The organism is Marinobacterium profundum, assembly GCF_001528745.1.
GTDB lineage: Bacteria > Pseudomonadota > Gammaproteobacteria > Pseudomonadales > Balneatricaceae > Marinobacterium_A > Marinobacterium_A profundum.
Window position 1 is genome coordinate 1 of sequence record NZ_BCNS01000122.1, and the last position, 49,807, is coordinate 49,807.

Below are 49,807 nucleotides of genomic sequence, written 5' to 3' on the forward strand. Positions count from 1 at the left end.
TCGGACAGCCTCCTAGACAGCAGCCTGTCGGACTTTCCCTTGCTACGACCGTCCAAGCCCGACAGGCGGCTAGAGCTTCCTGTTCGAACTCCGATTAGTTGTTTTTCTTGTGATTCCTTTAATCGTTTAACGATGCAGCTTTCCAGGCCGCGTTTGATTTTCGAGCATGCGGCTGCCGTTGACTGCTACTTATTCACAGATCTGACTCTCATCACTTGGCAGTGATTTTAACGGATGCGCTGGGCAGCACCGCGGGCTAAATGCTAGGCTGCGCGCTTTCGGGCTGATACGGATTTCAATTTCCCATGGCGGATTTACTTGGCTGGCAATATGCCCTTATCGGGCTTATTTTTGTCTGGAGTGGTTTTGTGCGCTCGGGCTTGGGGTTTGGTGGCGGGGTACTGTCGCTGCCGTTCCTGTTGCTGATTCTGGATGAACCCCTGGTGTTTCTGCCCTTGATTGCGGCTCATCTGCTGGTGTTCTCCAGCCTGATTGCCTTGCAAGGATACCGCCGTAATCGACGTGAACCCGAAAGTGCCGGGGGTGGCAATATTGACTGGGCTTATTTGAAAAGCTCACTAAAAATCATGATTATCCCCAAGCTGGTGGGGGTTTTCGGGCTACTGACGTTGCCGGCGGATATCATGACCAGCATTATTTTTGGCATCGTTCTCGTCTATGCCATTGGCTATGTGCTGGATAAGCCCTTTCGCAGCAATAATCCCTATCTGGACAAGCTGTTCCTGATGCTCGGTGGTTATGTCAGCGGCACCTCCCTGATAGGTGCGCCGCTTATTGTGGCGGTCTATGGCACCCATGTGGCCAAGCATCAGCTGCGCGATACCCTCTTTGTGCTCTGGTTTATCCTGGTGCTCATCAAGGTGATCTCCTTCCTGATTGCCGGGGTCGACCTGCAGCTGATACATCACCTCTGGCTGCTGCCCTGTGCCTTTGTCGGTCACCTGTTAGGTGAGCGCTTTCACCGGGCACTGGTCACGGCCGAGACGCCCCTGTTCTTTCGTGTACTGGGAGCCTTGCTGATTCTGGTCAGCCTGGTGGGCATGGCGCGGGGCTTCGGCCTGCTGTGAATCGGTTCGCGGGATGCTAGAGCGCTTCCATCTTTCATCGCCCCATTGCGATGGTTGAGACGAGATTAAGGTGACCCTGTTGGAGCCTGTGCCGGCTGGGGTATCGGAGCGGTTTGTTGGTTCATTTTGCAGCCTTGCTGGCGCGTACGCGCAAAGAAAGCAACCAAAGCTCTTTACCTTGAAGAATACACCCGATGAAGCCTATTCGTTGCGCTCTGAGATCATTCAGCGGGCTGCGCTGACGGTACATCCATGTACCTCATCGCAGGCGCAACAGTCCCTGTTGCACCCCTTCGGGCTGGATCGCCGAATGACCTCAGTGCTCGCCGGCATATGGCCATGGATGGCCGGTAGCCAGAAAATGCACTGCTCTAAAGTACGAGATCGGCGGGCAGGGCCTGCTGGATGATTCGCCGAGCGTTGGGGATATCATTGTTCAGCGCACGCTGGCGTGCGGCGGATTCCGACAGCCCCTGATCGCGCCAGCGTTGTATCAGCCGCAATTCCAGCATCGCCAGTGGCACGTTCAGCTGAATCGACAAATCCCAGTAGCTGCAAAGTTGTGACCAGGGTTGCTCGTCGAACAGTAGATAATTGCCCTCTACAATAAGGATGCGGTGTTCTGGGCCTACTCGGGCGGCGCCAGCGATGGCGATATCACGGCTGCGATCAAATAGCGGCACAAAAACTTCAGCCTCCGAACCCAGGCGCTGTACCAGCTGGACAAAACCCTGGGCATCAAAGGTTTCGGGCGCGCCCTTGCGTGGTAACAGGTCGCGCTGCTGCAGGATTGCGTTATCGAGATGAAATCCGTCCATGGGTACTAGCGCTGCGCATGGGCTTTGGGCATTAATCGCCGCTGTCAGTTGCTGCGCCAGCGTTGATTTTCCCGAGGCCGGAGCACCGCTCAGTGCAATCAGGGTGCGACGGCCTTTGGGGTTGATGGCAAGAACGCGATTAATCAGCGAGGCGAGGTCGGCAGGGGTTGCGGTCGGCATTATGGGCTCCGGTTTTTCCTGCTAGGCGCCGGGCAGGTCGCGCCAGGCTTCGAGCACGGCCTTGAAGTCGTCCAGACCGCAGCCGGCCTGGAGCTCATCATCGTAAAAACTCAGCTCGGCCAGCTCATCATCCGGTGCCGATTCATCCAGTATATGTGCCCGTACCTGAGCTTCTTCTCGTGTCAGCCAGAGGCAGTATTCGATGCCGCTGAGTTCGAACTCGCGCAGCTTGCGCTGCTGCAGGTCGTCAATGGTCTGCAGCAGGCTGTCCAGCTGTTGCCGGTTCTGGCCCAGTTCGTCGTTCAGCCAGTGGCCAAAGGCTTCGTGACCCATCGAGAATTCGGCAAAGTAGCGACCTATATCGTCGCGGCCAAAGGTATATTCCACAGGTATTCTCTGCACTGATCAAAAGGCGTCATAGTAACCCGTTTGGCGGGTGCCGCGGTAATGGCAACGGGGCCGCAGCGGCCTCGGGCCAGACAGATCTGCACTAAGCTGAATTCAGGATGGATAGTGGGCTGGCCGCAACTTGTTTGGCGGGGAGGATTATTATGAATACCCAGGAAGAAGTGGAGTTTTATTGCCCCTACTGTGGCGAGCGCATCAGTGTGCTGGTGGACTGCAGTGAGGCTGAACAGCAGTACGTGGAAGACTGTCAGGTATGCTGCAGTCCCATGGTGCTGAATATTCGGGTAGATGAGTCGGGTCTGGCGGTGGTGGACGCCTTGCAGGAGAATGAATAGCCGCGTTTAGCGGCCTTTGGCGATGAGCTGCAATAGCTGTTCGAAAAGGCGCAGATGCTGCTGCAGTTCAGGTGTTGCCTGGCGGGCAAGCAGTTCGGCGCCGCTGTCTGCAATGGCGCCTATCAGCATCAGGTTGTCTGCCATATCGAAGCGCTCAATCGTCATGCCGTCAGTATCCGCTGCCGAATTGTCCGTGGCAACCCGGTCGGCGTAGAGGCGCCCATCCAGGCTGTAACCCCATACCGGCTTGCCCAGCCCGGTCATAAAACCCAGTTCAAAAGCCGTGCCCGCATCCAGGCTGGGGCCGCGAAAGGGTGTCATATTGGCGACCAGCAGATCCGCCTTTTGCATCAGGTTGATGTTGGCGCGATAAATCGCCATCCCTGCCTCACGTGGCGCAAGCCCTTCGAGTTGCAGCGCGCTATCCAGCGGAAACAGACCCTCGAAGCCGTAGCGGGTACAGAGTTCGACCTTGGCGGCACCGGCTTCAAGCGCATTGGGCCAGAACACATCGGGTCCGGCGATATAGACTTTGAGTACAGACATGGGGATCCCTGAAAGAGGCATGGCTTCTGGCTGTATGATGCCGTGTCTGGGCTGCGGATGCATTAGTGGATGCATTGATGAGGGTGCTAAGCAGCCGGTTAAACCTCGTCCAGCACGGCTCCTATGAAGGCGCGCTGTAAATCACCGGCGCTGGGAATAACCCAGGTGGGTGTCTCATAGGTGAGGGCGTTATCGGGTTTTTCCTGGTAACGGGCGCTCGCCCGTGCGCCCAGTTCAACATCCAGTGGTAACTCCTTGCGAGCGATGCTCAGACGTTCGGATTCCCAAAGATCGATGGAGCCTATCAGGACATCCAGTTCAACGAATATTCTGCCGCCCAGGTCGAGGTAAACGATGGGGCTGACTACGGCGTCCAGTCTTGCGGTGACCGCAAAGCCGTTTCGAATATTCCAGGAGGGCTGAACCACGGCGTCGAGTTCGCCGTTCAGCATGGCGCCGACGGTGAGCTCGATCTCGCCCCCGCCGCGTATTACCAGCACCCGTGCCGACAGGCCAACCTGCAGCGACCCCTCCAGCCCCGCCTGCGCATCCATATGCAGGCGGGCATTGCCTTCAACGGTGGTATCGTTTGGTCTGTCAAAGTTGTAGAAAACATCCAGCCGCACATCCTGCAGAGTGAAGGGGCTGGTTCTGACATAGGCGTTGAGTGAGCCTCCCAGACGCAGGGCGACATCGGCGACACCGATGGACGCCAGGGGAATGTCGACGTCGAAGGAGGGGCGGCGACTGCGGGGCAGTTCCAGATCCGGTGTCTGTGCGTCGCTGAGGATTTCGATGTCTTCAGTCACCTCCACCGCGCCGCGCAGGCTGATGCCGCCATCGCGGGCGAACTCAACGCCGGCGGTGGCCTCCAGCCAGGGGGTCAATGCGAGGGTGACACTGCCGCTGCCGTAAAATACCAGAGCCTCGGTCGCCTGGCCTTCTATTGGATTTCCTTGCGCATCTATAGCCTGGTTGGTAACACCCAGCATAACGTTGCCACTGGCGATGTCGCGTTCGAACCCGCTGCTAAGGGTCGCGGTGAAAATACCATTCTCCAGTGCACCGCTGAAGCGGGTTTCGGTCACGCCTGGAATCCGTGTTGTATCCAGATCCGCTTCTATAGCCCCGCCCAGGGTCCATATGCCCTCTGCACTCTTGGCAACCAGAACATTGACGGTGGCGCTGTTCAGGCCAGGAACCTCGCCGGTCAGTTCGACGCCGCCCCTGATCTCGAGTCCGCGCTCTGCTCCATAGTTAAGATTGAGGGTGCCGCGGGACAGCCAGGGGTAGCTGAAGCCCACGTCGCCGTTCCCGCTTAGCACGCCTTCTGCCCAATTGACGTTCAGGATGCCGTCACTGATGCCCGGTATCAGACCCTCCTCAAAACCGAGCTGGCCGCCAAAACTCCAGGCCCCTGCGCTGTAACCCACGCTCAGGGTGGCGGGATTGAACAGAGTTGACTCAAAGTTGAATTCACCGGTGGCAGCGAGTCCGGTGTCCGGCAGCAGGCTGGCGGTAATTTCGCCCTGACCGACATTGTCGATGCCAAAATTGACCCGACCCTCGAGACTCCAGTCATTATCCAGGCTATAGGAGGCCCGCAGGCTGCACTCGTCCACAGAGAAGGGCGCCGGCAGAGCTATGTCTTCAGTGCTGAACTCCTTGAACACTGATACGGTACCGTCCGCGAGGCTGATGCCGATGGCGGTGGACTCACTGAAAAACGGCAGGCTGACGTTGATATTGCCCTCGGCGACAATGCCCCGATCGCCGGCGACTTCAATGTTATTGAAGGTGATGGGACTGAAAAAATTGGCCTTGAGGTTGCCGATTGTGGTGCGCAAGGAGTCCTGCAGTATTCCGCCGTAACGGGCGCCAATAAACCGGTTCAGGGGCAGATCCACCGGTTCCGTACTTTGAAAGACCTTGTTCCGCTGGGATACGTGCACACGCAGGTAGCCAAAATCCGGTGTATCCACAACGGACTCAGGTTCTGTGCGGAAGTACTTGTGGGTTATGACCAGGGGGTTCAGCCAGTAGCGCTCACGTCTTAGTCTGGAGGGCACTTCCTGTTCCGCTGTGGTGTCGCCACTCCAGCTGAACTCGCGGCTTACTCCCCCATTGGCGCGGGAAAATACCCGCGCCAGGCCAGGTCCGCCAATTTTCGTCGGGTCCGCCGCCACCAGGGCTCGCAGGTGGGCACCGCTTTCGATGTCAGAGCGAATCCAGAAGTCCGAGTTGCCGACACTGGGCCCACCGCTACCAACGGCACCCTCGAACACCAGGGTAAAGCCGCTCTTGATGTCTCGTTCAGTGTCACCATAAGCGCCCTCGGTGGCACGGATAAAGCCGCTTATTTTGTCGCTGATGGCCTGCCTGACCATGCGTCCAGAGGTGGTGTTGGCATTCCCCTCCAGCAGTTCGTAGTTCTCCAGTGCGTTGCCCTCGGGGCTGTGGGGCCAGTTCGCCAGCTGCAGTTCGACTATATGGTCGACATGGAAGAAACGCGGTTCCGCCCTTGGGTTCTTGCCACCCCAGGTGGGGATCAGAAATTCACTGGCCAGGCTGTCCAGGGAGCCTGAGTAGTAGCGGTTCTGTCCGGCTTTTGTACGCACTTCAATCACGTGTTGATCGCCTTCTGGCATCTCCCCGGCATTGGCGGTTTTAAGCTTGTTTTCAAGTTCTGTGCGGATAGTGCTTTTATCCAGCGAGGTCAGCCAGTTGTCCCGTTGGGCCGGATCATTTTCGCCGCTGCGATCAACCCGTTCGCCCCGTCCGCGCTTCAAAGGCGACAGCGCCTGGTAACGGGCGCGACGGTGGCCGCGGTTTTTAAACGCTGGCAGGGCGATACTGGTCCAGGTGATAGTGCTGGCAGCGGTATCCACCAGCCCGGTTGTTTTATTGCCAGCGACAGGCAGAGGTACAGCAGGTTGCTCGGGTGCAGGCTCTGAACCTGTGGGCTCGCGCTGGATCCGCTTGTGCTGCAGAGCTGCGCTGCCACGGCGTTGCTGTACTACGTGGGTCAACTCATGGGCCAGCAACTGCTGCCCTGCGGTGGTATCGGGCTGATACTCGCCGTTGCCGAAAAAAACATCATTGCCGGTGGTGAAGGCCCGGGCGCCAAGGCCGGAGGCCAGACGGTGTGCGGATGGGGAGTCGTGGATGCGTGTGTCGACAAAGCGGGTGCCAAAGCGGGATTCCATAAAGCTTCGGGTGCTGGCCTGCAGGGGTTCGCCACCACCCCGAGAGGCTGTTATATTTCGCTCAATATTGCTGCTGATATCGCCAACAGGCCCATTGGCACTGGCCTGCAGCAACTCCTCGTCCTCCTCATAGGTGGAGGCGGCCCCCTCCGGTACTCTCTGAATGGCGCCGGTGTCCAGAGCGCTGATATTGACCGCTTTTGGGCTGTCTGCCGTGACTCGCTGGGCGACCCGGTCAGCCTCTTGCTCGTAACGGTCGTTGGGTTGCCCAAGCTGCATCTTTGTTTGCAGGGCGGGGCCTTTGTTTGATCGGTTTAACAGCGCTTTGACTGCACTGGCCTGTGTGGCACTACTGCTGCCAGCTGCCGTTTTGCCGGGTGAGCGCTGGGTGTAGGTATGCATCAGTAAAATGCCTTGCCGTAATTGGCCACCAGCCAATTAGTCAGAGTTCTGTCTTTTTTACTGTCGCCCAGCAGGGCGCCGTAGGATCTGATGGTATCGTTGATGAGTCTGTCACTGGCCTTTTTGATCTCGGATGTGTCCTTGGGTGTCAGAGCCAGTTTGATGGAGGCTGAATGATCGCCCATATCACTGACTACTCTGGCGATACTTTCCGCCAGCACAATATCCAGTTGTGTCACGGTTTCATGGCCCGGGCTCTGGCGGTGCAGGCTGAGATGCATTGCCTTTGAAATTTTCTTCAGTTCTGGCAGGTCTTTTTTGAACTTGGCGTCTTTGGATGCCAGCAGGTCCTTGCGGTATTTGACCAGTGCAAATTGCACCTCGACGGCGGCATCCCAGCCATGGCGAAAGTATTCGGTAGTTGCGAGCCGGACATCATCTTCCAGGGTCAAGGCTGCGCCACTGACAGCCTTGCCAGGGGTAAATTCAGTGTCATTGTTGTAGGTGCTGGTGTTGAGCCAGCGGCGTACAAATTCTTCGTAGTGGGCCGCATTGTTCAGTTTTCGGCTTTCCGCCATGCCGGCAAATGCATCCTTGCCGGTGCTGGGTGGGTAGTAGCCGTGATCCTCGATGGCGCCATCGGCCAGATGAGCCGCTTCGTGCACCAGGGTGGCAACGGACTCCTTGCTGTTTGTCACTTTGGCCACGCCGGGCTCCAGGTGGATAACCTGGTCATCAAAGTCGGCCCAACCGCCGAGGTAGAGTGCGGCGTCATCGCGGTTGTAGTCCGTATTGACGCTTTTATTGAGGGTCGCGGTGCTGTCGACAAACGCCTGCAGCCGGTCTCCCGCCTTTCTATAGTTGCCGGCGGCATCGGCCTGTTTGCTGCCAAATATCCGTGTGAGCATGGTTTTGGATGTCTGCGCCTCGCGGATGACCTTGATGGCCCATCGCATTGCCGAGCGCAGTTTAGGCCTGTCCTTGTCCTTGATCCTGGCGTTGGTATCGAAAACTGACATGTAGATGATAGTGCGATCACTGCTATCTACCGCCGCCTCAAAGGCACTTTGATCGATGCTGCCGGGTGCTGGAAAAATGGCATCAATAATAGCGTCCAGAGAGTCTTTGCTTTTGAGCCTGTTTTCTTTTTTCAGGCGGATTAAGGCGGTCTTCACCAGCTCTTTCAACTCAGCCTGATCGATTCCCAGGGTTTTACTCTGGGTAATATCCTTGAGGTCGCTGAAGCGGGGCAGGCGGTAGCGCCGCCGGCCCCGCCCAAAATAGTGTTGATGCACATCGCCGGGAATATCGAGCGAGACACGGCCGCCGCGAGCGATACTGGCGGGCGCTGCCGCCTGCTGCACGCTTAGCGGTGGCGTTGGCGCGACGGCTGTTGCACGACGCTGAATGTGCATGCCATCAAACCTCTCTCAGTTTGGCCTTGGCCGCGGTATTTATTTTCTTGGCTGTAGCTTCGTCGATACCGGCCTGGATCAGTTTTGCGGTGGTCACTTTTGATAGTTCCTCCACGGTGCGAATATCCAGTTGGCGTAACATCGAATCCACTTCGGGTGAAACCTCGGTAATGCTCTTCACTGGCCGGTCTCTGGCAATATCCCGGTTTATTTCAGTGCGCATGGCTTTGATTTCTTCCAGATCGCTGCGCAGGGCGCTAACGCCAGTTGTCAGCTCGCGATTCTGTTCTGCCATCTGCGCCAGTAATGTCTGTTGCTTGTCGCGTTCAGTTCGGGCCTGTTCGAGCTGCTGTTCCAGTGCGGAGATTTCAGCTTTGGTCTGGCTCTTTCGGGTTTCCAGCGTCTGCAAATCCTGGCTGGTTTTATCCAGCTCAAGTGCTGCCTTGCGCGCCTCCAGGGCTTCCAGTTCTGCTGTGGGCAGCCGGATTTCGAGCGGTGCTTTTTCTATGTGGTAGAACTGCACAATGCCGTCTTTTTCTATCAGAGTGACCTTGCTGCCGCGCTCGATTACCTGGGGCGTGCCGGCAAAGGCATTGGCGTACTTGGCGGAATAGCGTTCGTCATAGCTTTCTATAGCAGTAACTTCGATACCTCTTTTTTCGAACTCGGTTGTGGTTGTCGTTGTGTTGCTGCCGATGTAGCTCTGCTTGGAGATCCCAGGCTCTGTGGTCTGGGCGCCTCTGGCCTGCTGTATGCCTGCATCCATGAACGTCTTGCCGTAAAAGCTCAGGGATGCTTTCTGTTGTTCCCACAGGACTGACATATCGGTGCGATTGTAGCTTCTCTGGTTTTGCTTGATGGCGCTCGCCTCTGTTAGCGGCTTTTTATCACGCTGATCATCCTTGTTGGGCGTTGGCAATAGCATTGCTCGCAAGGGGCCAAAAAGGTCCGGCAGCACCGCGCAGCAGATTTTTGCGATACCCTTTTTTAACAGCGGCAGGATGGGGATAAGCGAAGCCCAATATTCCACGGTGGGAAAGCTTTTTACGGTTTTGCGCTTGTCGAAATTGCACACCTTGTAGACCAGGCCGTCACGCACTTCCACGGTTGCCAGCCAGAGCTTGCTGTCGTCATCGCAGCTGGGGCACTTCACCAGCAAGTGATGGCAGAAGCAGTCCTTCAGATATTGCAGCACATTGGAAATCAGGCCCCAAAATGCCAGTAAAATTTCGTAACGATAGTTTTCCAGGGTCTTGTTGAATTCAGGCGTTGGTGCCAGCTCGGCAACGGGGGTTACGGTGACGGTCTTGCTGACAAAGTTGAGTGTGTAGATGGAGTCTGTTGCCGCCGAGGCGGCCATGTCCACAGGACCCACCTGCACGGGAATACGGGAGCTTTCGGTCTGGCCGGCATCCCTGTCCAGGGGATGGAGGCGGCATTCGTTTTCCACGGCCACCAGTAAGCGCTCACTGGGTGCGTGCCAGCGGAGCCAAAGATCCGAATTGCCAAATCCAGTACCGCCAATTTCCTGGAGACCGTCTGCGTTCAGGGGTAGCTGATAGGCAGATATTCGTTTGGTGGTGCTGGTCGAAACCTGGGTAATGCAGTACAGGCGCGTATCTCTTTCGCCATTTCCGTCGCGAGCCCCCGCCTGACTCATGGCCAGGTTGCCACTGCCGAGCAGGCTTTGTCCCTGCACATTGCGCAGTGGTGTCGTAATCTGGGGATTGAGGTTTTCCCCGTCGGCTCTGAGGTCGCACTGAACGATATTTCGATAGAAGCCGTCGCTGGAGTTCGCGTCGCTTGAGCCGCACCAGGCGATCTGGCTTTCTGGATCCAGCAGGAGTTGTCCTGTCGCGGCAAAGTTGTAAAAGGGTGTTAGCTGGGGCTTGGTGTCCGCTGCAATAACATCCGGCTCAATGCGGTACAGGCCTTTATTCTTGCCGATGGCATAGATCTGATCCTTTTCCCTGATAGCCATTACCATTTCGGTTACTAAAATATCGCAGAGCACACTCGATTGCTGCCATTCGTGGGTCTGACCAATCCGCGCCGCACCGAAGAGGGTGTCGGTGCCGCGCACTGCCGCACAGGCGTAGAGCTTGCTGCCATCGTTACTGAAGCAGAGCGCGGTGATTTCGGCGCCCTGGGCGGCGGGCATCTTTAGCACTTCCACCAGTTTGTTGGATGCCAGGTCAAAACGGTGAATACTGCTGTCTGTGCCACCAAAGCTGTAGAGCTGTTTCTGATCCGGATGCATGAGGACACGGGTGTGATCACCACGGCTGAAGATGGTGTCGATTTGGTTCTCTTCAAAGGGGTAGGGCGGAAACTCCTCATCCTGGAACATGGCGCAGAAGGTGCGGCTGCGCAGCAGTTCCCGCAAGCGGTTATAGAACGCCAGCAGAATCTGGTGCTCCCGCAGAGAGGTCCAGACAAAATGACCGTGATTACCGAAGAAAAACCAGGCGAGAAGATTGCCGACGCTGATGGTTTTCCGTCTCTGGTCGGATACGAGAACCCCGGTATTGGCTTCGATCTCTTCGAGCCCTTCATCGTCCTGAAACCGCACTTCCTCGGATAGCGCCTCGATCAGATCCTTCACGCAGTGCTGGTAAAAATCAAGCAACAGGGTGCCATCAAGCCAGGCGTATTTTTTGTCCTTGCTCCAGGGTTCCAGTACGAATTGCGGCTCGGGGTCGCCTTTTACGATGCGCAGACAGAAGGTGCCTTCGCCGTCTACCAGTAACGTCTTGTCCTGTGCCTGTTCCAGTACCTCGATCATATCCAGTATCGGAACCTCTTGCGGCCCCTTCAGCACCAGATCCTCCCCTTCGCAGCTGAGGGCGTAACCCGGGGTTACGCAAACGGAACGACGATCGCCTGCGCTGCCGTCAGATGAGTCGGTCTCGTCACTATGATTCTGGCAACACTCGGCTATCAGGCCGCAAACGATGCCCCAGCCGTGCAGGTGTTTGTTGTGCCACTTGAGGTCCCGTTGCTGGCACAGGTGGTCCAGCGCCTCTTGCACGGTGTCCACGTCGGGCATGTCGCAAACGCCGTTGTCGAAGCAGACATCTTCTGCGCGTATATCGGTCAGGGGCGGGAATTCAAAACGCCGGCATTGCTCGCCCTCATAGAGGCTCAGTTCATCGTTCACCACCGATCCTATGGTCATGTAGTGGTGCTCTATGCCCTGTGGTAAGGCTGCGTCCAGCAACTGCGGATCCAGTGCATGCACAGATTCACGCACTGCCACCTGCCAGTAGTCTCCCGCCAGCAGTGCATTGTCCTCCAGCGCCAGGGTCAGGGTTATTGCATCCAGCACCAGGAGGACAGTGTCGCCGTTGGTCACCCGGCCGGGGCTGTTGGCACCCAGTGCGGTGGAGAGTTCAACATTGCGATCGAAACCGCTGTCGAGCAGCCATTCGCCCGCCACCCGGTCAAAGGCGGCAAAGCCGTCCCAGCGGCGCACCAAAGGCAGGTTGGCAGGCTCTGATCCCGCGGCGGGGAAGCCAGGCACCAGTTCGCCATAGGTCGGCGTGAAACCCACGGCTAGATGCCTGCCCGGGTGTTTTTCCGAAGCGAACCCTGTGTCTGCGCCGCTAAAAAATTCGTAGCACCATGAGGCGCTGGCAAAGCCGGGCGGCAGGCTGCTCAGGCTATGCTGCTCGGCGCCGTTTTCCGAAGACCATTTAAGCAAGACCCGCGAGGGCTGCCCGCTGGCGTCGTACTCGACCTGATGTACTTCAACCCGGAACAGGTAATTGCCGATCTTTTCCTGCAGGGCCAGCTCCTCTGCACAGGGATCGCAAGGGTCGGGTTCGGTGCTGCCTTCGCGCAGTTCCAGGCTGAGCCTGGCATTGCCGGTTTTGGGATTGATCAGCGGGTCTTGCGGGTCTGTATCGGTGCTGCACCATTTGAGCTGACACATGACCTGGCGTCTGGTGCAGGTGTCAGCCCCGTTCAGGGCGGGATCTATGAGGCCGATATCCTCAAGCGCAGTGACCGTTCGCTGCCAGACATCGAGATAAAGACGGTAATCTCCTGGGGGAAGCGGGCAGGCGGGGAAGTCCGCCTGGTTTTGAATATCATCGATGCTGCCATCCGCCGGTGCGTCGTTTATTACGGCGGGTAGCAGGCGGGCACTGATACCTTCAACCACGGCCTCCCCGTAATAGAGGCCGATGCTGTCGGACGCATCACGCCGGATAATGCCGCTGCCTTTGGGGGTGCCGGTCAATACGCTATGCAACAGCGCCTGTCGCACACGCTCGCCATCAATGAGGTTGAGTTCATTCCAGTCGGCGTCGGTGAGCATACGCCCCATCTGTTGGAAGACGCCATTGTAGCGTTTGGTGGCATCGAAACTAATGCGCGACAGTTGAGTTTTCATGATCGTTCCATCATCAATTCATGGCAGTTGCAGCAGTTGCGGATCGGGTATCAATACCGCGTGCCGTCCCATGGGTAGAAAATCATCCAGCTTCTCGACCACAGCTTCGAACAGCCGGGTCAGGTAATAATCGTGGTAGCAGCCGGGCTCGGTGCCGTCTTCGGCGGCGTGCCTTACAGTGACAGGGCTCGCCGGGTGCAAGACGGCGCAGCTGCGCTCACCGAAGCGGTCGTTGAAGAACACAGGCGTCTCTGTGGTGCAGGCGTGCAGCCTGAGATCGCCGGTAGTCTGTGTGGCGGGTAGAACGCAAAAGCGCAGGCAGCCCGCTTTTGGGGGGGCGGCACTGATGTGGTCGCGCTTTATCTGGCCCAGGAAGATACAGTCGGATGCCTGCAGTTGTTCGGTGAAACAGGTCTCCAGCACCGTGCAATACTCCAGCCTACTCAGCGCCCTGGCGCCCTGCAGGTTTTTAAACAGGGTGTTACGGGCGTAAATCACCGGCTTGTCGAGATCAATGGCGTGGACTTCCACCCGCCGTACGGCGCAGTCGATAAACTCCACCCGACCGGCATCGAGTTCCAGGCTGTTGTCCAGTATCAGCCCCTCGAAGCGGACGCTGAGCGCGTCGGCAGGTCCGACACCGCTGCCTTGCTGCAATAACTTAATCACCCGCCGGATGCGCACGGGCCTGAAGTCGTCCTGACCATAGGAGCGGTTGCGATAAATAAGCAGGCCAGGCTGCTCAATGATTTCAATGTTTTCCAGAAAGGCGGCGCCAGGCTCTTGCTGCCACAGCACTGTGGTGATGGGCGGCTGGAAGAATCCTGCAGGCGGCGCTGTGTACAGCAGGATATTGGCGGGATGGTGGTGCCCGCTTTGCCAGTCTGGGCAGCGGATATCGACGGTGCGGCGGGAGATGTCATCGAAGGCACCTGGATGGCAGGGTGCACCGTGCCGGCTGGCCTGGCGCCAGACATGGGTTAGGTCGTCTACCGTGCTCTGCTGGCTGCCGGGTCCCTGTGCCGCCTTGATGGCAGCGGACGGTCGCGTAATGTCCGGGGTTACCGCCGGGAGTCCGGGGTGCAGTGCTGCGAACGAGGGCGGCGCGTCCGGTGCTTCGTCGGCGTAGCCATAGTAACGGGCCGATACCAGTGGAATGTTCAGTCTCGGGGTGGTGGCGACCCGTTGCCAGCCTTCGTGAACCACGACTTCCAGGCCTGCGATGGACTCGGCTATCGCCTCCAGGGTTTGCAGGCTGCCTTTGCCCTGGCGCCAGGTCACGGCATTGGCGACTTCGGCGCGGCGACCCGCGGCGGTGGGTGACACCAGGCGGACATCGAACAGATCGGCGAAATAGGGGATAAGCCAGTCCTGCAGCGGCATCTCTCCAGGCTCAGGATCGGCGATAAAGTTATCGGCCAGGCGCTGGCGCAGGCTGTGCTCTATCTGATCAAGCAGCTGGCCCGTGCCTGCGAAGAGTTGCTGCAGGTCGCCGCTGTCCCGAGTCCGGTAAACAGCCGGAACACTGTTGTAAAGGTCGGCAGCGGCCCCTTCCAGGTTATTGTGAGGCATCACAAACTCCACTCATGGCTGTTGATCGCGATTTGGGACAGCGCCTCATCCAGGTGCAGCAGTTGCTCGGGGCGCGCGCTAATGCGACGGATGGATGAATCCGCCGCCCGCACAATCCTGGCGGCGGTGGCGGCGTTGCCTTCGCCATCCAGCAGCAGGGAGGCGATAACCAGGCTGCAATTGCTGACACCCTCGACAGATTCCACTGCGGCCATGAGTTGTGATCGGAACAGGGGAGTGCCCAGCTTGCGCTGACTCAGGGAAAAGGTTTCCAGCAGGGCATTGCGTACAGCGTCGACCACGAGTTCAGGCTGAAAGGCACGGCTGTCCACGGCTACGCTGACATCGAGGGAAAATATCAGTGGTTGCCAGGGCGCAATGTCCACCTGAACCTGTGGCTCGGCCCGTTGTTGCAGAAAAGTCTGTACATCGCCTTTCAGGCTGCCGAGCTGCCCACCCCCTGCCGGCAGGATGACGACCCGGACAATCTCGCCGGGCCGTCCGTCAGGCGGTGGCCGAAAGGCCCGGGCCTGCCAGACACCGGCCTGGCTGGTGGCCAGGTGCTGGAAATCCACCAGAGATACAGCGCGTCCCAGTGTCAGGGTGGATGCTGGCGCGTTATCCCGCAGTGACGAAGTATCTTCCCGGTCGTTGCCGCCGCTTGCCGCTATGGGTTGCAGGAAGTCGTCTATCCAGGGATGAGGGCTTAGGGTCTTGACGAGCGTGCCTGGCGCCATGTTGCCCGCGAGACCCGCGCCACGTCTGTAGCGGGCGCGCACATTGTTGTTGCCGGTGGGCAGGCGGCGGCCGTGGCTGCCATCGCCAAAACAGAGGGTCACATTGCCGCCCTCCAGCTGGATAACCGCGTACTGGTGCTCTTCCGGGCCGGCGCTGTCCAGGCTGTCCACCTGTTGCCATCGGCGCCCGCCGACCCAGATCTCGATGTCTGCTCTTACACCCTGAGTAAAGGCGGGATCCGGGACATGACTGAGGTCGTCCACTTTGAGCTCGAAGCTCTGGTGGCTACGGCTGGCATCGCCCGAGCCCAGTACTTTTTCCTTGGCCGATTCGCCGTGCCCCGCGGCTATGGCATTGCCATAAATGACCGTGTTCCAGGCGGCAAAGCCCTGCACGGGAGGATGCAGTCGAATCTTGCCCTGTGCGCGGTCAACCTGGGTGACCAGTGCCTGCTGGGCCTGTTCGCCATCACTGACGATGACCTTGCGGCCGGGTTTCAAAGTCTCTGGCAGCATCTGCAGGGTTATATTGTTATCCCCATCCTGGATGGGGTCGGTGTTGCGGTCGAAACCCGCAGGATGCAGTTGATGTTTGAAATGGCCGTGGATCAAGGCCGCGCCGCCGAGGGACGGCACCAGTTCAAGCAGCACCGAGTCCGCGCCGGCTTCCAGTGATTCGAGACGTGCGGCTGACAAGGCACCATCCTGACCCTCGATCACCAGCAAATCGCCGGTACTGAGGGATTCCGCTTTGCCACTGAGTTCCACTGATTGCTGGTTGGCATAGGAAACCGTGCCCAGAGATTGGCCAGTGGCGGTGTAATACGCCAGGGCGGGCTCTTCAAGGTAGTCATAGAGGCCGCTGATGCTTGTCACCGCGGATTCATTGATAGGGTTTAAACCAGCATTAAATAGGGCGCCGGAGTGGCGGTCGGAGGCAAGCGGCAGGATGATGCGATGCTCGTCGGCGCCATTGATTGAGTAAAGCTGGCGCTGGGCTGCCAACCCGAGGAAAACCTGGGTGCCTGCTGCGGGGCCGTTGCGGTCGAGCAGCAGGCGGGAACCCTGGGATATCGCAACGCGTGCGGCCTGCCAGGTACTGCCATTGGCCCATATTAGTATTGAGTTATCCGCCACCGGAATAGAGCTGGGGGACAGGCTAATGACATTCTGGCCGGTAATTTTCGGCACTCTGCGTGAGCGGGCCGTCAGCCATAAAACAGCGTCAGCCAGCGGCGGCGCAACGGGCCAACCGGGGGCCGGATTGTGAAGCCGAAGCTGCAACGTGTCGGTGCTTATATCTACAAGGCTCACCGCGACAATGCCATCTGCACAGCTCAGAACGCCGACATCCCCCACCGATGTGTCCTTAAGTGGTTCTGCCAGCTCAAACGCAATGATGTCGCCGCTTTGAGCGAGCACTGCCGTTGATCGGTTCCAATTCGCGGCTCTTAGCTTGTTCAGGGTGGAATCGAGATCAAGCTCCTCGAGGGTTTCAAAGATGACCGGCGGCGAGCCATCGTCCGGTTTGGTTTTTACGCCAAAGCCTTTTTCCAGCAGGCCGCTGACATTGTCAGCTGCCAGCAAGACCAGCGCGGTGCTGGCGGATGACTGGGGGGCCGGCCGGTAATTGAGCAGAGCCACGAGTTTTCGCAGACTTTCCCATTCGGTGGCGGTGGCGAGAAAGGTTTCGTTGCTGTTGGCGTCTATATGCTCGGTCAGAACGTGGGCGGAGCGGGCCAGGGTGCGCATGATCTCCCACAGGTAGTCTCGCCTGGGCCCGTGGTATTGCTGGCGCAGGCGCTCATTTTCAGTGTTTGCCGCGCTGAGAGATGCATCGATTTCGAGTTCGGGCCACTGTATCTCAGATCCGGAATTGAAGGCCTGCACCAATCCCTGACGCAGGGTTTCGAGGTGGGTGATGGCATTGCCGTCCACGTAACGCAGCCGCGACAGGCCAGCACGGTTCCAGCGGGTGAGATCCGTTTGTTGCAGGCGGTCTTTCATCCCCTTTGTCCTCCCTGTACCTTGATGCGCAAGCTGCCTCGTTCAGGCGCTCCCGGGAGGCTGTCGCAGATGGCGATTTCGATGCCCTCGAGTCGAATCAGGCCGGCACCGGACTGATCGGGCCAGCGTTTGCCGACCCGCTTGAAGCGGTTGAGGCAGATCGCATCGATGCCGTCGAGGGCCATGATCCGTTCGACGATGTCGCTGGCGTGAATATCTTCCCCAAACTGCAGTCGGCCCGGTGCGAAAAAATCGCGGATATTGTCTTCCACAGCGTGGCGGATTTCGGATTGGTAGTAATTGCTGGCAGCGCGCACTGCCAGAGAAATATCGATACCTATGCGTTCGGCGTCCCGCAGGAACACTTCCTGTCCCGCCATGCGCCAGTGGTCCAGCAGCGGGCGCAACAGGGTGCGGGCGCTGATATCCGGCGCCCATTGGGGGGGGACTAGCTTGTTGGCGCGATGAAAGGCCTCAACCTCGTATTGAAACTTTGGAAAGGCTGCCCCCAGTTCGGCAGCGAGGGCGTCCAGATCCAGCGGGATGTCCTCAAGCAAAGTCACCGCCACATCAATGCTTTGCCAGGAGCCGGCCCAGCGGCTGCTGGCCTGGGCCCGCAGTACCAGCGGATGCTCGGCGAGATTGGCGTAATCCGCCAGGGTCACCATGCGACTTTGGCGATGGAGCTGTCTGGGGCCGTCGCGGCGCGCCTGGTCCATGGCGTTGGGGTACAGGGTCCAGAAGCGGTCCAGGGTATAGCGGCGGCAATGACGGACGAAGTCCGGTGCAGCGTCCAGAAAGCCCTGAACGCTGTTCAGTACGTTGTTATCGGCCGCTGCAGCGTCCGATAAAAATGCCAGCACCCGTTGTTGATCCGAGGGGGGGCGCGACTGCAGGGCCTCCTCGAGTTGTGGCCTTAATGCCCGAAAGGCCGGTAAAAACGCCACCAGCCGCTGCAGTCGAGACTCCAGGGTTTCGTTAAAGCCCGGTACGTCTTCGGGTATGGCCGCCTGAGTCGGGGCCTGTGCGATGGCGTCGTATCCGATCATGGATAGCAGTTTGCGGACGCTGTTCGGGCGCCGTGCCGTTTCCAGGTAAGCTTCGGCCTGGCTGCGGTCCAGGCTGTCTGAATACTGATCCAGTAGCACCGAGAATGCTTCGACCAGCACCACTTCCATGTCCGCCGGCGTCCAGCGTTTGCGCTCCGGGAAACGGGCGGCCAGCTCTTCCAACATGGCGAGACGAAAGCCATCGTAATCCCGCTGCAGCCAGTCGAAATCGTCACCCAGGTGCGGCAGCGTATCTGGCAGGACAACCTCGCGGCGGCCGCAGTCACCACAGTGGTTGTGGAATTTCAGGTTCGATGTATTCGTCATCAGAGTGCTCCCCCTTCAGCAAAGCGCAGCTTTTCGGAGTGGTTGATGGCGGCAAGGGTGTAGGCGATGGTGATGATGAGCTTTTCTCCGTCGGGCTCGACGGAAACGTCCAGGCTTTGTGGCAGTACCTCGCCCTTGAGGGCGTCGATCAGGGTTGCAGTTAATCGCTTGTTTGTGACCTCCGCCAGGGACTGACTATTGGGTTCGAAGATTAGCGCCCGTACACCTATGCCAAACTCCGGCCTGAACCAGCGCTCGCCGGGGTTGGTGAACAGTATTTGCTCAATTTGTTCGCGCACGTGCTGGCGGCGGTCGCTGGTGACGCCGCCGCCCGCCGCAACCTTGAGCGGAAAACGCAGGAAATCGTGTTTGTTCAGTTGTGTGCTCATGATGCTGTCGTCTTCAGGGTCATGACGGCGGGCGTGAGCGGCGGAATCGGAGGCCCTGACGGGGCTCCAGGCGCGGTGCAGTTGTGCGTGTGGGAGTTAAACAATGAGAGAAACGTCTGAGCCTTGATCAGAGCCTCCCCGCCGCTGCCGCCAACCGCAACCTGCTGGCCTTCAATAGTGATGCTGGTGCCCTTGATGGTGATCCCGGCGGCCGCCATTTCGGTGCTGTTGCCGTTACTGTCCTTGATCACAGTGCCGCTGCTGTCCATGGTGATGCTGTTGCCCGAGGCGTCGGTCAATTCCACCCGGTTGTTTTCCGCATCCAGGTGTAACACGGCACCGCTGGCATCGGTCCAGTTGACGCTGCCCTGGGGGCTGACGGTCAACTCGGTGCCCGCCGGATGGGTCAGACGGAAGCTTTCTTCACCGCTGGTATCGTCGAACTCCATGACGTGGCCAGAGGCTGTGGCTAACAGTCTTTTTTCAGGAGGCGAGCTATTGGCACTGGTACCCGGCTGCCAGAAGGTGCCGACCCAGATGGCCTGGTCGATATTGCCAGCTTCGAATTCGACCCAGACCTGGGCATCGACTTCGGGAATGGTGTAACAACCCTGGCCGTCGAGGCCCCCGAATGGCAGGCAGGGCAAGGCCCAGTTTGAGGTCTGGTTGCCGAGTACCGAGGGCACGAGCAGCTTCAGGCGGCCGCGGTATTCTGGATCCTGGTTGTCGACCACCACGCCTCTGTGCTTGCCGAATACCTGATGCTGGGCATCGGTTGCCAGTCGTTGCAGGACCTTATCCATCACAGCACCCCCGCCAGAACACTGGCTGCAGCCGATTGGTCGTCGCCATAGGCGTTGCGCAGCAATTTGAAGCTGACTTTGTAGCCGTTACTGTCAAAGCGGTGGGTGCAGGCATCCACGTACCAGCGGCCGCTGTAGCGCTCCCCCGTGCCGTCGATAAGCACAGGTTCGCCAATGCGCAGGACATTGGCGTAACGGCTGCCATCCAGCTCCCCTGAGCCCTTGATGCGCATGGCGGCCCTGTTGGCGGCGGCCTGTGCGCTTACACGGGCCTGTTCGTCCGATACCCGGCCGGCCCGCGGCACCTGCCAGGTGAAGTCCCCCGCGGCCTCGCTGGTGGCCGGGCGCGTTCCCAGCAAGCTGCTGTCGGGTGCGACTGTTTCCTCTTCTGGCTGAGTGCCGGTTTCTGCTGCCAGCTGGTAGAGCACCTGGTCGGGCTGGTGGCCGTCGTCGTCGACGGAAAAGCTGACGCAGTTGGTATCTGGCCCGGCATAGACCAGTACTGCAGGCTGGGGTTCAAGGTCGAGGCGCATGGGGCCAATGTAGAGAGCGTCTTCGAGGAAAATCATGTCGTTGCCGTTGGTGTCGGCCCGCTGCTTGAGAAATCGCAGGTCGGTGGCGTTCTGGTTGAGATTCTGGATAGGAAACACCGGGCCCTGGTAATTGATGACCTGGCCGCTGCGTCTGGCGATGGCGCTGCTGATCTGGCTGTCATCCGTGGTGGCGTCATCCTCGGCCCAAACCTGGTTGATGTGGGTTCTGTCCATCAAAAGCGAGGCATCCTGGCATTCCACTGTCAGTTTGGCGGCGCCCTGGTCCTCAGGGCATTCCAGTTTGACCTGGCGGATATAGCCGGCCATCAGGTACTGCTCCTGGTCGCCGAATACCGCCTTGATGTGAATTTCCCGCCAGGGCTTGATGCGTTCGTCGTCGGCCAGGGTCCAGTTACCGTCCTCAATGCGGCGAGTGTCGAATTCGAGTTTGGCGGTGGTCCAGCTGCTGCGATCAGCATCCACCTCTAGCAGCGCCAGGGCCGGGTAGAGGTCATCGACTTCGGTGTTGTCGATAAGAACCCGGCATTCAGCAGGTCCCAGGGTGTTGCCGCCCAGCAGGTCTATGAGTGACATGGCTATTCTCCCACCCGGGGAATCAGGATTACTCGGCCCACCATGGTCTTGTCGAGCACTGACCGGGGACAGGTGAATTCCGGGTTGGCATCGAGTATGCGCCACCAGAGCCGGTCGTCCTTGTAATAGTGCTGGGCCAGTTGATCCAGCCGGTCGCCCTCCACCACCTCGTGTTCGATGACCCCGGTGGACGGGCCTATGGGGCGGGTCTGCAGCCCCGGGAAAATGTCTGGATCGGTAAAGTGGGGCGTGTTCTGGTAACGGGATTTTTTACTCAACATGATTCATATCACCGTAGTCGCAATGGTAGGCACCAGGTTCAGGGCCGCGCCGACGGCCTGACGAATCTGCTCCACCTTGTAGAACGGGTTGTCGCCTTCAATCACCTGAAAGCTGAGGGTAACGTTGGCTCTATAGGGTTGCAGCGACGGCAGGTGGGCGTTTTCCTCAACCTGCACACTGGTGAGAAAGACCGGCAGAATATGTGTACCCCAGATCAGCAGCAGCACTGAGGGGTGCGTATCGCGCTGGAATGCCCGCGCGCCACCCAGGCCCAGGGCGGCGAGGGTCGTAAAGCCCCCGGGACCCTGGGATTTGGGTTCCACCATGCTGCGCAGAGTGTCCAGTTCCGGTGCTATGCCAAGGGTAATGGCATTGACATGGCCGATGGCGTTCGGGTCCGCCATGCGGTCGGTAGCATCGAGCAAAATGGTGAGATCGAATTTTTCCGGCTCAACTGAAACACCCTGGGCGACCCGTGGCGTGTCCATCGGTGTGGTAAAGCCGTAGCCCCCTTTGGCGCCGGGGGCGTTGCCCATGGTGATGTTGACAGTGCGGGTTCGCGTGATGGTCTGGGGGTTGAACTCGAAGTACAGCACCAGAGGCGGCAGGTTAAAGCCGTATTCCATCAGAAAGCCGTGACTGAGATTGACTGCCATGGTGCTACATCTCCTGTGCGGATCTGGCGCGCAGCTGCTGACAGATAGCCGCAGCTATCTGCATTCCCAGACGTCTGTCGCTCAAGCCAGGATTCAGGCGCAGGGGCGCCACATCCAGGGTTTCAAAGTTTGCCTCCAGGCGGCCAAGAGACGGGTCGCCGGCAAACTGCTGGCGCAGACCCGCGCCAATCTCGCGGGCGATAGCGCTGGCGCGATCCCGGAAAACGGGTGCCAAACGCAGGTTCATGCGGCCTATGCTGATATCAATCATCCCAGGGCCTCCGTCATCAGCTGTTCAGGCAGGTAGGGCGCCAGCAGCCCCAGATCGCCCGGTTGCAGTCGTGTCCGCTCCTTGGATAGCTCTCGCCAGATGGCTGTGGCGATGTGGGGCAGGTCAATGGGGCTGTCGTCGGCGGCGGCAAGATAGGCGGCATAGAGTGCGGCGTTGCGGATCTGTCCGCCGGTGAGGTTGACCGCCTGTCCCAGCTGCTCGAAATCGATGTTCTGGGACAGGGGAGCACGGGGTGGCAGCAACAGGCGCCAAAGCCGGGTGCGTTCAGCTGCCTGAGGTTTGGGGAACTCCACCACCAGATGCAGTCGACGCAAAAACGCCTGGTCCAGTTGTGATCGCAGATTGGTGGTGAGTATGCAGGGGCCCTCATGTGTCTCCATCCGTGTTAGCAGATAACTTACCTCCATATTGGCGTAGCGATCCCGGGCATCTTTTATCTCGCCGCGCTTGCCCATCAGGGCATCGACTTCGTCAAACAGCAGTACCACTGGTTTCTGGTGGGCGGCATCAAACAGGCGTGACAGGTTCTTTTCGGTTTCGCCGATATATTTGCTCACCAGGCAGGCCAGGTCGACGCGATAGAGCGGCCAGCCCAGTTCGTTTGCCAGTACCCGCGCGGCGAATGTTTTACCGGTGCCTGAGGCACCACTGAAAAGCGCTACCGGGCCGCCGGAGTGACGCCCGCCCCAGCCGTTAACCACTGTCTCTCTGTATTTGAAGTGATAGGAAAATTCACGCAACAGGCAGATCCGGTCGGGGGGCAGCACCAGGTCGTTGAACCCAGCCTCGGCAGCGACGCGGGTTGCGCCTGGGATCGACGACACCTCGGGGCGTTGCAATAGTCTCGACAGGGTGCCGGGTTCGGCACGAATGGCGGCGGTAACATCCTCCTCGCTGATATTGAGTAGCCGGTCCGGGCCGTTGGCGAGGCTCCAGATCAAAGTGTGCAGGGTTTCGTTCTCGTCCACCTCAAGCGCAAGCAGGGCATGGATCAGCACGGCGCTGGCGTGATGGTGCTGACCGCCGTTGAGGTCTCGGTATATCCAGGCTAGCGGCGGATGCGCCTGTGGACCTATGACGCAGGCAAGCAAATCCAGCGCCAGGGCTGGTGCATGGGGGCGCACCAGGCGGCGCCAGGGGCTGAAGGCGCCTTCGCGCAATGTGCACACCTGTACCTGAAGCTGTTGCAGTTGTTCGAGGCTGTTGCTGTCTGGGTCTCGCCCGTAGCGGCTGTCGAGCAGGCAGCGCCCCAGGGCTTCCAGGCGTTGCCATTCAACGTCCAGAGTCGGCGTATTATTCAGGACTTGCTGCGGCGTCGGGCTGTTCATCCGTTGCTCCGGTACAGATTGATCAGTAGCGGATTGCTTTCCAGCCTGATGGGGGCAGCGCCCGCAAAGGGCGCAACTTCCCGGCTCGCCGTCAGTAGTCCCTGTGCTGCGTCTTGACCGGGAGCAAGGACAAAAGGCAGCGCAATGGGCAGCGGGAAGATGCCCGGCTGCGGGGCGGGAATGGCGTCCGGTGTAATTGCAGCGTGGCTGGGAGAGGCTGCCACCGGGGCACCGTTGTCGCTCCATTGGGATCCGTCCCAGACTCTCCAGCGTAGCTGCACGGCCTCGCCCGGCACGCCGGCCAGCCAGATCCTGGGTTCAAAGGCTGCGAACTCCGCACTGTCGACGTCGAAACTCAGGGTATGGGCGCAAAGATCGTCCAGTAGCCAGCACAGCGCCGGTTGCCACTGGGGGTTGTCGACGTCTATGCGGACTGGATTGAAAACCGGCCGTTCCACAATGCCGGAAAATCGGGCGTGGCGGGCGCTCATATCGGCCAGGGCTTGCTGGCCGATGGCGGCGACCCGGGGTGGCTCTATAGCGGCTTCTATCGGTGTGATTACCGCCAGCGCCATTTCATAGATCAGCGAGGGTCTGTAGGTGGTGTCGCCCTGAGTAGACCAGACCTGATTGATCTGCTCGTCAGTCACCGGGCTGAAAATGACCTGCAGACGAATTTCCTCACCGTCCAGAGCCACCGGCTGCAGCACCGGTGTCTGGCGGAATAACTGCATGATATGCCCGAGAAAACGCAGGTCATTCTCGCCACTGGCGATGGGATCCTCATCAATGGCAAAGGAAGTAATAAGACAGAAAAGCCGGATGTGCCAAGGCTGACCCGGTCGCAGTCCGGCCTCGAATCCGCCGGGCTCGAAGCGGTAGAAAAACAGGTTGACCCTGTGGCCGGGGGCCGCTGGCAGGTCCGCCGGTGCGCCTATGCTCAGCGAGACATCGTTGCCGCCGGCATTGAGGCCATTGCGTACGAAATCTTCGACCTCTCGACAGATGATTGATAAAGATGAGGTCTGCGGCATTAAAGACTCCTCAGGAAGTAGCGGCTGGCGGAGTCACTCTCTCGCTCAAGCCCGCTGCGACGGTCCTGATCGGGCCTCGTTGATTCCACCACCACGTTGATCTGCCCAATTCTTAGTTGGGGTGCGTCACTGGCGCACTCCTGGAAATGTCGCGGTGGTGCTGATGTTTGCTGCTCTCTTTTAGGCGCAACGGAGGTGACGGGCGATGGTTGCCTGTCCTTGTGGATTTTTATTTTCACGTCATCAGGGAGCGATCGGCGCTGATGTGGGTCCTGGGTGTCCTGGACAACTCTGAAATCATCATCCTGTATCGTCTGGATGATCGTTTGTACTGTAGCTGGCGCGGGTCCGTTGTCCTGTACAGGCGGCACGGCAGACTTGTCTGATGAGTCCATTCGGGTGCCTGTGGCTATTCTGGCGGCGGGAATCCGTGTGTTTTCGTGACTGTCTGAGGGCGACTTTTGTTGCTCCGTGCGGGGCATATCGCTGACCTTTGGCGCTGCAGGGACATTCGGGTTTTGCTGTTGGGTGAGTATTTTTTCGGATCTTGCAATCAGAGTTTGCTGACTCAGGTGCTGTAAATACTGGTAAAGGGGCTCTTGTGCGCTTTCCTGGGCGCTGGCGTCATGGGGGTCTTTTGCGCTCTCAGGTTTAGGCCTCTGTTTGCGGGCGGGCGGCAAATCAGGGGCTTGCGACTTGGCACTGTCCAGGGTATCCGGGCCCTGCTCGATGGGCGGAGTGGGCGTTGTGGGTTGGTGATTGTCTGGGGTTGTGGAAGGCAGGACGTTCTCGCCCGGTTGGCTTACCTCAAGCACCTCTTCAGAATATGCCAGGGCCGACTCTCCAAAATGCCGCTCCCGGGCATCGGCCACTATATCTGCCAGGTAGCCCATTAGTGTCCGGCCTCCATGGTGTGGGAGTTTCGGTTACTTTCTATCAGTTGCAAATAATGCTGGCGCCGGCGTCTCGGCAGATCCAGGATTTCCTGCTGAGACCAGTGATAGCTGCTGGCCAGCCGATGAATCTCGCTGAGCAAGGCATCAGGCGAAGAGTCCAGACTCTGATAAGGGTCCAGATCCAGGGTGTTTTCCATCTGGCAATGGGGGCAGGGGGCCAGCAGTTGCAGGGCCACTTCGGGCGCCATGGACTCCAGGGTCTGGTCCAGTATTTCAATATCCTGCGGTGACAGTGTCGAAACATCGGGGATCGGGTTCAGCAGCGAGGCCAATAATTGCAGTTGTTGTTCTTCAGAGCTTTTGCGCGGATCGAGATTCGACTGGTCGGCGCCTGTCGGCAACCTTAACCGGTAACTCGTACCATTGATTTGCACTGCACTTTCGGGGAAATCTTGGCCTGCACTTTTTATCGGCAGGCTGGAGGGCCTGTAATTCAGATCAAACACGGCGTCGCAGTCGCTGCAGCGCGCCGATAGCCAGCGCTGGCTGTCATCCAGCAATACGCTCAGTTGGCGCATCAGGAACTGACGATCACCGACCACCAGCGACGCCACCAGCAGCCGATCCGGCTCCTGCCCTGCCAGACTTGCCAGGGCGCAGGCGAGCACTGCGGTTACCTTGTCTGCGGTGCAGCCATCCTCTGCGGCAGCCTCCTCCAGTGACAATTCCAGCGCGCCGTTCAGCGGATTGAAACGATAGTCCTGTCGCAATGTGCCCTCGATAAAAAGGCCGCCGGGCAAGAGTTGGAGTTTCATCAGCTTTCCGTCGGTTCAGTGATCGCCAAATCCCGTTCCCAGCCCTCATGCTGCAAGATGATGGTTTGGATACCCACAGCATTCATGGTGCCGGCGTCGAACTCCGGCAGTGCCTGATATTCGGACACCCAGGCGCGGTGCAGCATGTAACTGATAACGGGTACCCCCTGAAGGTTGAGCACATTGAGCGTTATGTCCTTGCGGTAGTTGAGCAGGGACATGGCGGCGTTGCCCTTGAAGTTGTTAACCAGGTTCGCCCAAGTCTCGAAAACAGGGTCGTGGGTCAGCCCCTGTTCAAGGGTCACGGGTTCGTAACTGGTACCGCCGGGCATCACCCGCTCGTGGGCCGGATCGCCCGCTGAACGCCATTTGACGGCTTCGGTGGTTTTCTTCAGAACACTCATTTTGCGCAGCCCTGCCACGACCTGGCCGTCGATCACAACCTGGAACATGAAGGTGCGATAGGGGTCGTAGCGATGGGTGTTAACAGGGAAAATTGGTGCGGCCATGGGGTTTCTCCTCACTCAATCAGGATTGTTCGCCAACTTTTTGCTGGATACGGATGATGACGAACTCGGCGGGCTTCAGTGGTGCAAAACCGACCTGAACGATGACCTGCCCGCGGTCGATATCGCCCTGGGTCATGGTGTCGCCGAGTTTGCAGCGAACGAAATAGGCCTGGTCGGAGGTGGCACCCTGAAAAGCGCCGGCGCGGAAGAGACCGTTCATGAAGGAGCCAATATTGCCTCGCAATGATCCCCAGAGCGGTTCGTCGTTGGGTTCGAACACCGCCCACTGGATACCGTTGTAGATGCTCTGCTCGATAAAAATTGCAGTGCGGCGTACAGGCACATAGCGCCACTCAGGTGAGGCTTTGGTTGCCAGGGTGCGACTTCCCCATATTACCGAGCTGTATCCCGGCAGGCGTCGAATGACATTGACCCCCAGGGGGTTGAGCTGATCTTGCTCCAGGTCTTCGGCCGCAAATTGTAGAGCTGCTACACCGTTCAATTGAGTCTCGACGCCGGCGGGGGCTTTCCACACGCCGCGACGGGCATCGGTGCGCGCCCAGAGACCAGCCGCCAAAGAGGAGGGTGCAATGGCCACCGTTTTTGGCGCAGTGGGATTACGGTCGGCGTCATAGGCCGGGTTCGCGACGCTGACCCAGGGGTAGTAGAGGACGGTATAGGTGGATGTCGGCAGCCCCAGCGATTTGACCGCTGCGGCCTGATCCAGCTCCAGCCCTGCGGGGGGATCCACTATGAGCATGCGATTGCGCATGGTTTCGCAGTGGGCCAGCGTTTGGGTGATGATCGGATTGGTACCGCTGGCAGGCCAGGGGTTGCCCGGCAGCACGACAATGCTGACGTCCCTGATCTTGCGCAGGGTGTTGGCATAGAAGGTGCCATATTCTGCTGCACTGGGGGCGTTGGCGACGCCGCCGGTCAATGGTACGCCCTGCTCCAGCAGTCCGAGGCTTTGTATGGGGACCAGATTGCTGATGCCCAGTTCTCGCTGACGCCCAGGGGTGGCGACGGGATTATCGGCGGCATTCATGCCGAGAATGTTGGCGAGGGCGCCGTCGGTAACCTGAATCCCCGACAGCCGCACCGCTGACGAGCCCGATGTGAAGCTGAACTGGGTTGTAGCGGCGTTATAGCTAGCGGAAAAAGCGGCCAGAGATTCACGGCCATTGGCCTCTGCCCGCACCGCGTTTTGAATGGCCAGAGCGATGGCCGCCCCTGAGGTATCGTTGTTAGCGGTGAGGTTGAATGCGGCTGTAGCCAGGGACAGAGTGACATTGTTGCCATCGACGCTGAGTGTCAGGCCAGTCACGCCCAGAGCGGAAACGCTGGTTGCGAAAGGCAGATCCGCGGGGGCAACGGCGGCCCCGGTGATGCGGGCGCTATCCTCGGGCCTCAGGCGCAGCAGCTCAGCAAGGCCACCGCCGAAGACCTCCACCGACGCCAGGCTTTCGTCCTCTGCGGCGGTGAGAGTGAAGCGATCCGTGGCGCCACTCCAGCTGGCGCTGAAGGTCTGGTAGGCGTCCTGTGGGCCCAGGGCCCGAATCGCTGTCTCGAGCGCGGTGGCGATATCATCAGGATTGTCGCCGGGAGAGACGGTTACCGAGATCTGCTCGGTCTGCAGGCCGTTGATGGCGAGGTTCATCAGCATCGGGTTGCCGCTGGCGGCGGCAAAGGGATTCGGGTCCGGCAGGGCACCGCCGATAAGGGAGGCCGCCTGATAATTGGCGGCTACTGCAGCGCCCAGTGCAACAGACACCAGGCTGGATGAACTGTTGATCCGGGTCAGAGCGTAGTCAGGCGAACCGGTATTCATCGAAAGATCGGTGAATATCTCATCTACGACCAGTTCGCCGTCTTCGCGATGCCCCACCACCAGATCGAACAACTCGGCATCGGCATCCGGCTTTATAATCTGCACGAAGATGTCATTGCCCCAGTCGCCGACATTTTTGGCACTGATTGCCAGACCGCCATTAGCGAGAGGACCTCCGCCCGCGACACCCTGGCCGTTAATACCCAGAGTGGCGGGGGCGGAGCCTTCACCGGTCAGGCGGCAGATAAAAGCGGCGCCGCCTCCATTGAGATAAAAGGCCTGTACGGCCAGCCCCATAGTGTCATCGGCACCGGTGACGCCGCCGAAGTCGCGTACATAATCGTCGAATTTGCCTATTAAAATGGCGCCCGACGGCCCTCGGGAGGAGGCTCCGACGAACGCGGTGACGGACGTAGAAACGCCTTCAATGGGCCTTGCGCCACTGGGGATTTCTTCGATATAGACGCCGGGGTGAAGATAGCTTGCCATGCTCAGACTCCTGAATGTGAAGTCCAGGTGAAGTCGGCAAGCGAGCGGGTGCGAGACCGCAGGGCTTCCCAGTTTCCCCTGAATCCTGACTCCCTTTACTGCAACAGCGGGCGGGTTTCTAACGCTTGTTTTAACTTAGCTCAGCCAGTGGGGAGGCCAAGATGAGATTCTTGCACGGTGTTTGGCAATGTGGGTGAATAGGTTTTGATGATAGTTACTAGTGATTATTTATTGATCTGTTGTTGATGTTCGATTCTGGAAAGTTGTTGTTAGTCGGAGTCAGTTTCCATTCTGCTTGTCGCGCCACTGCTACATATTGTGTGATATTAAATTTAACTATCATGCTGGTGATATTGACTGAATTATGGCTATCGTGTCGGTCGTATTGTCAGGATTTGCAGCGGTACTCATGAACTGTTCCTTGCAGGTGTTATCCCGGGGATTCTGGGGGGCGGCATGATGATGGGGCTCGCCTATTACCTGGCGGTGCGCTATGACTTCCCGCGCGAAGAGGCCTTCAGCCTTCGCATGCTCTGGGAGAAATTCCGTGCCGCGAGCTGGGCGCTGATGCTGCCAGTCATCATTTTGGGGGGGATATTCGGTGGTATCGTAACGGCGACGGAGGGGGCTGGACTGGCGGTGGTCGCGGCGCTCTTTATCGGCTTCGTCGTTTATCGCGAGCTGACGCTGCAGCACCTCTATAAATGCATGGTCAGGGCATCGGTTCAAACGGCAGCGGTTATGCTGCTGGTAGCGGCCTCGGCATTGCTGGGCCTCTACCTGACCGAAGCGAGGCTGCCACAGCAGATGGCACAGGCCATTCTTGGACTGACCGACAGCCCGGTTGTTGTGCTGATGCTGCTCAACTTGCTGTTTCTGGTACTGGGCATGTTTCTGCACGGGGCGGCGGCCATCATTCTGGTGGTACCCATGGTGCTGCCGCTAGTGCATCAGTTTGGCATCGACCCGATCCATTTCGGTCTAATTGTGACACTGAACCTGGCCATTGGTCAGCAGACGCCACCAGTGGCCAGTGTACTGGCGACATCCTGCGCTATCGCTAAGATAGATATCTGGACCACGACGCGCGCCAACTTGCCGTTCATTGGCGTGCTGGTGGCGCTGCTAATGCTGGTGACTTATGTGCCGAGTGTTTCGCTGGGGCTGGTAAATTGGGTCTACGGAAGCTAAGCGTAAATCATCTGGCTTGAGGCTTTCACTCTGGGGTGCCGAGGACCTTATACCTCGGTATCCCTGGAGGCTCTATCAAATCACTTTAAAGGCAAAAGACTGGCGTAGCCACTGCAAGTGCAGTCAGCTTGAGTTGGGAACTGCCTGTTGAGTGGGCGTCTGTTATTACGAATATTCAAAGCGGATTGGCCAAGGTCGGCTCTGTATGCAAAGCCACGAGGCTGAAAAGGACTTGGCTATCAGCCTGCGAGGATCCAGGGATTCTTGCGGGCGGCTCTGGCCGTTGCGCGCTGTACCGGGCTCATCTGGGCATCATTGTGTTCAAGCGTGCGTTGCAAAAATGCTTTTCGTGTTGCCAGATGGGACTGACGGATCAGTCCGAGGTATCGCGCTAGTTGTATCAGTCGGGTGCTTATCATTGTCCTTGCCTCTGGTTCGCTGAATCGACAGGGCTCGATTCCAGGGCGGATCCGCTCGCCTCTGTGGTAACTATTACGCTATTCGCTCTGATTAGGATCACCGCAGCAGCAAGGTAATCCCCCTATGGCTGGCAGTTATAGCGCGGCTGTCTGAAACGGCGCTGAAATTAAGAGGGTGTTCTGTGTAGTTTAGAAAGGCCCTTGCCCGGCGTGACGGGGCGGGCAAGGGCTTGTTTTAAACCTCCCAGCTGGCAAAGCGTCGGCGCAGGAGCAGCAATCGCGGGCGGATGCGGCCGCCACCGGATTCCAGCACTGAGGCGATTACGATGGCGAGCATGCCAAGCACGGCCAGGCTGATCCAGCCGCTGAGGTCAAACACCTGCATCATCTGGTACAGCTGATAGATCAGGCTGACTGCGGCCAGCACCAGGCCGGTGCCAAATAGTGCCAGCTGGCGATAATGGCGGCCGATCAGGGCCAGTATCAAGCCGATAGCCAGACTCGTTAAGGAGGTGGCCAGTCCTTCGAACAGGACAAAGTTGACGATCAATCCCAGGGACAGCATCAGCATGGCCATTAAACGGTAGAGCGCGGGAGCCATTTGGGCCCGGTGCGATACTTCGTACAGCAAGGCTGCGCTGATCAGTGCTGCCAGCTGCAGCATCAGGGATTCTGTGAGGATGCCTTCCAGCAGCAATACGCTGCCCACGCCGATCATTGGGGTGAGCAGACCGCTGCAGACTTCCAGCAACCCTCGCATGATTGACTGGCCCGGCAGTCGCAGGCTGATCTGACGCGCCGCCAGGAAGAGTATCACCAGGCTACTGCTAAACAGGAAAGCATCGGTATCGTAGAACCAGAGGCTACGTCCGACCAGTACGACCAGCGGCAGGTATAGCAGTGCTCGCGCGATCAGTCCGTCGGGTGTGCGGGCAGCGATACTCTGCTGTTGCGTTTTTTCATTGTTCAGCAACATCAGCAGAGCCAGTGGCAAGCTGAGGGCCGACAAGTACAACGGATCGCGCAGCGGAATCAGCAGCAGGGCGTTGGACAGCATAAACATGATGCTCAGGTGTGTGCTCAAAACCCGGGCTAGGGTACGAAACCCCAGTAGCATGACCGGTATCAGCGCGGCGACCGCCAGCGCAACCGTTAAGACGGTGGCAGTGGGGGAGTCGAGTTGCCAGAGCGCATAGTCCGGCTGGCTGAGGCTGCGCTGGGGGCCAAATGCCGAGTACACAAAGGCGCCCAGAATGGCAAAGTTGGCGGGTACCGAGGTCAGTGCCAGGGTGACCAGCAGGCGAGCACCCTTGGCTTCCTGTAGCCAGTGGCCGCTGACAAGTCCGACACCGCAGAGCAGCAGGCTGTGGCCAAGCAGCATGGCGTAGCGCAGCAAGTCGTTACCGTCCTGCCAGCCTTGCACCAGGAAACTGTACATGGCCACCAGCAGTGCCGTGGCGCCGGCCATGCGCAGTAGCTGGGGCAGGCGTTGCATCAGTGGTGTGGCGGTGATCGGGCCTGGGTTCGAGTCGGCGTTATCAGAACCGGTCGCTGAGTCGGACATCGCCATAGCGGGTGTTGCGGCCGGCAGCCAGGGATCGGGATGCTGATTCATTTTGCGTTCTCCTGCAGCAAGGCATCGAGTTCGGCGCGCAGGCGGGCATCGTGCTCCTCGCGGCTGAAGGCTTGGTCGAGGTTGTCCTCCAGGCTGGTATCGCCAATGCGAAGTTCCTGCTCGCTAAGTCGTACGTCCCAGCGCTCAAAACTGGTTTCCAGATCACGCAGCGAGCTTTCGCTGTCTGGCGCTGTGGCGACGCGGGCCGCGGTTCCGCTCTGGCGGGCACGCATGATCGAGTGACGATTGCTCAGTGCGTGCAGGCGGGCTTCGCTGTCGGCGACATCACGGGACAAGCGGACTGCCGACTGGCGGTAACTGACCTGCCCCCGGGCCAGTTGCTCGGCCTGGGTTCTGCATTGCTGGCGGCGCTCGATACAAGCCAGTGCTCGGGTGGGGTCTGTGCTGGCACAGCTTTTGGCGCGTTCCGCCCAAAGCTGCTCATCCTCGTGCAAAGCGGCTATGCGCGATTGCAGTTGAGCCTCTTCGCGTTGCATCTGATTCAGCCGTGCCCGGGCCTGGGCCACTTTGTGACGCATTTCATCAATGCTGGTTTGCACAACGGCTTCGTGGTCCTCGATTTCACCGACAATGCCATCCAGGCGGGCTATAAAGGTAGTGGACAAGCGCTTGATAAATGACATGGTGCAGGGCTCCGGCTATGGGTTCGAAGCCATTCTTTGCCTGAATTGCGGATTAATAAACCGTCTTATGGAAAGCACTGTTTTGATCACCGTAAAGTATACTTATTCGATACTTTTTGGGTGGAGAGCGTCGTGGCACAGACAGAAGCAATCATCTCGACACTGAAGCGGGCGCTGCGTGCCAGTGGGCTGACCTACGCTGATGTGGCGCGCGGGCTTGGCATGAGCGAGGCGAACGTTAAACGCCAATTCGCCACTGAGCGTTTTACGCTTGCGCGGATAGAGGATATTTGCCAGCTGATGCAGATGGATCTGTCGGAACTTTTTCAGCAGTATGAAGCGGCGCGCCAGCGCATTGTGCACCTGAGCGAAGCTCAGGAGCGGGAACTGGTGGCGGATCCACTGCTGCTGATGGTGGCGGTTTTCGTGCAGAGTCAGCTGGGCTTTGCCGATATTATCGGGCGATATGCAATCAGCGAAAGCGAATGTATTCGTTGCCTGGCGAAGCTCGACCGGCTGCATATTATTGACCTGCTGCCCCGCAACCGTATCAAGCTTCGGATCGACGAGCACTTCAGCTGGATCCCGGGTGGGCCTATTGAGCGCTATTTCGAGCAGGAAGTGCAGCAGCAGTTTCTGCGCGGCAGTTTTCGAAAATCTGGCGGTACGCGGCTGTTTTGCACTGGCATGCTGAGTGAGCATTCACGTCAGCTGATTAGCCGCAGGCTACAGGCGCTGAGCCAGGAAATCGCTGATCTGCAGCGCCAGGATGCCAGCCGCCCGCTGGCTGAACGCCATAATACCGGGGTGCTGCTGGCGTTACGAGAGTGGGAGTTCTCCGCCTCCCAGCCATTTCTGCGAAAGTAGTTTTAATCAGGTACGGTTGTTTTCCAGATAAGGCTTCCAGCCGCCCAGATGGGTAATCTCCTGGGCGCCGTTGAGGCCATGGGGTTCACAGATAAAGCCGCTTATCCGGCGGCCATCGGCCAGGCGTATCTTGCCGATGCCCAGCGGTGCCGGAATACCGGCAACGAAGCTGCCAAACTGTGCGGCCGGGACTGACCAGATTTCCACTTCGATGCTGGCACCTCCGGCTTCATCCAGCAGCATCCCCGGACGATAGGGCGGGCCGCCGGCCAGTGCATAGAGGCGGTAAACCGGTGCGGACCGGGTGCGTTCAACCAGGGTCGCGCCGCGTTCAACCAATTGCCAGTTCAGTGGCAGGCCCTCCAGGTGGGCGCCGCAGACGACCACCTCGATCTGCTCTTCGGCCCTAACGGGTGTGGTATTCAATGCGGGCATGGGGGTTTTGGTAGCCCCCAGTGGCTGCCTGAACAGGCTCTGGATACGATTGGCGATCGATAGCAGCTTGCGATCCTGGAAGTGATCGGCCACCAGGGTAATACCGAACGGCAGACCCTTGTCAGTGAACGTGGTGGGCACGGCAATGGCGCACAGATCGAGCAGATTTACAAAATTGGTGTACTGGCCCAGTTCGCTGTTGTGGCGGATGGGGTCGGCCAGCATCTGTTCGATACTGAAGTGCGTGCTGGTGGTGGGGGTCAGCAGGCAGTCGAGCTTTTCCAACTGAGCCAGGCACTGTTGCTGCAAGGCTTTCAGGCGGTACTGGGCACTGAACAGCGCGGTGGCGCGGGGCTCGCAGCCTGGCTCGATAATGGCGCGAATTACATCCAGCATGGTTTCTGGCTTCTCTTTCACCAGCGGCAGAGTGGCCAGATAGCGCTCCGCCACCCAGGGGCCTTCGTAGAGTAGCCGGGCGGCCTCCAGAAAGGGCGCGTAGTCGACTTCAACGCACTCAAAGCCGTCTGCACGCAGTTGCGAGACAGTTGCTGCGTAGGCGCTGGCATAGTCGGCGTCACCGAAGAACTCCAGCTGAGCCGCTGGAATCACGCCGGTGCGAACCGGTCCTTGCCAGCGGCCATAGTGGCGCGGGCTGTTCTGAAACGGGTTGGCGCGGCTGTACTCATCCGTGCAATCGACCCCTTCAGCCACCGCAAGCACTGTGTTTGCGTCATCGGTGGTGAAGGCGAAGATGCTGATGCAGTCCAGGCTGCGGCACGCCCGCGCCATGCCGGTATTGGACAGTAGCCCCCGGCTGGGCTTGAGACCCACCAGGTTGTTAAAGCCGGCAGGTACCCGGCCGGATCCTGCGGTATCGGTGCCCAGGCTAAAGCTGGCCAGCCCCAGCGCAACCGCCACCGCAGAGCCTGCGCTGGAGCCCCCGCTGACCATAGCCGGATCAAAGGCATTGCCACAAGGGCCCCAGGGGGAACGGGTGCCGTTCAGGCCTGTGGCAAACTGATCCAGATTGGTTTTGCCAACCGGAATGGCGCCGGCGTCAATCAGACGCTGCACAGCGAAGGCGGACGTATCCGGGGTGAATGCATAGGCCTCGCAAGCGGCGGTCGTCGGAATGCCGGCCAGGTCAATGTTGTCCTTGATAGCAAAAGGAATGCCCCAGAGTGGATGTGTGGCCTTGTCTTTGTCGGCCAGGGCATCCAGGTAAGGCCGCTGTTCGTCGGCGCTGAGCAGGTGGATCCAGATATTGTGGTCGCTGTACTGCGCGGCCTTGGTTCGAATGTCGGCGAGGATATCACCAGGGGACACGCCGTCGGCGTAGGCTTGGCGCAGGGCCGAAAGAGTCATGTCAGTCATGCGGTCTTCTCCAGATCAATCGTTGTGGCGGTGTCGCCTTCCAGTACCAGCAGTGCCTGACCTGCCTGTACACGGTCGCCTGCCGTGCACAGCAGTTGCGTTATGGTGCCGTTACAGGGGGAAAAAATGGGGATTTCCATTTTCATGGATTCGAGAATCAGCAGTGTCTGCCCGGCCAGCACCCGATCGCCCACGGCGACCTCGGCCTGCCAGAGACTGCCGGACACCGGACTGTCGACCGGTATATGATCCTCTGGCCAGTTGTGTTCAGCTTTATCTGTAACTGTTTCCTGCGGCTGGTAATTGAATTGCCCGGTGCTGTGCCAATGCGCCAGTTCGGTCTCAAAGGCCTGTTGGCGGGCTGCTGTAAATGCCGCTATATCGGTGCTCTGCTCGGCCAGCATGGCCTGGTAATCGCTGAGACTGAACTGGCTTTGTTCTATTTTCAGCGGATAGCGCCCCTGGGGGAAGTCGCGGCGGATCTGTTTGAGTTCGTCGCTGCTGACTTCGTAGAAACGAATCTGGTCAAAAAAGCGCAGCAGCCAGGGTTGCTCAAACTCTGTCGTCCTGCGGTAGCGATTCCACATCTGCAGGGTGCGGCCCACGAACTGGTAGCCGCCAGGACCTTCCATGCCATAGACGCAGAGGTAGGAGCCCCCGATGCCAACCGAGTTTTCAGCGGTCCAGGTGCGGGCGGGGTTGTACTTGGTGGTAACCAGACGGTGACGCGGGTCAATCGGTGTAGCCACCGGGGCGCCGAGGTAAACGTCGCCCAGCCCCATCACCAGGTAGGAAGCCTCGAAGATGATGCGCTTGACCGCGTCTATGCTGTCCAGCCCGTTGATACGGCGGATGAATTCCAGGTTACTCGGACACCAGGGAGCATCGCGACGCACCGACTGCTGGTACTTTTCGATGGCCAGTTGGCACGCTTCGTCGTCCCATGACAGCGGGATATGCACGATACGTGAGGGTACGCTGAGTGCATCCAGCTGTTGGGCAAGGGCTTCTTCGGCCTGGCGCAGATGCGTCAGCAGCCTGGCATGGCTGAGCTGCTGACTGTCGAAGTGCAGTTGCAGCGAACGGATGCCGGGGGTCAGTTCGCGTAGCCCAGGCAGGGGGTTCTGCTGCAGCCACTGCATCAGGGCATGGGCGCGAAAGCGCAGCCGAATATCCAGTTCCTGGGCGCCGTACTCGACCAGCAAAAAGTGGTCACCGGCGGCTCTGTAGGTAATTTCGTCACCGAAGTCGGCGGCATCAAGACGGGCCAGAACAGGTGTATCAGGCTTGATAGGCATCCAGTCCGGGGGACTGGCCTCAAGGCTTTTCAGGGTCTGGTTTTGCGAGGCTTCGAGCGCCACGGCCGCCTCAATGGATACCGGTACGAAACGTACCCGGTCGCCGGCGCGAAGCTGGCCGAGCTTCCACAGGTCGGCCTGAATTACCGTGGCGGGGCAGACAAAGCCGCCGAGGGAGGGGCCGTCGGGGCCTAGGATCACAGGCATGTCACCGGTAAAGTCGACGGTTCCAAAGGCGTAGGCGTTGTCATGGATATTGGAGGGATGCATGCCCGCTTCGCCGCCGTCCGGCCGTGCCCAGTCCGGTTTCGGGCCTATCAGGCGCACGCCGGTGCGGCTGGAGTTGTAGTGGATCTCCCAGTCGGTCGCGAAAAAAGTGGCAATATCGTCTGCGGTGAAGAAGTCCGGTGCGCCATGGGGGCCATAGATGACTCGCAACTCCCACTGGTCGGTGATCGTGGGCTGCAGGTCCTTGACCTGGGGTGGAATTGGGTTTGAAAGTGCGTCAGCGTTTGTCGAGTCTGTTAGTGCCAGTACATCGCCGGTGCGCAGTGCCCGGCCGTTATGGCCGCCAAACTGCCCCAGGGTGAAGGTGCTGCGTGATCCCAGGTATTCGGGGCAATCCAGCCCGCCTTTGATCAGCAGGTAGGAGCGTGCGCCGAGGCTGATGCGCCCGAGCTGCAGCTGCTGGCCGGCACGAATCAGGGTCGTCTGCCAAAGCTCGATAGGTAAACCGTCCAGCTGGGCTTCGATTGGGGCGCCGGCGATCAGAACCTGGGTATCGACGCTGAATTTCAGCAGCGGCCCCTGCAGCGTGATCTCAAGTCCGGCGGCGGATTCAGGGTTGCCCAGCAGGCGGTTTCCCAGGCGGAACGAGTAGCTGTCGAAGGGCCCTGATGGTGGCACGCCGACATCCCAGTGCCCCTGGCGGGCTGGCCAGTCCTGAATCGTGGTCTGGGTGCCCCCCTGAATGACATCAATGCGGGCGGGTGTGTGGCGAAAATCGTTGAGATAGCGGGTCGTCACCTCGCCGCTCGCCAGCACAGGGTCGCGGCATAGCGCACGCAGGTAGCCCAGGTTGGTTTCGATGCCGTACAGACGGGTGTTATCCAGCGCAGTGCTCAGACGCTGCAGTGCATCGTTGCGGTTATCACCCCGGACTATGATCTTGGCGAGCATCGGATCAAAGAAAGGCGGGACTTCTGTGCCGCTTTCAATCCAGTGATCGATACGCAGGCCGTCCTGCTGCGGGAAATACACTTCACTCAGCAGGCCGGCACAGGGCTGAAAGCGCTGATAAGGGTCTTCGGCATAGACGCGTACCTGAATGGCGTGACCTCGGGGCGCCAGCGTTGGGCGACGCTGCTCCAGCGTCATATCCTCGCCGGCAGCCTGGCGCAGCATCCATTCCACCAGATCAACGCCATAGACCTCTTCGGTAACGCCGTGCTCGACCTGCAGCCGGGTGTTGACCTCAAGGAAGTAGAACTCGCCGTTGTCACTGTTGAAGATGAACTCAACGGTGCCGGCGTTGCGGTACTGCACCTGCGCCAAGAGGCGCTCCGCTGTGGTGTGCAGCGCCTGGCGGGCGGCATTGTCCAGGTTCGGGGCCGGGCATTCCTCCACGACCTTCTGGTTACGACGCTGGCTGGAACAGTCCCGTTCGCCAAGCGCAAGGGCCTTGCCTGCACCGTCACCGAACACTTGCACTTCGATATGCCGCGCCCGCTGGATGAACTTTTCCAGAAAGACGCCATCATCGGCGAAGTTATGCGCACCCAGGCGCCGGACACTGTCGAAGGCACCGAGCAGTTCGTCCTCGTTGTGGCACAGGTGCATGCCGATACCGCCGCCGCCGGCGGTGCTTTTGAGCATGACCGGGTAGCCGATACGGATGGCTTCCTCTCGGGCCTGCGCCAGGTTGCTCAGCAGGGCACTGCCGGGCAGTAGCGGCACACCGGCCTCGTCAGCCAGGGCGCGGGCGCGATGCTTGAGGCCAAAGGTTTCGATCTGGGTGGGTGTCGGGCCTATAAAGGCGATGCCGGCGGCTTCGCAGCGGCGTACAAAGGCGGCATTTTCACTCAGAAAGCCGTAGCCTGGGTGAATGGCCTGGACACCGGTTTTTGCGGCGATGGCCAGCAGTTTGTCGATATTGAGATAGGTGTCGCTGGCGCCGCCTTCACCCAGACAGTAAGCCTCGTCTGCCCGGCGCACGTGCAGGCTGTCGGCGTCACAGTCGGCGTAGACTGCCACCGCGGTGATATTAAGGCGTTGCAGGGTACGGATGATGCGTGTGGCGATGGCACCACGGTTGGCGATCAGTACTTTGGTAAACATCGCATGTCCTGTGACGGGCCGTCCCGTGTGGATACTGCAGCAGTGGCCGTCCACTGCCGGTAGTGTTTATTCACCCAGCGGATTAATGCATGAAGCCGCGAAGCTTCATTTCTGGCCCCAGGCCAGTGGGAGTGCCAGGTTATAGGTTGTCCCAGATAAGCAGCTCTACCGGTGTCGGGTTGTAGCCATTGCAGGGGTTATTGAGTTGCGGGCAGTTTGACAGCAGCACTATCACGTCCATTCGCGCCTGCATTTCGACATACTTGCCGGGTGCCGAAATGCCGTCTTCAAAGGTCAGGCCGCCGTCCTCGGTGACCGGCACGTTCATGAAAAAGTTGATGTTGTGGCTGATATCACGCTTGTGAATGCCGTAGTGCGGATGTTCAGCGATGGCGAGCATCCAGCTGTCGCGACAGGCGTGCATGCAGCGTTTTTCCAGGTCGTAGCGCACGCTGTTGCTCTCAGTGGCGCAGGCCCCGCCGAGGGTGTCGTGACGTCCGCAGGTATCGGCAACAATTTCCAGCATGACGTTGTTTTCATTGGAGCGCAGCAGGCTACCGGTGCTGAGGTAGACGTTGCCCTGTTCGCGCATGGTATCCATGGCGCTGTAATGCTCGCTCGGATCAGCGGCGTTGAAGAACAGGGTATCAGCGGCCTGGTTACCTTGCAGATCCAGAATGCGCAGAGTCTGGCCGGCCTTCAGCAGGCCGATATGGTAGTCCCCGGCGTCGACGATATAACGTGCCTGAGCCGCTTCAGGCTGCTGTGTGCTGGTGGTCAGCATGCTGAGTCTCCTGTGCTGTGACTGCCAAGGTGATAGAGGGCATTGTTTTGAAAGCCGCGCTGGTTTTCGGGGCGGAAATTGCGGCAGTAATCATCAGCAGTTACAGCTTCAGCCTGGGATAATTCGATCTGCACGGCGTTGGCCGGGTACTCGGTGGCGGGGCTCAGCGGATGGGGGCAGCTGTGCAGTATGACCAGCGTATCCATCTCGAAGCGCAGGGTAACGTAGCTGCCCGCCTGGCTGTGGCCGTCGATCAGTGTCAGACGTCCCTGGTCATCGGCGACGACTTTGCTGAACCAGTTAACGTTGGCGGCAAGGTCGGCTCGGCCCAGACCATATTTCGCCAGCTCCACCAGGAAAGCGTCATGCCCATTCTGATGCCAGGCATTGCGATCCTGCTGGTAGTCGCGCCTGCCCCACCGCTGTGCTACCTGGTCGGCGCGGCTGTTGCCGCAGACAGTTTCGTGCCAGCCCAGGCTATCGTCGGTGATGGAACAGAAAATGCGCCCCATATCCGAATACAGGCAATGACCGCGGTGCAGCTTGAAGCTGTGCTGGCATTTGAGGGTGTCGGGAGCGTTATAGCGTTCCAGCAGGTTGTCGGGGTTATACAGCAGCATGCCGACATTAGCGTTGCCTGCGATATCAGACAGACGCAGCTCAGTGCCGCGCTTAAGTCTTAGCGACCAGTGGCTGGCGCCGGGCAGGCAGGTTTGGTAAGTCGGATTGGTCATGGACAGTCTCCTGATGTGATATCAGCTAAATGCCACGGCGGGCAGTGTCTGGGGCAGCGATTTGAGTTGCAGGGCAGGCGGCAGGGTGCTTTCAATTGAACCCGGTTGCCCCACTGGCAAGTCGTAGGTGATGCCGGCGCCGTAGGCCTGGGGCGCATGGGGGTCCTGGCGCAGCTTGTCGAACACCAGCAGTCGTGTGCCCAGGTAGAAGCCTTCGCGCAGATCATGGGTAACCATGAACACAGTGGGCTTGTACTGATTCCACAGATCCCGCATCAGCGCGTGCATGTCTGTACGTATACCAGGGTCCAGCGCACCGAAGGGTTCGTCCAGCAGCAGGATGCGGGGCTTGTTGATCAGCGCCTGGGCGATGGCCAGACGCTGGCGCATGCCGCCGGACAGTTCGTGTGGATACTGGTGCAGTGCCTGACTCAGACCGACCCGCTCGAGCATGTTTTTTGCTTCTGTAGTGGCCAGGCGGTGGCGCTGACCAAACAGGTACCCGGTGACGCCAGGGTTATGGAAAGCACGGGCCGCGATCACGTTGTCCAGTACGCTCATATGGGGGAACACGGCGTATTGCTGGAAAACGATGCCTCTATCGGCGTCCGGTTCATCGCGCATGGGCTGGTCATCAAGCAGCAGTGCACCACGCGAGGGCGTTTCTGTACCCAGCAGCATCTTCAGAAAAGTGCTCTTGCCGCAGCCGGAGGTTCCGACCAGGGTCACGAACTCGCCTTCCTGCACCTTGAGGCTGACCCTTTCCAGCACGACGTTGTCGCCGTAGTGTTTCCACAGGTTGCGGGCTTCTATCATCAGCGGCCTCCTTGGGCGTGCCAGGGGAACAGGCGCCGATTCAGCCGGGCCAGCGTGCTGTCAAAAACGAAGGCCAGCAAGGTAATCCAGGCGACATAGGGCAGGATTACATCCATGGCCATATAACGGCGTACCAGGAAAATGCGATAGCCCAGACCATCAGTCGCGGCAATGGCTTCGGCTGCAATCAGGAAGAGCCATCCGGCGCCGAGGGACAAGCGCACGGCATCTATCAGTCTTGGCATCAGCTGAGGCAGCAGTACGCGTAACAGTATCTGAGGCGTACTGGCACCAAGCGTCTGGGCCTTGACCAGTTGTTCTTGGGGGATCTCCATTGTGCTGCGCTGAATATCGCGGGCAATAAAGGGCGTTATGCCGATGGCAATCAATACCACCTTGGACAGCTCTCCTAAGCCAAAGACGATAAAGAGTATGGGCAGTAGCGCCAGCGGTGGTACCAGTGATACCACGGTTAAAAGTGGCGCCAGTGGTGCCTTGACCAGTGGCAGGGCGCCGGTCAGCAAACCCAGCACCAGGCCGATCATGGCGGCGATAGCGACGCCGCTGCCCAGGCGAGTCAGACTGCTGGCAGTATCTGCCCAGAAAAGAAGTTCGCCGCTGCGCTTGCTCGGTTCCAGCGCCAGGCGTTCCATGGCATCACCCATTTGCGCGAAGCTCGGCAACAGCTTGTCCGCCGGGTTGGCTTCAAGTCTGGCGTCGGAGCCCAGTAAATAGAGCACTAGAAGCAGGGCAAAGGGCAGCACTGCGAGCAGCAGGTGCCAGGGGCTGGCAGGTTTCAGATTGATTAGACGTTTCATGCACAATCCTTGGGGCATCCGCAGATGCCCCAGAGCAGTTACAGGGTGCCGTCAGCGGCCATGCGCATGTAGCTTGGATCGAAGCGCAGCTTGATATTGTCGCTGTTGCCGTAGATACCGGCGGGGGTCTCAATGCCGATAAAACCGGCATCGGGGGCGCCGTCGCCCAGTAGTCCGTGGTCAAAGGAGAACTCAGCGACCTGTTGCATAGTGGTGATCAACTGAGTGGCATCGGTTAGCGCCAGGGCTTGCGCGGGGGTGTAGAACATGTGTGTACTGGCGAGCTGTGCGCGGTAGCCGGCGAGGTCTGTGCCGGATGCCAGAGCCATGGATTCCAGTATTTCCAAAGCCTTTGTATCGTCGCCGTTCATGAGTGCCATGGTTTCGTACCAGGCGCCGGTCAGCGCTTTTCCCAGGGCCGGATTGGCTTTGAGGGTGTCGGTATTGACGATAAGCAGGTCGATGATTTCGCCGGGAATTTTGGATGAGTCGAACAGCATATTGCTGCCCGCAGTAGCGGTGATTTCACTGAGCAGCGGGTTCCAGGTGGCAACCGCAGTGACATCTGAAGTATTAAAGGCGGCAACCATATCGGCATCGGCGGTATTGACCACCTGAATATCCGCTTCCTTCAGACCCACTGTATCCAGTGCCCGTGCCAGCAGGTAGTGCGAGACACTGAGTTCAACCAGGTTGACGGTTTGACCCTTGATGTCGTGCAGGGAATCAGCATTCTTAAGAACGACACCGTCATTGCCATTGGAAAAGTCGCCCACAATCAGTGCGGTGCTGTCGATGCCGCCGGCAGCAGGTATGGTCAATGCGTCCATGTTGGTCATGGTGCAGGCGTCAAACCCGCCGGTGCTGTACTGGTTGATGGATTCGATGTAGTCGTTGATCTGCACGACTTCGATATCGATGTCGTACTTGTCGGCCCATTTTTTGACGATACCCAGATCCGCGGCCTGGCCCCAGGGCATCCAGCCGGCATAGATAGACCAGCAGACCTTGAAACTGTCGCGAGCGAGGCTGTGGCTTGAAAGGGCGAGTGTCAGAACGAACAGAGTGAGCTTTAGCATGGCGTACCTCTCAGTTGGTTACGTCGGTTGCACGCAGAGTCTACTTGGCAATACCGCCAGTTGAGTCTCCCGGGCTTTTATCCCGCCGTGTAACCTTTCGCTGAAAGGTCGAGTGCTCTCGGACCAGGCATCGCTGAATGCGACCGGAACCCTAGCGCTCTATTTACCAGATTGTGTTTGTCCAGTATTGCCAAGAGTACGGACGAATATGACTATTCAAAAAATGGGCCGTAATTTTTTTAATTCATTTAAAACAAATAGTTATGTGGATCTGTAGGTTATTCGTAAAGAGGCGTCCGATCATGCGGCGCCTCTTGGTGGTGCGGAATTTTGTGCGGGTGTGCTGTTGTGGTGCGTGAAATCAGGATTTTAGCGGATGCCCGGCGGGTAGCTGGCGTTCGATCCAGAGGGCCAGTTTGTGTTTCATGTTGCGCTCGTTTTCCTGATCTTTTGCCAGTGGCTGAATCAGCTGGTCTTTTACCAGCAGTCGGTAAAGCGCCCGGGTTTTCTCGCTGGCGCTGTCGGTGGCTTCAAACTCGCCGGCGCCACGTTTCTGCATGTAGAGTCCGCCAACGCGGATGGCCTCACGTACCAGTTCGGCTTCCTGCTTCAGTTTGCTCATGCTTGGTCCTGCCTTTTCGGTGCGTTTTTTCTGATTTTGTATGCAGTGCCAGTCGACCCTGGTCCCTGTGGTCTTCAGGTCGTCTTGCCCGGCTATCATATCGCCTGGCCCCTGCGGCTGTACACGCTCGCTGTGACGGGAGGACGCTGAAAGTAACGTTGCCGTTGAGTATACTGGGGTGACTTTTACCCAGGCAGGTTCATCATGAAGTACAGCATTATCCCGGTAACGCCCTTTCAGCAAAACTGCACCCTGATCTGGTGCGAAGAGACCAACAAGGCTGCGGTGGTTGATCCGGGCGGTGACTTGGAACGCATACAGGCGCGTATCGATGAACTGGGTGTCGTGGTGGAAAAAATCCTGCTCACCCATGCTCATATCGATCACGCCGGTGGCACCCATGAGTTTTCCACACGGCACAGTATTCCTGTTGAAGGGCCACACCCTGGTGATCTGTTCTGGATTGAAGGACTGGATCAGCAGAGCAAGATGTTCGGGTTTCCCCAGGTCGAATCCTTTACCCCCGATCGCTGGCTGGATGACGGTGATGTCGCAACCGTGGGCAATCAGCAGTTGCAGGTGCTGCATTGCCCTGGGCATACGCCGGGTCATGTGGTGTTTTATCACCAGGCTAGCGAGCTGGCGCTGGTGGGGGATGTGCTCTTTCAGGGCTCGATCGGGCGCACCGACTTCCCCCAGGGCAATCATCAGCAGTTGATCGATTCCATTCGCAACAAGCTGCTGCCGCTGGGGGATGAGGTTGCCTTCATTCCGGGGCACGGACCCATGTCTACCTTCGGGGAAGAGCGGCGCAACAACCCCTTTGTCTCCGATAAACGTTATGGTTAGTTGGTAAATAGCCTAAGGCAATTGGTTGTATTTATATCGTTAATTTTATCTATCAAAAATCGGCTTCTATACTGGCTCTAGTTAAAAAGAACACTCAATCAGACAAGGAGTATGAGCATGAGTAATCAATCCATTCAGATCGGTATTGCGGAAACAGCACGCAAGGACATTGCCGATGGCCTGAGTTGCCTGCTGGCCGACTCGTACACGCTCTATCTGCAGACACATAATTTTCACTGGAACGTGACAGGCCCGCAGTTCCGTGAGCTGCATCTGATGTTTGAGGAGCAGTACAACGAGCTGGCGCTGGCGGTGGATGAAGTGGCCGAACGCATTCGTACCCTGGGTGCGGTAGCGCCGGGTACCTACAAGGCTTATGCGAGCCTGAGCTCCATCAAGGAAGTCGACGGTGTGCCGCCGGCGGGTGAGATGGTGCAGTTGCTGACTCAGGGGCACGAGCAGGTGGTGCGGACCTGTCGCCAGGTGCTGAAAGTGGCGCAGGCCGCAGATGATGAGTCCACTGCATCGCTGGTATCTGATCGCATGCGGATCCACGAAAAAACCGCCTGGATGCTGCGCAGCATGGTCTGACCCGAATTTCTGACAGTGCCGGCTTGTTTCTTAATAGTCCGGCATTGCCAGTTCCAGCGCTTCGAGATCCCAGGCTTTAGATTTCACATCTTGGAGGCGCTGGAAACGCCGCCGCTGAGCAGGAATGCAGTCACACTGGCAGCGGGTACATCGAGGCGCTTGATCTTGGTTTTCGGAACCACGATCAGGTTGCCGGCAAAGTTATAGGATTGCGGCAGGTAGACTGCAACATCGTCTTCCAGTCCAAAGTCGACCATCGACGCCTGGGTTACAAAGCCCATCAGGCGCACAGTATCATCCTGAGTCACGCTCACCAGAACCGGAGTATCAAAGCGTTTCTCATCCCCCAGAAAAGCCCCGAACAGATCCTTTAGTGAGCTGTAGAGCATTTTGACCACGGGAATGCGATCCAGCAGCGCATCGATGCGCCCGAGCAGGAATTTCCCCAAAAAGTTGGATGCCACTAGCCCCGTCAGGATGATGATGGCGAAGGTAACCCCTATGCCTGTGAGGGTTACCAGCCAGCCGGATTCAAGCCCCGGGAACAGCCGGCCGGTAAGCGCGCCTACGGCGTAAAAGAGGGTTTCATTGAGCGCGGTGAAGATCAGAAAGACAAGGTATATGGTCAGTACAGCTGGCAGTAACAGCAGCAGTCCCTGGAAAAACAGGCGCATCACATAGGTCATTGGGTGTTCCATCGCTTCAGTCCGTTGCGGTTGCAATATTATAAAGGCTGATGACTGAACCGATCATGTATGTGAAACCACTGGGTGGGTAGTCGTTTGCCAGGGCTGCATCTGGCTCCACTCTATACTCTGTTGTTACGGCTTACGGCTTACGGCTTACGGCTTACGGCTCAGGGATGGTGCGGGCGGTCAAGGTAGCTGCTGGATTGCATCTCGATCAGTCGGCTGAGGGTGCGACGAAACTCAAATTCAAGCTGGCCCTGGGCATAAAGTGATTCCAGCGGTGCCTGTACCGACAGGTAGAGATTCACATTACGGTCATATAACTCGTCAATCAGGCTGATAAAACGCCGTGCCGGATCGTCCATCGGTGACCAGCGCACCTGGCGGTTACCGGTACTGGTGGGCGTAAAGCTGCCATCCTCGGTGCCCCGAGCCTTGATGCCCTCCAGAATAGGGCCGCGAAACACAGGCACATTGCTGAGAAGAACGGTATGAAAACGTTGTGCCAACTCGATGTAGTCCAGCGACGAGCGAGGGCCCAGGCACAGGGCTTCAAAGCTGAGCCAGACAGCCCCATTACCCTGTTTGTGTACTGGAACGGGGCGCTTGCATAGCAGGATGCGGTCTGTGTCCTGGGTGGCGGCCTCCATTACTGCGATCTTGCTGACCAAGGCAAAGCGTCGCGCCAGCTGCCTTTCGGCAGGGGCCGGCAAGACTACATCGGCAACGGCCGGTGCATGGCGGCGGTGGTCCTGGCCGCCATCCAGGGAATGCACCTGGGTGTGTTGCTCCAGCAGGCGGATGGCCGGGACAAAACGGTCGCGTTGCAGGCCGTCGCGGTAAAGGTCTGAGGGCGGCAGGTTTGATGTGGCAATGAGCACGACGCCCTGATGCAGCAGTGCATCAAGCAGCCGTCCGAGTAGCATGGCATCACCGATATCCGATACCTGCAGCTCATCGAAACAGAGCACCCGGTGCTCCCGTGCCAGTCGGCGAGCAATCAGCTGCAGCGGGTCAGGCTTGCCGGATTCTCGTGCCAGCTCCCGATGAACCCTGGCCATGAATCGATGAAAATGCAGTCGCAGCGCGATGCCTGCAGGCAGAGATGCGTGAAACAGATCCATCAGTAGCGTTTTGCCGCGCCCAACCGGGCCCCACAGATAGAGCCCCTTGGGCGCCGGCTTGCGTCGCAGCTTGTTGCTTTGCAGCAGTTCAGAGTGAAGCTGGTCTAATCGGGTCAGAGCAGCTTGTTGGGCAGAGTCGGCGATAAAACCTTCTGTCTTGAAACGGGTTTGATAACGCAGACTGGGGGTCATGCTGCTCTCTGTGTCTATAGCCTGGGGATATTAACTCAGATTACGCCTATTTATGCAGCATCATACTTTCAGCGTGCTGCGGGACTCAATTGCGCATGGCGGCGTTCCGGCCGGAGGCATCACGAATGTCAGTGGTCTTGAGTCCGGCAGCGCTTGGGTCGATAGTAGAGCGGGTGCGGGCTGCTAATAAAGGTATGGAAAATATGTCAGGTCAGTTTGCTGAACAGATCGCAGCGGCGGTGCTGGAAAAATTCGCCAATTACCGCAGCCGTTTTCAGAATATTACCGCGGTGGCGCAGCTGCGTTTTGAAAAGGCCGACTGGCACTCGATCCAGCAAGCCGGTGCTGAACGGATTGATCTGTATGAAAACAATGTGCAGGAGGCTGCCAAGGCAATTGTCGAGCAGCTGGGTGAGGTGGTGTACGACGCGCGCCTGTGGCTCGACGCCAAACGCTGCTATGCCCGGAGCATTCAGCAGCGTACCGATCCGGAGCTGGCAGAGACTTTCTATAACTCCATTTACCTTAAAGTCTTCCGGCATCACGAGCTGGATGATGCGCTTATGTTCATTCGCTCGGCCTATGAGGGTAAGCCCATCAACTCCGGTGAGCAGTTCTGTCGCCTTTACTCAACGCAACAGGGTTTGGTGGCGTTATTGGGGCAGCTGCTGGATGACTATGCCTTCAACATCCCCTGGGAGAACCGGCGCAGAGACATTCGCAATCTGGCGCGTCATGCCCGCAAGCATATTCCCTTCATCGATATTGCCAGGGAGGAGGTGACGGTGGAAGTCATGCGCAGCGTGTTCTTTCGCAACAAGGGCGCCTATATAGTCGGGCGCATCAATCACGCCAGTGGCGCCATGCCATTTATCCTGCCGGTTCTGCACAATGGCGACGCCGGTGTCTACGTCGACACGCTGATACTGGAAGAGAATGATGTCTCGGTGATATTCAGTTTTACCCGCTCCTACTTTATGGTGGATGTAAATGTACCGTCCGAATTCATCGGCTTTCTGAATACCCTGATTCCGATGAAGTCCAAGGCTGAGCTGTATTCCTCCATCGGCTTCTACAAACAGGGCAAGGCTGAGTTCTATCGCAGCTTTCTGGACCATCTTGCGGTGTCCGACGACAGGTTCGCCATAGCGCCCGGTATCAAGGGGATGGTGATGACCGTATTTACGCTGCCCTCATTTCCGGTAGTGTTCAAACTGATCAAGGATCGTTTCTCTTCGTCGAAAAATGTCACACGCGCCACGGTGAAAGAAAAGTATCAGCTGGTAAAACGCCATGATCGCGCCGGACGCATGGCTGATACCCAGGAATTCACCAACTTCCTGTTTCCGCGCAGTCGTTTTACGCAAGAACTTATTGATGAGCTGCAAAAGGTCGCTGCATCTTCCATCAAGATAGAAGGTGACCTCATTACCATTCGCCACCTCTGGGCGGAACGTCGCATGACACCGCTCAACATCTACATCGACAGAGCGCTGGCGAATGATGATGAGCCGGACCTGTTCCACGCCATCAATGAATTCGGCAAGGCGATCAAGCAGCTGGCCGCGGCCAACATCTTTGCCGGCGACATGTTGTTCAAGAATTTCGGTGTGACACGCCATGGTCGAGTGGTGTTCTACGATTACGATGAAATCATGTATCTGACGGAGTGCAACTTCCGGCATATACCAGAGGCTATGTATCCCGAGCAGGAAATGTCGGGTGAGCCCTGGTACTCGGTCGGGGCCAATGATGTTTTCCCGGAGGAGTTCACTATCCTTACGGCCTGCAATACCAAGGTACGTCGCATCTTCAACGAGTTGCACGGTGATCTGCTGGAAACCGCCTATTGGCAGCGGATGCAGCAGCAAGTTCGGGACGGGGATATTGTCGATGTTTTCCCTTATCGCCAGATCAAGCGTTTTGCCCGTGGCGCGGCTTCTCAGGGGCGCGAATTTAACTAGCTTTCAGGCGTGCGTGACGGCCCTATTAAATAAATGTGACAGTGTTGTTGACACCAGATCTCCCATGAGTAAAATAGCCCCACTTTCGAGGCACAGCCAAGCGGTAACGCTTGCAGCGCGAAGGGCAAGTCGGAAGTAAGTGGTTGATTTTCAAGTGTTTAGCTTGATGGATTGGCCGGCAGTATCGGCTTGTGAGTCACTCGTTTTTCTCCTCGGCTTCGGTCGAAAATGTTGAAAATAAGAGTTGACTTAAAACGCCGAGACGCTAGAATATGCGCCTCACTTGAGACACGGGATCAGCGGTAACGATCCTCGAGTCCAAGCGCTCTTTAACAGATTGATCAGATAATTCGTGTGGGCGCTTGTCAGGATAAGGCATAAATAGCTTTATCAAGGTAAGCAACCTTAATGTGAATTCATTTAAGTGG

General features: G+C 58.5%; 41 protein-coding genes and 1 riboswitch. Of the genes, 7 read left to right on the forward strand and 34 right to left on the reverse strand.

Translation table 11 applies throughout. The annotated features are described in order from the left end of the window. The first annotated feature begins 305 nt into the window (after positions 1-305). Entirely contained in the window at positions 306-1,088 is a 783-nt protein-coding gene (locus MPRO_RS13080) for a TSUP family transporter (RefSeq protein WP_067293160.1), read from the forward strand. A 371-nt stretch (positions 1,089-1,459) separates the two neighbouring features. On the opposite strand, the gene MPRO_RS13085 is transcribed toward MPRO_RS13080, so the two are convergent. Continuing rightward, entirely contained in the window at positions 1,460-2,086 is a 627-nt protein-coding gene (locus tag MPRO_RS13085; protein ID WP_067293163.1) for a nucleoside triphosphate hydrolase, read from the reverse strand. 21 nt (positions 2,087-2,107) lie between these two features. Continuing rightward, positions 2,108-2,473 (reverse strand): YacL family protein, encoded by a 366-nt coding sequence (locus MPRO_RS13090; protein WP_067293166.1) that lies wholly within the window; start codon positions 2,471-2,473, stop codon positions 2,108-2,110. Between the two features lie 164 nt (positions 2,474-2,637). On the opposite strand from MPRO_RS13090, the gene MPRO_RS13095 reads away from it, so the two are divergent. Then, entirely contained in the window at positions 2,638-2,829 is a 192-nt protein-coding gene (locus MPRO_RS13095) for a CPXCG motif-containing cysteine-rich protein (RefSeq protein WP_067293169.1), read from the forward strand. A gap of 6 nt (positions 2,830-2,835) precedes the next feature. On the opposite strand, the gene MPRO_RS13100 is transcribed toward MPRO_RS13095, so the two are convergent. From MPRO_RS13100 to MPRO_RS26340, 19 genes are all read right to left on the reverse strand, one after another. Next, complete coding sequence (locus tag MPRO_RS13100; protein WP_067293172.1) at positions 2,836-3,375, reverse strand: nucleoside 2-deoxyribosyltransferase; 540 nt, start codon at positions 3,373-3,375, stop codon at positions 2,836-2,838. 98 nt (positions 3,376-3,473) lie between these two features. Continuing rightward, complete coding sequence (locus tag MPRO_RS13105; RefSeq protein WP_158651813.1) at positions 3,474-6,860, reverse strand: eCIS core domain-containing protein; 3,387 nt, start codon at positions 6,858-6,860, stop codon at positions 3,474-3,476. Positions 6,861-6,982: 122 nt separating this feature from the next. Next, positions 6,983-8,398, reverse strand: a complete 1,416-nt coding sequence (locus MPRO_RS13110) for a M35 family metalloendopeptidase (RefSeq protein WP_067293178.1) — start codon at positions 8,396-8,398, stop codon at positions 6,983-6,985. A 4-nt stretch (positions 8,399-8,402) separates the two neighbouring features. Continuing rightward, positions 8,403-12,794, reverse strand: coding sequence for a DUF6519 domain-containing protein (locus tag MPRO_RS13115; RefSeq protein ID WP_067293181.1), 4,392 nt, complete (start codon positions 12,792-12,794; stop codon positions 8,403-8,405). Positions 12,795-12,812: 18 nt separating this feature from the next. After that, a complete protein-coding gene (locus tag MPRO_RS13120) occupies positions 12,813-14,366 on the reverse strand; it encodes a hypothetical protein (protein ID WP_067293184.1) in 1,554 nt (517 codons plus the stop codon). Continuing rightward, a complete protein-coding gene (locus MPRO_RS13125) occupies positions 14,366-17,110 on the reverse strand; it encodes a baseplate J/gp47 family protein (RefSeq protein ID WP_067293187.1) in 2,745 nt (914 codons plus the stop codon). Before MPRO_RS13125 ends, MPRO_RS13120 begins: the two co-directional genes overlap by 1 nt. Next, positions 17,107-18,486 carry a baseplate J/gp47 family protein gene (locus tag MPRO_RS26170; RefSeq protein ID WP_067293190.1) on the reverse strand — a complete coding sequence of 460 codons (1,380 nt, stop codon included), beginning with the start codon at positions 18,484-18,486 and terminating at the stop codon, positions 17,107-17,109. The genes MPRO_RS13125 and MPRO_RS26170 overlap by 4 nt, the downstream gene beginning before the upstream one ends. Then, positions 18,486-18,875 carry a GPW/gp25 family protein gene (locus tag MPRO_RS13135; RefSeq protein WP_067293192.1) on the reverse strand — a complete coding sequence of 130 codons (390 nt, stop codon included), beginning with the start codon at positions 18,873-18,875 and terminating at the stop codon, positions 18,486-18,488. Before MPRO_RS13135 ends, MPRO_RS26170 begins: the two co-directional genes overlap by 1 nt. Continuing rightward, entirely contained in the window at positions 18,872-19,678 is an 807-nt protein-coding gene (locus MPRO_RS13140) for a phage baseplate assembly protein V (RefSeq protein ID WP_067293195.1), read from the reverse strand. The genes MPRO_RS13135 and MPRO_RS13140 overlap by 4 nt, the downstream gene beginning before the upstream one ends. After that, on the reverse strand, positions 19,678-20,805 hold the full coding sequence (locus tag MPRO_RS13145; protein WP_067293198.1) for a phage late control D family protein: 1,128 nt from the start codon (positions 20,803-20,805) through the stop codon (positions 19,678-19,680). The genes MPRO_RS13140 and MPRO_RS13145 overlap by 1 nt, the downstream gene beginning before the upstream one ends. A 2-nt stretch (positions 20,806-20,807) precedes the next feature. Continuing rightward, positions 20,808-21,086: a LysM peptidoglycan-binding domain-containing protein gene (locus tag MPRO_RS13150; protein WP_067293202.1), complete on the reverse strand. Its 279-nt coding sequence runs from the start codon at positions 21,084-21,086 to the stop codon at positions 20,808-20,810. A 3-nt stretch (positions 21,087-21,089) separates the two neighbouring features. Further along, positions 21,090-21,743 (reverse strand): CIS tube protein, encoded by a 654-nt coding sequence (locus MPRO_RS13155; RefSeq protein ID WP_067293205.1) that lies wholly within the window; start codon positions 21,741-21,743, stop codon positions 21,090-21,092. A gap of 4 nt (positions 21,744-21,747) precedes the next feature. Next, positions 21,748-22,014: a hypothetical protein gene (locus MPRO_RS13160; protein ID WP_067293208.1), complete on the reverse strand. Its 267-nt coding sequence runs from the start codon at positions 22,012-22,014 to the stop codon at positions 21,748-21,750. After that, positions 22,011-23,363 (reverse strand): ATP-binding protein, encoded by a 1,353-nt coding sequence (locus tag MPRO_RS13165; RefSeq protein ID WP_067293210.1) that lies wholly within the window; start codon positions 23,361-23,363, stop codon positions 22,011-22,013. The genes MPRO_RS13160 and MPRO_RS13165 overlap by 4 nt, the downstream gene beginning before the upstream one ends. Further along, positions 23,360-24,397 carry a Pvc16 family protein gene (locus MPRO_RS13170; protein WP_067293213.1) on the reverse strand — a complete coding sequence of 346 codons (1,038 nt, stop codon included), beginning with the start codon at positions 24,395-24,397 and terminating at the stop codon, positions 23,360-23,362. The genes MPRO_RS13165 and MPRO_RS13170 overlap by 4 nt, the downstream gene beginning before the upstream one ends. Next, positions 24,397-25,290: a hypothetical protein gene (locus MPRO_RS13175; RefSeq protein ID WP_067293216.1), complete on the reverse strand. Its 894-nt coding sequence runs from the start codon at positions 25,288-25,290 to the stop codon at positions 24,397-24,399. Before MPRO_RS13175 ends, MPRO_RS13170 begins: the two co-directional genes overlap by 1 nt. After that, complete coding sequence (locus tag MPRO_RS13180; protein WP_067293219.1) at positions 25,290-26,108, reverse strand: hypothetical protein; 819 nt, start codon at positions 26,106-26,108, stop codon at positions 25,290-25,292. The genes MPRO_RS13175 and MPRO_RS13180 overlap by 1 nt, the downstream gene beginning before the upstream one ends. Continuing rightward, the gene (locus MPRO_RS13185; RefSeq protein WP_067293222.1) at positions 26,108-26,617 is read right to left on the reverse strand and encodes a phage tail protein; all 510 of its coding nucleotides are present in this window, start codon (positions 26,615-26,617) and stop codon (positions 26,108-26,110) included. Before MPRO_RS13185 ends, MPRO_RS13180 begins: the two co-directional genes overlap by 1 nt. 19 nt (positions 26,618-26,636) lie before the next feature. After that, a complete protein-coding gene (locus MPRO_RS26340; protein ID WP_082708741.1) occupies positions 26,637-28,937 on the reverse strand; it encodes a phage tail sheath family protein in 2,301 nt (766 codons plus the stop codon). Between the two features lie 414 nt (positions 28,938-29,351). Here MPRO_RS26340 and MPRO_RS13195 point away from each other — a divergent pair, with 414 nt between their 5' ends. Then, positions 29,352-30,128, forward strand: a complete 777-nt coding sequence (locus MPRO_RS13195; protein WP_281177182.1) for a TRAP transporter large permease — start codon at positions 29,352-29,354, stop codon at positions 30,126-30,128. A 239-nt stretch (positions 30,129-30,367) separates the two neighbouring features. On the opposite strand, the gene MPRO_RS25820 is transcribed toward MPRO_RS13195, so the two are convergent. The 3 genes from MPRO_RS25820 to MPRO_RS13205 form a co-directional block, all read right to left on the reverse strand. Next, a complete protein-coding gene (locus tag MPRO_RS25820; protein ID WP_158651814.1) occupies positions 30,368-30,547 on the reverse strand; it encodes a hypothetical protein in 180 nt (59 codons plus the stop codon). Positions 30,548-30,782: 235 nt separating this feature from the next. After that, a complete protein-coding gene (locus MPRO_RS13200; RefSeq protein ID WP_067293225.1) occupies positions 30,783-32,162 on the reverse strand; it encodes a hypothetical protein in 1,380 nt (459 codons plus the stop codon). Next, positions 32,159-32,806, reverse strand: coding sequence for a PspA/IM30 family protein (locus MPRO_RS13205; protein ID WP_067293227.1), 648 nt, complete (start codon positions 32,804-32,806; stop codon positions 32,159-32,161). Before MPRO_RS13205 ends, MPRO_RS13200 begins: the two co-directional genes overlap by 4 nt. A gap of 132 nt (positions 32,807-32,938) precedes the next feature. Here MPRO_RS13205 and MPRO_RS13210 point away from each other — a divergent pair, with 132 nt between their 5' ends. Continuing rightward, positions 32,939-33,673, forward strand: a complete 735-nt coding sequence (locus tag MPRO_RS13210) for a helix-turn-helix domain-containing protein (RefSeq protein ID WP_067293230.1) — start codon at positions 32,939-32,941, stop codon at positions 33,671-33,673. 6 nt (positions 33,674-33,679) lie between these two features. Here MPRO_RS13210 and atzF read toward each other — a convergent pair whose 3' ends face one another. The 8 genes from atzF to MPRO_RS13250 all read right to left on the reverse strand — a co-directional run bounded on the left by atzF (position 33,680) and on the right by MPRO_RS13250 (position 43,970). Then, complete coding sequence (gene atzF, locus MPRO_RS13215; protein WP_067293233.1) at positions 33,680-35,482, reverse strand: allophanate hydrolase; 1,803 nt, start codon at positions 35,480-35,482, stop codon at positions 33,680-33,682. Beyond that, positions 35,479-39,117: an urea carboxylase gene (gene uca / locus MPRO_RS13220; RefSeq protein ID WP_067293237.1), complete on the reverse strand. Its 3,639-nt coding sequence runs from the start codon at positions 39,115-39,117 to the stop codon at positions 35,479-35,481. The genes atzF and uca overlap by 4 nt, the downstream gene beginning before the upstream one ends. Positions 39,118-39,256: 139 nt before the next feature. Continuing rightward, a complete protein-coding gene (locus MPRO_RS13225) occupies positions 39,257-39,901 on the reverse strand; it encodes an urea amidolyase associated protein UAAP2 (RefSeq protein ID WP_067293240.1) in 645 nt (214 codons plus the stop codon). Then, the gene (locus MPRO_RS13230; protein WP_067293242.1) at positions 39,895-40,635 is read right to left on the reverse strand and encodes an urea amidolyase associated protein UAAP1; all 741 of its coding nucleotides are present in this window, start codon (positions 40,633-40,635) and stop codon (positions 39,895-39,897) included. The genes MPRO_RS13225 and MPRO_RS13230 overlap by 7 nt, the downstream gene beginning before the upstream one ends. A 21-nt stretch (positions 40,636-40,656) precedes the next feature. Further along, on the reverse strand, positions 40,657-41,451 hold the full coding sequence (locus MPRO_RS13235; RefSeq protein ID WP_067293246.1) for an ABC transporter ATP-binding protein: 795 nt from the start codon (positions 41,449-41,451) through the stop codon (positions 40,657-40,659). After that, positions 41,451-42,269 carry an ABC transporter permease gene (locus MPRO_RS13240; protein ID WP_067293249.1) on the reverse strand — a complete coding sequence of 273 codons (819 nt, stop codon included), beginning with the start codon at positions 42,267-42,269 and terminating at the stop codon, positions 41,451-41,453. Before MPRO_RS13240 ends, MPRO_RS13235 begins: the two co-directional genes overlap by 1 nt. 38 nt (positions 42,270-42,307) lie before the next feature. Next, positions 42,308-43,348: a putative urea ABC transporter substrate-binding protein gene (locus MPRO_RS13245; protein WP_067293253.1), complete on the reverse strand. Its 1,041-nt coding sequence runs from the start codon at positions 43,346-43,348 to the stop codon at positions 42,308-42,310. Between the two features lie 64 nt (positions 43,349-43,412). Then, positions 43,413-43,514, reverse strand: a riboswitch (guanidine-I (ykkC/yxkD leader). Positions 43,515-43,709: 195 nt separating this feature from the next. After that, complete coding sequence (locus MPRO_RS13250; RefSeq protein WP_067293272.1) at positions 43,710-43,970, reverse strand: DUF5062 family protein; 261 nt, start codon at positions 43,968-43,970, stop codon at positions 43,710-43,712. A gap of 204 nt (positions 43,971-44,174) precedes the next feature. Between MPRO_RS13250 and MPRO_RS13255 the strand changes: the two genes are divergently transcribed. Further along, positions 44,175-44,819 carry an MBL fold metallo-hydrolase gene (locus tag MPRO_RS13255; RefSeq protein ID WP_067293256.1) on the forward strand — a complete coding sequence of 215 codons (645 nt, stop codon included), beginning with the start codon at positions 44,175-44,177 and terminating at the stop codon, positions 44,817-44,819. Positions 44,820-44,936: 117 nt separating this feature from the next. Further along, on the forward strand, positions 44,937-45,410 hold the full coding sequence (locus MPRO_RS13260; protein WP_067293259.1) for a Dps family protein: 474 nt from the start codon (positions 44,937-44,939) through the stop codon (positions 45,408-45,410). An 83-nt stretch (positions 45,411-45,493) separates the two neighbouring features. Here MPRO_RS13260 and MPRO_RS13265 read toward each other — a convergent pair whose 3' ends face one another. Beyond that, complete coding sequence (locus tag MPRO_RS13265; protein ID WP_245635093.1) at positions 45,494-46,108, reverse strand: DUF502 domain-containing protein; 615 nt, start codon at positions 46,106-46,108, stop codon at positions 45,494-45,496. A 158-nt stretch (positions 46,109-46,266) separates the two neighbouring features. Beyond that, positions 46,267-47,415 (reverse strand): cell division protein ZapE, encoded by a 1,149-nt coding sequence (gene zapE, locus MPRO_RS13270; protein ID WP_067293265.1) that lies wholly within the window; start codon positions 47,413-47,415, stop codon positions 46,267-46,269. Between the two features lie 203 nt (positions 47,416-47,618). On the opposite strand from zapE, the gene aceK reads away from it, so the two are divergent. Beyond that, positions 47,619-49,379, forward strand: a complete 1,761-nt coding sequence (gene aceK / locus MPRO_RS13275) for a bifunctional isocitrate dehydrogenase kinase/phosphatase (protein ID WP_067293269.1) — start codon at positions 47,619-47,621, stop codon at positions 49,377-49,379. Positions 49,380-49,807 lie beyond the last annotated feature (428 nt).

Coding starts and splice junctions, on each gene's coding strand:
- MPRO_RS13230 (WP_067293242.1), bottom strand. CDS start 40,635: ATGACCAATCCGACTTACCAAACCTGCCTGCCCGGCGCCAGCCACTGG.
- MPRO_RS13250 (WP_067293272.1), bottom strand. CDS start 43,970: ATGAGCAAACTGAAGCAGGAAGCCGAACTGGTACGTGAGGCCATCCGC.
- MPRO_RS13125 (WP_067293187.1), bottom strand. CDS start 17,110: ATGAAAGACCGCCTGCAACAAACGGATCTCACCCGCTGGAACCGTGCT.
- MPRO_RS13160 (WP_067293208.1), bottom strand. CDS start 22,014: ATGATTGATATCAGCATAGGCCGCATGAACCTGCGTTTGGCACCCGTT.
- MPRO_RS13080 (WP_067293160.1), top strand. CDS start 306: ATGGCGGATTTACTTGGCTGGCAATATGCCCTTATCGGGCTTATTTTT.
- MPRO_RS13085 (WP_067293163.1), bottom strand. CDS start 2,086: ATGCCGACCGCAACCCCTGCCGACCTCGCCTCGCTGATTAATCGCGTT.
- MPRO_RS13105 (WP_158651813.1), bottom strand. CDS start 6,860: ATGCAGCTTGGGCAACCCAACGACCGTTACGAGCAAGAGGCTGACCGG.
- MPRO_RS13155 (WP_067293205.1), bottom strand. CDS start 21,743: ATGGCAGTCAATCTCAGTCACGGCTTTCTGATGGAATACGGCTTTAAC.
- MPRO_RS13265 (WP_245635093.1), bottom strand. CDS start 46,108: ATGGAACACCCAATGACCTATGTGATGCGCCTGTTTTTCCAGGGACTG.
- atzF (WP_067293233.1), bottom strand. CDS start 35,482: ATGACTGACATGACTCTTTCGGCCCTGCGCCAAGCCTACGCCGACGGC.
- MPRO_RS13145 (WP_067293198.1), bottom strand. CDS start 20,805: ATGTCACTCATAGACCTGCTGGGCGGCAACACCCTGGGACCTGCTGAA.
- MPRO_RS13205 (WP_067293227.1), bottom strand. CDS start 32,806: ATGTCATTTATCAAGCGCTTGTCCACTACCTTTATAGCCCGCCTGGAT.
- zapE (WP_067293265.1), bottom strand. CDS start 47,415: ATGACCCCCAGTCTGCGTTATCAAACCCGTTTCAAGACAGAAGGTTTT.
- uca (WP_067293237.1), bottom strand. CDS start 39,117: ATGTTTACCAAAGTACTGATCGCCAACCGTGGTGCCATCGCCACACGC.
- MPRO_RS13110 (WP_067293178.1), bottom strand. CDS start 8,398: ATGCACATTCAGCGTCGTGCAACAGCCGTCGCGCCAACGCCACCGCTA.
- MPRO_RS13245 (WP_067293253.1), bottom strand. CDS start 43,348: ATGCTAAAGCTCACTCTGTTCGTTCTGACACTCGCCCTTTCAAGCCAC.
- MPRO_RS13140 (WP_067293195.1), bottom strand. CDS start 19,678: ATGGATAAGGTCCTGCAACGACTGGCAACCGATGCCCAGCATCAGGTA.
- MPRO_RS13235 (WP_067293246.1), bottom strand. CDS start 41,451: ATGATAGAAGCCCGCAACCTGTGGAAACACTACGGCGACAACGTCGTG.
- MPRO_RS26340 (WP_082708741.1), bottom strand. CDS start 28,937: ATGGCAAGCTATCTTCACCCCGGCGTCTATATCGAAGAAATCCCCAGT.
- MPRO_RS13260 (WP_067293259.1), top strand. CDS start 44,937: ATGAGTAATCAATCCATTCAGATCGGTATTGCGGAAACAGCACGCAAG.
- MPRO_RS13100 (WP_067293172.1), bottom strand. CDS start 3,375: ATGTCTGTACTCAAAGTCTATATCGCCGGACCCGATGTGTTCTGGCCC.
- MPRO_RS13120 (WP_067293184.1), bottom strand. CDS start 14,366: ATGCCTCACAATAACCTGGAAGGGGCCGCTGCCGACCTTTACAACAGT.
- MPRO_RS13240 (WP_067293249.1), bottom strand. CDS start 42,269: ATGAAACGTCTAATCAATCTGAAACCTGCCAGCCCCTGGCACCTGCTG.
- MPRO_RS13175 (WP_067293216.1), bottom strand. CDS start 25,290: ATGGGCTACCTGGCAGATATAGTGGCCGATGCCCGGGAGCGGCATTTT.
- MPRO_RS13165 (WP_067293210.1), bottom strand. CDS start 23,363: ATGAACAGCCCGACGCCGCAGCAAGTCCTGAATAATACGCCGACTCTG.
- MPRO_RS13095 (WP_067293169.1), top strand. CDS start 2,638: ATGAATACCCAGGAAGAAGTGGAGTTTTATTGCCCCTACTGTGGCGAG.
- MPRO_RS13115 (WP_067293181.1), bottom strand. CDS start 12,794: ATGAAAACTCAACTGTCGCGCATTAGTTTCGATGCCACCAAACGCTAC.
- MPRO_RS13150 (WP_067293202.1), bottom strand. CDS start 21,086: ATGTTGAGTAAAAAATCCCGTTACCAGAACACGCCCCACTTTACCGAT.
- MPRO_RS13185 (WP_067293222.1), bottom strand. CDS start 26,617: ATGGCCGCACCAATTTTCCCTGTTAACACCCATCGCTACGACCCCTAT.
- aceK (WP_067293269.1), top strand. CDS start 47,619: ATGTCAGGTCAGTTTGCTGAACAGATCGCAGCGGCGGTGCTGGAAAAA.
- MPRO_RS13135 (WP_067293192.1), bottom strand. CDS start 18,875: ATGAGCACACAACTGAACAAACACGATTTCCTGCGTTTTCCGCTCAAG.
- MPRO_RS13225 (WP_067293240.1), bottom strand. CDS start 39,901: ATGCTGACCACCAGCACACAGCAGCCTGAAGCGGCTCAGGCACGTTAT.
- MPRO_RS25820 (WP_158651814.1), bottom strand. CDS start 30,547: ATGATAAGCACCCGACTGATACAACTAGCGCGATACCTCGGACTGATC.
- MPRO_RS26170 (WP_067293190.1), bottom strand. CDS start 18,486: ATGACGAATACATCGAACCTGAAATTCCACAACCACTGTGGTGACTGC.
- MPRO_RS13180 (WP_067293219.1), bottom strand. CDS start 26,108: ATGAAACTCCAACTCTTGCCCGGCGGCCTTTTTATCGAGGGCACATTG.
- MPRO_RS13255 (WP_067293256.1), top strand. CDS start 44,175: ATGAAGTACAGCATTATCCCGGTAACGCCCTTTCAGCAAAACTGCACC.
- MPRO_RS13200 (WP_067293225.1), bottom strand. CDS start 32,162: ATGAATCAGCATCCCGATCCCTGGCTGCCGGCCGCAACACCCGCTATG.
- MPRO_RS13170 (WP_067293213.1), bottom strand. CDS start 24,397: ATGCCGCAGACCTCATCTTTATCAATCATCTGTCGAGAGGTCGAAGAT.